Genomic DNA, 57,671 nt, shown 5'->3' with positions numbered 1-57,671 from the left:
ATTCAGAAGCTCCAGGCAGGCGCAGCTCACGGATAAATTTTACCGGTTTGACGTTGGCCTTTGCAAAGTGACCCTTCAACGGCTTGTTAACATGCTTTTCTTTAATAGCACCGAAGCCGAGCTGCACTGCGTTGTAGCCATCATTTTCAACTGTCTTGTTTTGTACTACGACGTTCGGGCCGGCTTCAATAACAGTAACCGGAATAACTTTACCCTCAGCCGTAAAGATTTGGGTCATACCCAGTTTTTTTCCTAAAATTCCTTTAGCCATTATCGCACCTCCTCCTACAGCTTGATTTCGATGTCCACACCAGCCGGCAAGTCGAGACGCATCAAGGCATCTACGGTCTTGGGGGTCGGCTCAAGGATGTCAATAAGACGTTTATGTGTCCGCATTTCAAATTGTTCGCGGGAGTCTTTGTTGACATGGGGTGAACGCAAAATAGTGAAGATATTTTTTTCTGTAGGAAGCGGAATAGGGCCAGAAACCATAGCGCCGGTACGTTTTGCGGTTTCAACAATTTTGGCCGCACTTTGGTCTAGCGCCTTGTGGTCATATGCCTTGAGGCGGATTCTGATTTTTTGCTGTTTAGCCATTATTTATTCCTCCTTATCGCCCAGTTTCTCTGAACGGACATTCTCGGTGGAAATTTCCCCGCGCGTGCGGGCCACCTTCCACGTCATCGCCGGTCAATATCCTGGCAAAAGGCGGCCAGAGCCGCCTTGCCAGATATTATGTTAAAGCTTTATTACTCGGTAACAGCGGTTACAACGCCGGCGCCTACAGTACGGCCGCCTTCGCGGATAGCGAAACGCAGACCTTCTTCGATAGCGATCGGGGTGATGAGCTCAATGCTCATTTGAATGTTGTCGCCAGGCATTACCATTTCTACACCGTCAGGCAGATTAACAACACCGGTTACGTCAGTTGTTCTGAAGTAGAACTGCGGACGATAGTTGGTGAAGAACGGAGTATGACGGCCGCCTTCTTCTTTACTCAGTACATATACTTCGCCTTTGAATTTGGTGTGCGGCTTAATGGAACCAGGCTTGGCAAGTACTTGACCACGCTCGATTTCTTTACGCTCTACACCACGCAGAAGGGCACCGATGTTGTCGCCGGCTACTGCGGAATCAAGAAGTTTACGGAACATTTCTACGCCAGTTACTACTGTGGATTTCGGTTTGTCAGTCATACCAACGATTTCGACGGTATCACTTACTTTAACCATACCGCGCTCTACACGGCCGGTAGCTACTGTACCACGACCAGTAATAGTGAACACGTCCTCTACAGGCATCAGGAAAGGCTTATCAGTAGCACGTTCCGGAGTCGGGATGTATTCGTCAACTTTGTCCATGAGGTCATGGATTTTGCCGCACCATTCGCATTCGCGTTTTGCGCAGCCGCAGTTCAGAACTTTAACAGCAGAACCGCTTACTACAGGAATGTCATCACCAGGGAATTCGTAGCTGGAGAGAAGTTCACGAACTTCCATTTCTACCAGTTCCATAAGTTCTGCGTCGTCTACAAGGTCAGCTTTGTTAAGGAACACTACCATTGCAGGTACGCCTACTTGGCGGGACAGAAGGATGTGTTCGCGAGTTTGTGGCATCGGGCCGTCAGCAGCCGATACTACGAGAATTGCGCCGTCCATCTGAGCAGCACCGGTGATCATGTTTTTTACATAGTCAGCATGGCCCGGGCAGTCAACGTGTGCATAGTGACGAGCAGCAGTTTCATATTCTACGTGGGCGGTGTTGATGGTGATACCGCGTTCTCTTTCTTCCGGAGCCTTATCGATCATGTCATAAGCCATGAATTCAGCGCCGCCATGCTTCGCCAAGGTCATGGTGATAGCAGCGGTCAGTGAAGTTTTGCCATGGTCAACGTGACCGATGGTGCCAATGTTAACGTGGGGTTTGTTTCTTTCAAACTTTTTCTTAGCCATTGAGTGTTACCTCCTAAGTTTATTACTTAAATATTTAGGTAAGCATTAATGAGTTGAGTTATGCACCCTTGTGTTTTGCCGAAATAGCTTCAGCAATGTTTTTCGGTAATTCTTCGTAATGGTCAAATTCCATTGAATAGTTGCCGCGACCTTGGGTTTTGGAACGCAGGTCGGTTGCGTAACCGAACATTTCGGAAAGCGGAACGAAGGATTTGATGGATTGAGCGCCGTTACGGGCTTCCATCCCTTCGATACGACCACGGCGGGAGTTTAAGTCGCCGATTACGTCACCCATATACTCTTCAGGTACAATAACTTCAACCTTCATATATGGTTCAAGGATAACCGGGCCAGCTTTAGCAGCACCAGCTTTAAAGCCCATTGAACCGGCAATTTTGAAGGCCATTTCCGAGGAGTCTACATCATGGTAAGATCCGTCATACACGGTTACTTTGATGTCAACCATCGGATATCCGGCCGATATACCAGTTTCCATTGCTTCTTTAACACCGGCTTCAATCGGGGAAATGTATTCTCTAGGAATAGCACCGCCGACAACTTTATTTTCAAAGATGAAGCCTTGGCCTGGTTCAAGCGGCTGGACTTCAAGCCAGCAGTGGCCATACTGACCACGACCGCCGGACTGACGAACGAATTTACCTTCGGCTTTAACCGTTTTGCGGATGGTTTCACGGTAAGCAACTTGGGGTTTACCTACGTTACATTCTACCTTGAATTCACGCAGCATCCGGTCAACGATAATATCAAGATGAAGTTCGCCCATGCCTGAGATGATTGTCTGACCACTTTCTTGATCAGTGTGCATTCTGAAGGTCGGATCTTCTTCTGCCAAACGTCCGAGTGCAACGCCCATTTTTTCTTGGTCGGCTTTTGTCTTCGGTTCAACGGCAATCGAGATAACCGGTTCAGGGAACACCATAGATTCAAGAATTATAGTGTTCTTTTCGTCACAGAGGGTATCACCAGTAGTAGTATCTTTAAGACCTACAGCAGCAGCGATATCGCCTGTGTAGACTATTTCAATCTCTTCTCGGTGGTTGGCATGCATTTGGAGAATCCGGCCGATCCGCTCGCGTTTGCCTTTAGTGGAGTTATACACGTAAGAGCCGGAGGCCAATTGACCAGAGTATACTCTGAAGAATGCAAGTTTGCCAACATAAGGGTCAGCCATGATTTTGAATGCCAGCGCGGAGAACGGCAGTTTGTCATCTGCTTGACGCTCATCTTCTTCACCAGTATCAGGGTTAACACCCTTAATAGCAGGGATATCAGTCGGAGCAGGCATGTAAGCAACTACTGCGTCCAAAAGCGGCTGTACTCCTTTGTTCTTGTAGGAAGAACCACAAATAACCGGAGTCATTTTGCAGGCGATAGTTGCTCTGCGGATGGCTGATTTGATTTCTTCGATGGTGAGTTCTTCACCTTCGAGGTATTTCATCATCAGCTCATCATCGCTTTCGGCGACAGAATCCAGAAGGTTTTGACGGTACAGTTCAACGTTCTCCATCATGTCTTCAGGAATATCGGCAGCTTCGCTTACCTTTCCTAAGTCATCGGTGTAGATAACTGCTTTCATTTCAATGAGATCGACAAAACCTTTGAAAGTGTCTTCAAAACCGATTGGCAGCTGAATTGGCACTGCATTAGCGCCAAGACGGCTCTTCATCATATCAACAACCCGGTAGAAGTCTGCACCGGTGATGTCCATTTTGTTTACGTACGCCATACGGGGTACGCTATATTTATCAGCTTGGCGCCATACTGTCTCAGATTGTGGTTCTACGCCGCCTTTAGCGCAAAAAACAGCAACCGAGCCGTCAAGTACCCTTAACGAACGCTCTACTTCAACTGTAAAGTCCACGTGTCCTGGTGTGTCAATGATGTTAATTCGATGCCCGTCCCATTGGGCTGTAGTGGCCGCAGAGGTAATTGTAATACCTCTTTCTTGTTCCTGTACCATCCAGTCCATAGTCGCAGCGCCATCATGCACTTCGCCAATCTTGTGTACTTTGCCGGTATAAAATAGTATGCGTTCGGTGGTAGTGGTCTTGCCGGCGTCGATGTGCGCCATGATGCCGATGTTCCGTGTCTTTTCGAGAGGAAACTTTCGGGCCACTATTTTCACTCCTTAATGTCTTGGGTTAATTGTTCACCGTTCATTGTTCGATTCAAGAGCGGGTTGCTTACGCAACCGCAACTCTTTGTCTCACTCTTTGAACCCGAACCGCAAACCTCAAGTTTTACCAGCGATAATGTGCAAAAGCCTTATTGGCTTCGGCCATCTTATGGGTATCTTCACGCTTTTTAACAGAAGCGCCAGTGTTGTTGGCAGCATCCATCAATTCGGAAGCAAGACGTTCGTGCATGGTTTTTTCACCGCGAAGGCGTGAATAGTTAACCAACCAGCGAATACCCAGTGACAGTTTACGGTCAGGCCGCACTTCTACAGGCACTTGGTAGTTAGCACCACCTACACGGCGGGCACGAACTTCGAGAACCGGCATTACGTTTTTCAGCGCAACATCAAAGACTTCCATTGGGTCTTTGCCGGTTTTGGCGCGAATAGTTTCAAACGCGTCATATACAATGTTTTCGGCAACACCTTTCTTGCCATCCAACATAAGTTTGTTAATAAATCTGGTTACAAGCTTGGAGTTATATACCGGATCCGGTAATACATCCCGCTTAGGAACAGCACCTTTTCTTGGCATCAGTTTCCCTCCTTCTTCCAAAACTCTGCAGCAATGCTAGCAGCTATTTTTTAGCAGCAGCAGCCTTTTTAGCGCCGTATTTGGAACGGCCTTGGCCGCGTTTCGCAACACCAGCGGTGTCAAGAGCACCACGGACAATGTGATAACGTACGCCTGGCAAGTCTTTTACCCTGCCACCACGAATAAGTACAACCGAGTGTTCCTGCAGGTTGTGACCAATACCCGGAATGTAAGCAGTTACTTCCACGCCGTTAGTTAAGCGTACACGGGCAACTTTACGAAGCGCAGAGTTAGGTTTTTTAGGAGTAGTTGTATATACTCTCGTGCAAACGCCACGTTTTTGCGGACATTCTTTCAGTGCAGGAGCTGTAGATTTTTTCTCCATTTGCTCCCGGCTTTTGCGTACTAACTGACTAATTGTTGGCATGTTATTAACGCACCTCCTTCCCCAATCTCGTTATTTATTATTAAAAACTTTACCTGCCTAATGTAGTCAGGCAAAATTATTAACGACTACTCGTCCCTATTGTCGACTATTTTAAAACTGCTACTGCTGCGGCGCCAACTTCAATGCCGCAAGCTTTACCAAGATCCTGCATAGTTACTCCCGCTTTAACTGTTATGCCTTTCTCGGTACATAACTGCACGAGCGGAGCCACTACCCGTCTATCGGCATCGTCGGCAAGATATACCTTAGCGACGAGTCCTTTTTCCACAGCACGCACTGTTTGTTTAGCGCCGATGGCCTTCTTGGCAGTCTTTAAACCTTCAAGTTCCTCATAGCTCACAGTGCCATCCCCTTTGGAAAATAAGTGATGTTCTCAAGACACTCTAATATATTATCATTTCGTGTATTAAATGTCAATAAAGTATTAGATTTTCTGCAGGAATTTAAAACCACTCAACCGGGTGTTTCAAACAAGACGCTAACCATTAATTAGTAATTCCCGTAAACGCTGCATTCATGCCATTTTATGGCTGGTTTTATATAGTATCATCATCTATTTTCTTATTAAAAGAAACACTATCGGCACCGAGTTTTTTTCAAATTGCAAGCCTGTCTCTTATTTGGGTCTAAAGCAAGACTCTCTAACAGCAATTAAATAAGGAGAATGCGGTTAGCATTCTCCTTGGATAGCATCCAATAATTTTTAGGATTCCTGTACAATTAATCTCCAATCGGATTCTCAATCAGCGTAGCAAAAACGAAATCGTGAGTATGCCCTTCAGCCTCTTCCGTTGTTCCGCATACAAAGTGCACATGTTTGCCATCACCTACACAAATATCAATACCTGAACGAACACGAATTTCATGAAAGTGATCTTCATAGAAATCTGTTCTTGTAACGATATCGTGTATATGATGATTATTTCCCACACAGATAACTTCACCAGAAACTCCGGCAAAACGATGGTTATGCGGATCTTCCTCTAATTCCGCCAGTTTCGTACTACCTAAAAACTCGTGAACATGTGTTAGTTCTTCTTCGTGACAATGGCAGCTACACGATCTGTTTTCTTCGTCCATTTTGTCACCCCCTTTTTATTCCATCTTATGCTGCCAATGCTCATTATGTTACATAATGTGGCGATGTCCTACAGAAATTATTGCGATGTATACCCGTCCATTACAATACTCCATATTCATGTAAATTCTAAATGCCTAAATAAAAAAGAACACGACCGCATCTACAAAAATGTGGTCGTGTTCTTCATTTCATCAGGATTCGTTAATTAGTTCTTCCGTCGGCAATTCGGGAGTCTTTAGTTTTACGTTACGATAACGACTCATTCCGGTACCGGCCGGTACCAGTTTACCGATAATAACGTTTTCTTTAAGTCCCAAAAGCGGATCGACTTTACCTTTGATTGCGGCTTCGGTAAGCACGCGGGTAGTTTCCTGGAAGGATGCTGCTGACAGGAAGGAATCTGTAGCGAGCGATGCCTTAGTGATACCAAGAAGAATGGGTCTGGCAATAGCCGGCTCACCGCCAGCTTCGATAGCTTTGGCATTCTCCTCTTCAAAGGTGTTAAGGTCAATGTATTCGCCAGGCAATAATTCCGTATCGCCAGCTTCCTCGACTTTGACTTTATGAAGCATCTGACGAACCATAACCTCAATATGCTTATCGTTAATTTCAACACCTTGCGATTTGTATACTTTTTGAACTTCGTATACCAAGTAACGCTGGGTGGCTTTAAGACCACTTACACGTAAAATGTCATGCGGATTAACGGCACCTTCTGTCAGGCGGTCGCCAGCCTCAACCATTTGACCTTCACTAACAATAAGCCGTGCCCCGTATGGTATTTGATATACGCGCTCTTCGCCAAGCGAGGCATCGTTCGGATAAACAGTTACCCGGCGCATGCCTTTTATTTCTTTAACCTCTACGCGGCCGTCAACCTCGGTAATAATGGCCTGACGCTTCGGTTTACGCGCTTCAAACAATTCTTCTACCCTTGGCAGACCTTGGGTAATATCATCACCGGCTACACCACCGGTATGGAAGGTTCTCATGGTCAACTGTGTGCCTGGTTCGCCGATAGACTGAGCGGCAATGATACCGACAGCTTCACCGACATCTACCATATGGCTTGTGCCCAGGTTGCGCCCATAACACTTGATGCAGACACCAAAGCGCGAACGGCAGGTAAGTACTGAGCGGATTGAGACTTTTTCCCGAACTTTAACGACTTTTTCGGCCAGTTCTTCGGTAATAAGCTCATTAAGCTTAACGATAACTTCACCGTTAGCCGGATCAACAATCTCTTCAGCGGCGATACGTCCGACAATACGGTCTTTGAGGGATTCGATGATACCCGAACCTTCTTTGATTGCTTCAACTTCAATGCCGCGAATGTTATTGTTGCGAACTTTAACTTCTTTAACTGAGCTGGCCAAAACGGCTTCGATATGCTCTTCGGTAAAGGGAGTATCAGCCGGAACAAGTTCAACACCTTCGTTGGTTTTAATAGCCTCGGTGGTGTTTTTGCCCAGCATTTCCCTGATCATGGCTTCTTTGAGCGCAGCACGGACTTTTTCTTCCGGTGCACCCAGAACGATGGTCTCGGCAGCAACATTGCGTCCGACATCTTCTTCGGTTTCACTCGGCTGACCCTGAATCATAATTTCAGGGACACCGCGTTCACCGATCAGACGCAGATTGTCTGCATCAAGCTGCGTGCCGTCTGGCAATAGAACATCAGCAGTATTAGGATCAAGCACATCTTGCGCCAAAATCCGGCCCACCAGTGTATCTTTAAGCATATCGATAGCACCGGCGCTGGACTGAGCCAAACGTGCCCGTTCCCGCACCAAGTTAATGCCAACAACATCACAATCTTCTTCCCGTACGATAACGTCCTGAGCGACATCAACAAGACGGCGGGTAAGATAACCGGAGTCGGCAGTCCGGAGCGCGGTATCGGCCAAACCTTTCCGTGCACCGTGAGTGGAAATAAAGTACTCTAATACCGTCAGACCTTCACGGAAGTTAGCTTTAATAGGAAGGTCAATGATTCGACCGGATGGGTCAGCCATAAGACCACGCATACCGGCTAACTGACGAATCTGCTGGATGTTACCGCGGGCACCGGAGTTAGCCATCATGTATACATTGTTAAAACGATCAAGGCTATTCATAAGAGCAGTAGTAACATCATCAGTTGCCTTTGTCCAAAGGTCTATGGTCTTTTTATACCGTTCGTCGTCGGTAATCAAACCACGGCGATATTGTTTATCAATGGTATCAACCTTTGCTTCAACACTAGCGATAATTTCCTTCTTTGCCTCCGGAATTTTGATATCCGAGATAGCAATGGTTATGCCGGCACGGCAAGCAAACGAGAAACCAAGACGTTTAACAGCATCAAGCACAACTGCAGTTTTAGCATTACCAAAAGTGTTGTATGAATCGGCTACCAATCTACCAAGCTGCTTTTTATCCATCAGCCTGCCAAGGTGCCATTCGCCGTCCTTGTTCTCATAGTGCCTGAGTTCAGGCGGTAATACTTCACTAAAGATAACCCGGCCCAAAGTGGTATGGACAAGTCCATAGCCTTTCAGTCGCATTCTTATTTTTTCATGCAAGCCAAGTTCTTTGTGATTATATGCAAGCAAGGCCTCGTTCAAGCTGGAGAATACACGAACCTTACCGCCTTCCGGGTCTCTCTCAATAGTGAGATAGTAGGCTCCCAATACCATATCCTGCGTAGGAGTAGCTACCGGACGACCGTCTTTGGTTGACAAGATATTATGTGCCGACAGCATAAGCATGCGGGCTTCTGCTTGTGCCTCTGCAGACAGAGGTACGTGTACCGCCATTTGGTCACCGTCGAAGTCGGCGTTATATGCCGTACAAACCAATGGGTGAATTTTAATCGCCCGGCCTTCGGACAATACAGGTTCAAATGCCTGAATACCTAACCTATGCAGTGTCGGTGCACGGTTCAAGAGAACAGGGTGTTCTTTGATTACCTCTTCCAATACATCCCATACTTCAGGACGTACTCTTTCTACCATCCGCTTGGCACTTTTAATGTTATGAGCATGACCGGCATTAACCAGCTTTTTCATAACAAAAGGTTTAAACAGTTCCAGTGCCATTTCTTTAGGCAAACCACACTGATGCAGTTTTAGTTCAGGCCCGACTACGATAACCGAACGGCCGGAGTAGTCGACGCGTTTACCTAACAGATTCTGACGGAAACGACCTTGTTTACCTTTAAGCATGTCGCTTAAGGATTTCAGCGGCCGGTTACCAGGACCGGTAACCGGGCGGCCGCGGCGGCCGTTATCGATAAGAGCGTCAACGGCTTCCTGCAGCATACGCTTTTCATTACGAACAATAATATCTGGAGCGCCTAAATCCAAAAGTCTTTTCAGGCGATTGTTACGGTTGATTACTCTACGGTATAAGTCGTTTAAGTCTGAGGTGGCAAAACGACCGCCGTCAAGCTGAACCATTGGTCTTAACTCAGGTGGGATAACAGGAACTACGTCCATAATCATCCATGCTGGGTTGTTGCCTGATTTGCGGAAAGCCTCAACAACTTCTAAACGCCTGATTGCCCGGATTTTGCGCTGACCACTTACTTCTTTCAGTTCCTGACGGAGTTCGCGGCTCATTTTTTCTAAGTCCAGCTCATCCAGCAGTTTTTTAATGGCTTCAGCACCCATCCCAACTTTAAAAGCACTACCGTATTTATCGCGATGCTCCCGGTATTCATTTTCATTTAAAAGCTGTTTTTTCATGAGCGGTGTATCACCGGGATCAAGCACGATATAGGATGCAAAGTATAACACTTTTTCCAGCGAGCGTGGGGATATATCAAGGATAAGTCCCATCCGGCTGGGGATACCTTTAAAATACCAGATATGAGAAACCGGCGCTGCCAGTTCAATATGCCCCATCCGGTCACGACGAACTTTTGATCGGGTAACCTCTACACCGCAACGGTCGCAGATGATACCTTTGTAGCGAATCCGTTTATATTTACCGCAGTGACATTCCCAGTCACGGGTTGGTCCAAAAATCTTTTCGCAAAAGAGACCTTCCCGTTCTGGTTTTAGTGTACGGTAATTAATAGTTTCAGGTTTTTTTACTTCGCCATGCGACCACTTGCGGATTTGCTCCGGTGATGCCAGACCAATACGCATCGAATCAAAATTGTTTACGTCCAACAAGGGGTTATCGCTCCCTTCTAACTAGTCCAAATCGTCGTCCTCTACTAGATCGTCTAAGTATGCACGCGAATTAGACTTTTTAGCATTTTCCTTGAGCTTCTTCGCATTGCCCTTTTTGGCTGAGAAGTCAAAATCATCTTCCTCTGCCTCTTGAGCACTATCAAACTTATCAGTGTCCATATCACCAATTTCGGCAATAATGTCCAATTCTTCTTCTAACGGTTCAATATCATCGTTGGCTTCAATTTCATCGACCACATCGGCCTCAAAATCGGATTTCTTACGTTCCATTGGGGCTTGCGGCACATCATCGCCACCGATATTTAATTCTAATTCTTTTGCAGTTTCATTAATGTCTTCGTCTGAATCGCGAATCATAATTTCCTGAGCATCTTCTGTCAGTACTTTAACATCAAGGCCAATACTTTGGAGCTCTTTGATAAGTACCTTGAAGGATTCAGGCACACCTGGCTCTGGTACATTCTCACCTTTAACAATGGCTTCGTAGGTTTTCACGCGGCCAACCACGTCGTCAGATTTAACAGTGAGAAGTTCCTGTAAGGTATAGGCGGCACCATAGGCTTCCAGTGCCCAAACCTCCATCTCACCGAAACGCTGTCCACCAAATTGCGCTTTACCGCCAAGTGGCTGTTGCGTAACAAGTGAGTACGGGCCAGTAGAACGGGCATGAATTTTATCGTCAACCAAGTGAGCCAGCTTGAGCATATATACATAGCCGACAGTAACATGATTGTCAAACGGTTCGCCTGTTCTGCCGTCAAAGAGCAGCGTTTTTCCGTCTTCCGACAGTCCAGCCGCTTTTAGGGTCTTGATTACTTCAGTCTCCGTTGCACCGTCAAATACAGGAGTTGCCAAATGTACACCGGCAAGGTCCGGTTTAGGCATGCCGTGTTTTTCAAAGTTATAATTAACTTCTTTTAATCTGTCAATTAAGGTAGGATCCCCCATCTTAACCTGCATGCCAATCGCAGCAGCAGCACGGCCCAAGTGAGTTTCCAATACCTGCCCGATGTTCATACGAGAAGGTACGCCAAGTGGATTCAGAACGATTTGTACCGGTGTACCGTCTGGCAGGAAGGGCATATCTTCTTTCGGCATAATCCGAGAAACTACACCTTTGTTACCATGACGGCCGGCCATTTTGTCGCCTTCGGAAATTTTCCGTTTTTGCGCAATATAGCAGCGGACCAATTGATTTACGCCAGGTGGCAACTCATCGCCATTTTCCCGGGTGAATACTTTTACGTCAACGATTTTACCGGCTTCACCGTGAGGCACTCTTAGTGAAGTATCACGTACTTCACGCGCCTTCTCACCAAAAATAGCTCTTAAGAGACGCTCTTCCGCCGTTAGTTCGGTTTCGCCTTTCGGAGTTACTTTACCAACGAGGATATCGCCAGGACGTACTTCAGCACCTACCCGGATAATGCCGCGGTCATCAAGATCGCGGAGCACGTCTTCGGCGACGTTAGGAATATCACGGGTAATTTCTTCAGGTCCCAGTTTGGTATCCCGGGCATCGCATTCATATTCTTCAATATGTATGGAGGTAAAGACGTCTTCTTTAACCAAGTCTTGGCTTAGCAGGATGGCGTCCTCGTAGTTATAACCTTCCCAAGGCATAAACGCAACCAGAACGTTGAAACCTAAAGCCAGTTCACCTTTATCAGTTGACGGACCATCGGCCAGAACTTGGCCTTTAACAATTTGTTCGCCTTTATAAACAATAGGCTTTTGATTTATGCATGTTCCTTGGTTGGACCGAAGGTATTTTAACAGTTTATAGGTATCCAATGCGCCTTTTTCGGTGCGAATATGGATTTCAGATGCTGTTACTTTTTCAACAACACCCGCATTTTTAGCCAATACAACTACGCCGGAGTCCCGGGCAGCTTTGTATTCCATACCTGTACCAACAAGCGGTGCCTGCGTTCTTAACAGCGGCACAGCCTGACGCTGCATGTTCGCACCCATCAAGGCACGGTTAGCATCATCGTTTTCTAAGAATGGAATCATGGCGGTAGCGATAGAAACTACTTGTTTCGGCGATACGTCCATGTAGTCAACTCTATCAGCCGGAACTGCCAGTATCTCATGCTTGTAACGGCAGGTAACGCGCGATTCTTTAAACCAACCATTCTCATCCAAGGCTTCGTTGGCCTGAGCAATAATCATTTCATCTTCTTCATCGGCGGTTAAATAGTATACGTCATCGGTCACCTTGCGATCATGTTTGTTAACTTTGCGGTAAGGTGTTTCGATAAAGCCGAACTCGTTAATACGTCCAAAAGTCGACAAGGAACCGATAAGACCGATATTCGGACCTTCAGGGGTCTCGATCGGGCACATCCGGCCATAGTGAGAGTGGTGAACGTCACGAACTTCGAAACCAGCACGTTCCCGGCTCAAACCACCAGGACCAAGAGCACTCAAGCGGCGTTTATGAGTAAGTTCTGCCAGCGGATTGGTTTGATCCATAAACTGGGACAACTGGCTTGAACCAAAGAATTCTTTGATGGCAGCTACAACAGGTCTGATGTTAATAAGCGCCTGGGGCGTGATTACATCAATATCCTGAATGGTCATACGCTCTTTGACAACCCGTTCCATCCGGGCTAAGCCGATTCGGAACTGGTTTTGCAAGAGTTCACCGACCGAGCGCAGTCGCCTGTTACCTAAATGGTCAATATCGTCAGTTGTCCCATGACCATCCATTAGGTTTAAGAGATAGCTGATAGAGGCAATAATGTCCTCTTTAGTAATGGTACGATGCGAAAAGGGTAATACTGAGTTTAGTATTAGTTTTACAAGCGTACCATCTTTTTGCTTAATCCAAGCCTCATGCTTGCCTTCGCCGTCAAAGACTTTAGCGGCAGCAATACGGTCAAGAACGTGTTCTTCGAGAACAGTACCCTCTTCAACAACAATTTCGCCGGTTTCTTTATCTACCAGCGGCTGACCAAGCACTTTCCCAAGAAGTCGTCGGCGCCAGCCGAGTTTTTTGCCAAGCTTATAACGTCCAACAGTGGCTAAATCATAGCGTTTAGAGTCAAAGAATAATGATTCTAGAAGTTGGGCGGCGTTTTCTACTGTTGGCGGTTCGCCCGGACGCAAGCGTTTATAAATTTCAACGAGAGCCTCTTCACGAGAATCGCTGTTATCCCGTTCCAACGTCGCGCGAATACGTACATCATCATAAAAGAGTTCAGATATTACGCCATTTGACACAAAGCCCAATGCACGTATGAGCACAGTTACTGGCAGTTTACGGGTACGGTCAACCCTTACCGAAATCACATCATTAGCGTCGGTTTCGAGTTCAAGCCAAGCACCGCGGTTAGGAATAACGGTAGCATTATACAGTTTTTTACCAGTAGTATCAATTGTTTCGTTATAGTATACACCTGGCGAACGAACTAGCTGGCTTACGATAACCCGCTCGGCACCGTTAATTATAAACGTGCCGTTGTCGGTCATAAGCGGGAAGTCTCCCATAAATACTTCCTGCTCTTTGATTTCCTGTGTTTCTTTGTTGTACAACCGGACGCTGACGCGAAGCGGAGCGGCATAGGTAACATCCCGCTCTTTGCATTCTTCTACATCATATTTAGGTTCGCCCAGTGTAAAGTTTTCAAATGATAGGACCAGGTTGCCGGTAAAGTCTTGGATTGGTGAGATATCCCTAAATATCTCCTGTAAGCCTTCCTTAAGAAACCAGTTGTATGAATTCTTCTGAATTTCAATAAGGTTGGGCATGTCCAGAACTTCTTCAATTTTGGCATAGCTATACCTGAACCTTTTGCCCACCGGAACAGGATTAAACATTAACCCCTTCACCCCTTAGCCATTTTGCCTGACACATTGCGTTATCTCAACCCTACATAAGTTGGCGATACTCCGCAAATACTAAGCCAGTAAATGAACGATTAAATAAAATACAAAACAAAGCAAGGTTCTATATTTTTGGTAAAGGACCTTGCTTTTTTTTCGCGATGAAAAACGATTCATCCTCCATTATATTACTATTTCCTACCATTCCATAATTTATACAGCCCAAACGAAAGAAAAATACGGTTTTCACCAAAATGTGGTAAAAATTATGCCGACGTTGCCTTCTTTTGCAATAGATGCAGTTGCTGTCTATCAAAATAATAAGCTGCAAAGGCTAGCAATATAAACATGTACGGCGATATATAATGGTACCATATATTTTTTGCTATGTCAAGAAAAAATCGGAAATAGTGTATAATATTAGATATAAAAATAAAGAAGCTGCTGTGAGCCTTGGCAAAAGCAAAAATCAGTATCGCACTTATTCAAACAAAGGTTATATTTTATACCAAGATAAAGAAAACACGGCTTGCGCCGAGCCTTTGGCGAAAGCGGAAGTCGATGTTCCCCTTATCCAGGGTTTTACTTTCTATCAGGAAAATAAAAGGAGCACCCAGGAAAGGTGCTCCTTTTTATTAAGCGTAAATTACTTAATTTCAGCAGTTGCGCCAGCTTCAACAAGTTTAGCTTTAAGAGCTTCAGCGTCTGCTTTGGAAATTTTTTCTTTAACAGGTTTAGGAGCACCGTCAACAAGTTCTTTAGCTTCTTTCAAGCCAAGACCGGTAACTTCGCGAACAACTTTAATTACGTTGATTTTGCCAGCACCAGGGCTAGTGAGGATTACGTCGAATTCGCTTTGCTCTTCAGCAGCAGCAGCAGCACCGCCAGCAGCAGGAGCAGCAGCTACAGCTACAGGAGCAGCAGCGGATACACCAAATTTTTCTTCAAGGGCTTTTACAAGCTCGGACAGTTCGAGCACAGTCATTTGCTCAATGGCTTCCATAATTTGTTCTTTAGTCATTTTAAAATACCTCCATAAACTTTCATTTAAAATTATTTGTTAAGTGATAATGGTTAAGCTGATTCTTTTTGTTTGCGAACAGCTTCAAGCGCATAAACTAGATTGCGCATAGTACCGGAAAGTACATTGACGAAACCGGCAATAGGAGCCTGCATGCTGCCCAGCGCTTTGGCGATAAGCACTTCGCGCGGCGGCAAGCTGGATAGAGCCTTAACACCATTAGCATCGATTACTTTTCCTTCAACCAAACCAGCCTTTACTTCCAGAGCCTGTAATTTGTTTTCTTTTACAAAGTCAGAAATAACTTTAGCCGGAGCTACAGGATCAGTATACGACATTGCAATCGCAGTCGGGCCTTCCAGATAGGAGTCAAGACCTTCAATACCGGCTTCTTTAGCGGCGATACGAGTCATGGTATTTTTAAATACCCGGTACTCTACACCAGCCTCGCGCAGTTTGCGGCGAAGAACGGTATCTTGTGCTACGGTCAAGCCACGGTAATTTGTAATAACGGCACCTTTAGTACTGCTGAGCTTTTCTTTAATATCAGCAACTGTTTGGATTTTTTGTTGAGTTACAGCCATTGAGTTACACCTCCTTACAAATATTACCTCAGACTGTTTAGGAATGTTCAGATGCTAGACGCTCGCAGGAGCAACAACACCATTTCCCATGAGACATGTACTCAAACCCATTTACCACAGGCTATTGTAACAGCATCACACAGACAAGCATTCATAAACAGTCGTTGAAAATCAAAAGCAGCCTCACGGCATGTAAACACCGGAGGCCGCATTATAACTAAGTTATAGTTAAACGCTGCAAATCCCCGGCCTCGGCAGGAAAGCGTTCTAAAACACTTTTACAACAACCTGCTGTCTACAGCCATATATTAATCAATTTCTGATTAATACTCTATAATTAAGTTATTCTTTTTTGCCGGGAGCTTTGAGCGGGTTAACTCTTACACCAGGACCCATGGTTGAGCTTAAGGAAATGTTCCGCATATATTGGCCTTTAGCCGCAGCGGGTTTTACCTTAATCAATGTATCAATCAGGGTGTGGAAGTTTTTAAGCAGCTTTTCGCTGTCGAAAGATACTTTACCGATAGGCGCATGGATATTACCAGCTTTGTCGGTACGGTATTCAATCTTACCAGCTTTAATCTCGTTAATGGCACGAGTTACATCAAGAGTAACAGTACCCACTTTAGGGTTAGGCATTAAACCTTTTGGACCGAGGATTTTACCAAGACGGCCAACTAAACCCATCATATCCGGCGTGGCAACTGCTACGTCAAAATCAGTCCAACCACCCTGGATTTTTTCTACCATATCTTCAGCGCCAACAAAATCTGCACCAGCAGCTTCTGCTTCTTTGGCTTTTTCACCTTTGGCGAAAACCAACACGCGTTTGGTTTTACCTGTACCAAAGGGAAGCACTACCGCACCACGCACTTGCTGGTCGGCGTGTTTAGGATCAACACCAAGTTTAACAGCAATCTCAACGGTTTGATCAAACTTAGCGCTCGCAGTTTTCTTAATAAGTTCTACTGCTTCTTCTGGATCATACAGCTTATCTAAATCAATAAGTTTAGCAGCTTCTACGTACTTTTTACCATGTTTCGGCATATTAAGTTTCCTCCTTTGTGGTAATAACGGAAGTAATTAGTCCTCCCACGTTCATCCATCGTAAACTGGACTAGAAGGTTCAGATGCTAGGCGCCCCGAGAACGTGAAGCGCGGCGTACTGATTGTGTACGTAAGCGAGCGCTCGCAGGGGCAACAACGCAGATGATCCTTATGGTACAGTTTATTAGTCGACGATTTCGATGCCCATGCTGCGGGCGGTACCTTCAATCATCCGCATAGCAGATTCAACGCTTGCAGCGTTTAGGTCTTTCAGTTTAGTTTCGGCTATTTCCCGAACTTTATCACGTTTTACTTTGGCAACCTTCTTTTTGTTAGGTTCGCCAGAAGCAGTTTCAATACCAGCAGCTTTTTTAAGAAGAATTGCAGCAGGCGGTGTCTTGGTGATGAAAGTAAAGGATCTATCTTCGAACACCGTGATTTCCACCGGAATGATAAGACCAGCTTGTTGAGCAGTTCTCTCATTAAATTCCTTAACAAATGCCATGATATTGACACCAGCTTGACCGAGTGCCGGACCTACGGGAGGAGCCGGAGTAGCCTTACCGGCAGGTACTTGCAATTTTACAAGTTTAACAACCTTTTTTGCCATTTATATTACACCTCCTTAATCAACTTTCGTGACTTGCGCAAAATCAAGCTCTACTGGCGTCTCACGTCCGAACATATTAACAAGCACTTTTAGCTTACCGCGATCGGCGTTTATTTCGGTTACTGTGGCTGTCCAATTTTCAAAAGCACCGGAAATAATGCGAACCAGTTGATTGAGCTCAATATCAATTTTAGGTTTAGTCTCTTCTATACCCATTGACTTGAGGATGTGTTTGACTTCACTTTCGCTCAGCGGTATAGGCTTGGTTCCGGACCCGACAAAACCGGTAACACCCGGAGTGTTGCGAACAACATACCAGGATCGATCTGTCACAATCATTTCGACCAGCACATATCCGGGGAAAACTTTTTTCTTGGCAATTTTTTTCTTGCCGTCTTTTATTTCCACTTCATCTTCCATAGGCACAAGCACTCGAAATACTTCGTCCTCCATTCCCATGGAATGGACCTTTTTCTCAAGATTTGCTTTTACCTTGTTTTCATAACCGGAATATGTATGGATAACATACCATTGTTTTTCGAGTTTATCGGATTCCATAGCCTCAAGGGACGTATTACGCCCCCCACCCCCTAGTCTACTTGATGATAGCCTTTAATATCGCGGTGAAGGAAGAATCAATCACCCAAATTAATGCCGCAACAACAGTAACCGTCACAAATACAATCCCAGTGAAGGAAATAAGTTCTGATTTGCCCGGCCATGTTACTTTTTTTAGTTCAGCTTTTACTTCCCGCAAAAATTTCTTCCAGCGCGATGTATTCGTCTGGATAGCTGCTTCCTGGGCGGCCATTCTCTCACATCCCGTGCGTACATTTTGGCAGGGGCGGCAGGAATCGAACCCGCAACCAACGGTTTTGGAGACCGCTACTCTACCAATTGAGCTACACCCCTACTCGTGTAAAAAAACTATGATAGATTACTTTGTTTCTTTATGAAGGGTTTGTTTTTTGCAAAACCTGCAGTATTTATTGAACTCTAATCTATCCGGGTCATTTTTTTTGTTTTTATTGGTCTGATAATTGCGTTGTTTGCATTCTGTGCAGGCCAATGTTACCGCGTTGCGCATCCTGTTACACCTCTCTTACCAGTAAATATAGCACTTCAGCTCTATTGTCTGACAAAAATTTTTAAATGTCACTAATACAATTTATCATAATTATATCGGTGTGTCAATAGTCCACAGGCTCGGGTATGTCAATAATGAAAAACGGCTTGCTTCGGCTTTTCTCCGAATACACAAGTCGAATTCATTTACCTATTCTCAAACAAACGAAACTTCCTGGGAACATTTAAATAGGCAGGGGTTTGTCCCCCGCCTATTTATTATATCATATTATTTTTAATTTATACAAATTATGCTAAGTTTTTGTCGGCTACTCAGTAACAGCAGTTACAACGCCGGCGCCCACAGTACGGCCGCCTTCGCGGATAGCGAAACGCAGACCTTCTTCGATAGCGATCGGGGTGATGAGCTCAATGCTCATTTGAATGTTGTCGCCAGGCATTACCATTTCTACACCGTCAGGCAGATTAACAACACCGGTTACGTCAGTTGTTCTGAAGTAGAACTGCGGACGATAGTTGGTGAAGAACGGGGTATGACGGCCGCCTTCTTCTTTACTCAGTACATATACTTCGCCTTTGAATTTGGTGTGCGGCTTAATGGAACCAGGCTTGGCAAGTACTTGACCACGCTCGATTTCTTTACGCTCTACACCACGCAGAAGGGCGCCGATGTTGTCGCCGGCTACTGCGGAATCAAGAAGTTTACGGAACATTTCTACGCCAGTTACTACTGTGGATTTCGGTTTGTCAGTCATACCAACGATTTCGACGGTATCACTTACTTTAACCATACCGCGCTCTACACGGCCGGTAGCTACTGTACCACGACCAGTAATAGTGAACACGTCCTCTACAGGCATCAGGAAAGGCTTATCAGTAGCACGTTCCGGAGTCGGGATGTATTCGTCAACTTTGTCCATGAGGTCATGGATTTTGCCGCACCATTCGCATTCGCGTTTTGCGCAGCCGCAGTTCAGAACTTTAACAGCAGAACCGCTTACTACAGGAATGTCATCACCAGGGAATTCGTAGCTGGAGAGAAGTTCACGAACTTCCATTTCTACCAGTTCCATAAGTTCTGCGTCGTCTACAAGGTCAGCTTTGTTAAGGAACACTACCATTGCAGGTACGCCTACTTGGCGGGACAGAAGGATGTGTTCGCGAGTTTGTGGCATCGGGCCGTCAGCAGCCGATACTACGAGGATTGCGCCGTCCATCTGAGCAGCACCGGTGATCATGTTTTTTACATAGTCAGCATGGCCCGGGCAGTCAACGTGCGCATAGTGACGAGCAGCAGTTTCATATTCTACGTGGGCGGTGTTGATGGTGATACCGCGTTCTCTTTCTTCCGGAGCCTTATCGATCATGTCATAAGCCATGAATTCAGCGCCGCCATGCTTCGCCAGGGTCATGGTGATAGCAGCGGTCAGTGAAGTTTTGCCATGGTCAACGTGACCGATGGTGCCAATGTTAACGTGGGGTTTGTTTCTTTCAAACTTTTTCTTAGCCATAAAATGTTACCTCCCTTAATGTATCCTTAGTATCCAAAATATAAGCACCTTTTTAAAAAATACAATATTCTTCCTGACATCCCAAAATCCTGCTATTAGAAATGAGTTATTTTTTGGGGCATCTTATCTATTCCCACAAATGAGCATCTTTTATCCTAAAACATCCTTTTTAGATTATAATTGCCAGTTTGTAATACTTAGATATTCAAGCATGCTAGGTTCCATAGGGGCTTGGCTGGCTCGTTCCTTTTTTAGCTTATGATAACGAAAAAACCTTGCTGTTAACTGCAAGGTTTTTGTGGTGGCGGCGCAGGGATTTGAACCCCGGACACTGCGGGTATGAACCGCATGCTCTAGCCAGCTGAGCTACGCCGCCATATGAAAATATTGATGGAGCTAGTGACCGGGATTGAACCGGTGACCTTATCCTTACCAAGGATACGCTCTGCCAACTGAGCTACACCAGCGTACTGCGCAAAGCGGGTTATTAGCACTCATCTGCGTTGTTGCTCCTGCGCGCGCTTCCTCCGACGTACTTCCCAGTACGACTCCGGTCGCGTGCTCGTCGCGCCTAGCATCTGAGCACTACTAACCCGTTTGCGGCTGAGTGACAGATACTTGGTTTATCGCAGATTGGAGTTCACTTGATTCTTTATAAAAGCTTCGCTTTATAAAATTAGCACTTATAAAGCAAATAAAATTTCATGGTTGCGGGGACAGGACTTGAACCTGTGACCTTCGGGTTATGAGCCCGACGAGCTACCAACTGCTCCACCCCGCGATATTGTGGGGAAAGGGTTCTTGGTGGAGGGAGGTGGATTCGAACCACCGAAGTCGAAGACGGCAGATTTACAGTCTGCTCCCTTTAGCCACTCGGGAATCCCTCCGAAAAATTAACTGGAGCTGGCGATAGGAATTGAACCCACAACCTGCTGATTACAAGTCAGCTGCTCTACCTATTGAGCTACGCCAGCATCACTTTTGGGAACCTTGTCTCAGTGACAAAACATATTATATAATAAATAACCGCAGCGTGTCAACATCTTTTTCTCTGGGTATTTATTCCTAAAAATACAGGCAAAAATAGCATCTTATGCTGTTCTGCGTAGTAATTATTATTCAAACTACAGCCTGATATTGCTGTATTTTTATGAGCCTAACCCAATATTAAGCTCAATACGTTCGGAATCTACCATAAGTTCAAGTGCCAAATATTTGTTATTGCTCACCCGGACGCTGCAGTTAGTGCCAACCAATAAACTTGGAGGTGATATATCAATAGCCAAACCTTGTTTTTCAAAATTTATCGCTGCATTGGCGGTAACCATATTGACCATTTCGGAGATGGCACTTTGAGCCATCTCATCTATTTCAGCTACCGGCATGCCCATCATCATAGTAGACGCTACTTTTTTGGCTGCTGCAGCAGTCATATTGTACGCCACATTGCCTTGTACGCCTTTAGTAATGCCGATAAGAACAGTTACACCATGACTTGCCAGCATTTTCTCCCTTATCGCAAGACCACCGCGATTAACTTCTCTAAAACCCAGCTGCGGTAAAACCGTGGTCGCCGCTTCTAAAAATGGATTAATTAATTTTACGTCCAAAAAAACCGTTACCTCCCGAAACTATAGCGCAAACGTAAGTGTCATTATAGTCGTAGTGTGTGTTGTCAAAGGACAAAATCACAACCGTTATCCTATCTCAGAAAAAAGTAATAATAGGAAATTCCTGCAATAATAAAACGATAATAGGCAAAAGAAGCCAAAGTAGAATTATTAAGGAATCGCAAAAACCATATTATGGATATATACGCCGTAATAAACGCAACTATAAAACCAATAGCCAGTATTGTAAAATCATCAGTACTTAGTTTATTCCATATTTTTAATAAATCATATACACAAGCTACTACCATTAGCGGAACAGCAATAATAAATGAAAAATCTGCTGCCGCTTTGCGACTCATACCTAAGAACAAACCACCGGCAATTGTTGAACCAGAGCGGGAAAACCCTGGCCACAAGGACAGGATTTGAAATAAACCAACAAAAAATGCCTGTTTAATTGTCATATGATCAACATCACGGGTTACCGGGCGTTTCGATGCCTTCTCGGCCACCAGCATAAGAACTGCACCAAGCACTAATCCAATAATAACGGTATATGGAGAGAACAGATAGCTTTTTATCGGCTTATGCAAAAGATAGCCAATCCCCATTACCGGAACAATTCCAACCATAACATGCATAGCTGTCAGTCCGTTGCCCCAGATGTTAATGGTACGAGGTTTAAACATCGCTAAAAATTTGTCCCTGTATAAAATCAACACCGACAAGATAGCTCCTAACTGAATAAAAACCTCAAATACACTGGCCTTTTCTCCTTCAAAACCCAGTAAAGAACCGACTAATATCATATGTCCTGTCGACGAAATAGGTAAAAATTCTGTTAATCCCTCTACTATACCAATAATTACTGCAATTAAATTCTCGCTCACCCGATCACTCCTCTATCCGATACCTATGTTTTCCTTAAGCATTTCTATAACCTGAACGTCGGTGGGAAAAGCAAGTTCCGGTACCGAATTCAGTGGAAAATAAGCTACTTGATCCAAATCGTCTCCCGCGCAAAGCGCACCGCCGATGACCTCTGCTTGAAACCAAACACCTACAGTATGTACTGCCGGATTATGAAAGTTGGATAAAACCGCATACACCTTATTAGGCTTAATAATTAGACCTGTTTCCTCCAGAAACTCCCGCATAACGGCATCACGGATATCTTCATCATATTCAACATACCCGCAAGGTATGCACCACAATCCCGGATAACTGGAAGCAGCGGCCCGTCTTCCCAATAATATTCCACCATCTTGCTGTACAATAGCGGCCACGCCCACTATTGGGTTTTCATACATAGTAAAGGAGCACGTAGCACACACTAAACGTTCACGCTCTCTCACTTGTCGGTAACTTAAAGCGCCACCGCATTTAGGACAAAAATGAAATCTTTGGTTTCTCATAATCACAGCCTCCAACAAGACGATGTTACTATTTTACCATATTTAACTAAAATATCCCATTAACCGCAGATTTTTTTTGAAAAATAAAAAGCCCAGGGCTTTAGTGCAAAAATACACCTTGCTCCTGAGCATCGTCATTAATAACGTGTAATCTTTTGTTCTGATCCATAAAAGCGATAAAAACATTATGAATACTATCTTGGTGCTGCCGTCGAAACTCCTCAATCTGCCGTTCGGAAAACCCCATTTCGGTCAGTGCTGGTTTCTGCAGCTTGCCCTCCAAAATTACCGGCACTAAAATACTGTTAGGATTAACATTAAAGTTTACCTGACTTGGCGTTATCGGCATATGCTCTGCCTTTTTGAGTACACTCAACTTGCCATGCGGCTCCAAAATAGCAAGCTCGACAATCGTGATATCAAACACATCTTTCTCTCTAAGAAGCTGTAATAGTGTTTCGACAGGCATATGCACTTTTCTGAGGTTTTCCTTAATTATCATGCCATTTTCAACAAGTAAAAGCGGTTTAAAGTTTAATTTATGGTTAAGCGGACGAATTTTTATACTAAGCCAGCCAAAAAGCAACTGCATTCCGCCAAGGGCTAAAAGCGCAATAAGCGTACTTACCAATTCAATGCCATGGTTAACTATAAGAGCTCCAGCTACAGCACCAATGGTGAGCGAAGTTAAAAAGTCAAAAGAACTAAATTCGCGCAATTGGCGACGTCCTATAGCCAACATAATAATGAACAAAATGCCCATACCGGCAACTACTCGAAATAAGGTAACTCCCAAGGTCTCCATCTAAGCCCTCCGTCACAGGAAAAAATACACAATCTTTAGGCTTAGTATAACCTGTAGGGTGTTTTTCAATCACCAAAGCAAATGCCAATAGCCCGACCAGCTTTTAACAATTCGTTATCTGCAGTAACATTGTGTGCTTTGCCGGCAATATCAGCTATCGGAACCCGGATAATTTGATTTTTCTGCAAAGCGACCATATTGCCAAACGTTCCATCAATCATACAGTCGACAGCTGCCACCCCGTAGCGGGTTGATAATATTCGGTCAAACGCTGTTGGCGTACCACCGCGCTGAACGTGTCCCAGCACAGTACACCGGGATTCTACACCTGTAAGCTTTTCTATCTCTCTTGTCAATTTTTCACCAATGCCGCCCAAACGAATTTTCTCATGGCTGCCCTCGACAATACGGGCAACCGACAATTCCCCCCCTTGAGGGAAAGCTCCCTCCGCAATAACTATAAGGCTGAACTGGCGCCCATGTTGTTGACGTTCTCTTATTTTTGCAATAACAGATTCAGTAACGAACGGTATCTCCGGGATTAAAATACAATCGGCACCGCCAGCCATTCCGGCATGCAACGCAATCCAGCCGGCATAACGTCCCATTACTTCAAGCACCATAACCCGATGATGCGACTCGGCGGTAGTATGCAGCCGGTCAAGCGCATCGGTAGCAACCCCTACGGCAGTATCAAATCCGAAGGTCCGCTCTGTTCCAGGTATATCATTGTCAATCGTTTTGGGAACAGCTACTACTGGCAAGCCCATTTCATAGAACTCTGAGGCAATTTTGAGAGTACCATCACCACCAATAACGACGAGTGCGTCAATTCCAGCCTGGCGCAAGTTCTCCAAGGCCTGTTCTGACTTATTTTCATATATTACTTGTCCATCTTTCACTGTCTGAAAATTAAAGGGGTTATCCCGGTTAGTTGTCCCCAGTATTGTTCCGCCCCGTGGTAAAATACCAGCAACACTCTCATCTGTCATAGCAAACATCTGGTTTTCGACCATCCCACCAAAACCATTCTTTATTCCCCAAACGGCTAATCCTTTTCCCAACGCCGTCCTAACTACCGCCCTAATAACAGCATTTAGCCCCGGCGCATCACCGCCGCCGGTAAGTACTGCAATTGTCTTTACTTGGTGTTTTGTACACATTTTATCACCCCATCTTAGTATATACGTAAAGGATAGTAAAGAACACGATACATACGCCGACTTATGTAAAACCGACATCAAAAAAACAAAAAATGACACCTGACTGTGGTGTCATTTATGCTGCGTTAATCTTCATAGTTATCGCTATATCCAGCCAATTCCGTTTGGCTTTCTTTATTAAGGCCGGTAAGGCCTTTATACATACCACGGATATCACTATCTTCGCCACGATTCTCCAGATAACGCTCCAACTTGCGCTTTACCCGCTGTAATGCATTATCAATTGATTTGACATGACGATCAAGCTCAACAGCAATTTCCTGATACGACTTGCCATCAAGATAAGACATTAACACTTTCCACTCAAGATCACTTAAAATCTCGCCCATTTTTTCTTCAATATCAACGAATTCTTCACGACTGATTACCAGCTCTTCCGGGTCAGTAACCTTAGAGCCTGATAATACATCCAGCAATGTCCGGTCAGAATCTTCGTCATAAATAGGTTTATTTAAAGAAACATATGAATTGAGCGGAATATGCTTCTGACGGGTAGCTGTCTTAATCGCGGTAATAATCTGCCGTGTTACACAAAGTTCAGCAAACGCCCGAAACGATGAGAGCTTGTCATTGCGGAAATCCCGAATAGCCTTATATAAGCCAATCATGCCTTCCTGGATAATGTCTTCCCGCTCAGCACCGATTAAAAAATAAGATCTGGCCTTAGCCCGCACGAAGTTGCGATATTTGTTAATCAAATACTCCAGAGCGACCGTGTTGTCATTTTCTTTGGCGTCGAATACTATTTCTTCATCAGTTAAGTTGTCAAAACAACTATACAGATCGCGTTGAGTATTAACCCGCATCGCATCGCCCCCACTAGTTTTGTTTTGCTGTCTATAAACGGCCATCATTGGCGCTTTCTAGCAACGGCCTACACCATAGAAAAAAATAAAAGTGCACTAACAGAGATTAGTGCCGCCGTATTGGTGCATGTCATTTCAAAATAAATTATACTTGCTGAAGCAAAGTTAGTCAAGCCCATCCCGGCGCATAGCTTCAAGACGTTTAAAGATATCTTTTCCCAATCGGCTGCCAAGCTCATGGCGGTCTCGCGCCAATTCTTTACGGGACATACCGGCAGCTATTTCGCGCTTTGCATTTTTAACTTCGTTTCTGAGCTCGCGCGCCGATATTCTGAAAGCTCCAGCACCTAAAACAAACATTTGCTCGGCTCCATCTGAAGTTACAACGTAAATACGCACACCCTGCCGTACTAAGGAGTATACCATTTTCTCAATGCAACTGTCAGCAGTCTCTCCCTCTTTGGTGTAAATCACTTCAAAATCACCCGCTGAATTTGGACTAATGCTTCTCCCCACCACCATATGTGCGTCAAATACAATTATTATCTTATATCCTTTATATGCGCCATACTCGCTAAGTATGTCCACAAGTTTATCCCGGGCATATTCTAAATTATCTTTAACAGCAATAAGTTCCGGCCAAGCATTAACCACATTATAGCCGTCAACAATTAATAAATCCATTCTAGGAAAAACTCCAATCTTATCGCATAAGGGGAGCTACAGGAGACTTAGACTCCACGTCAGGAGGTTTTCCTGATTGTACAGCTTTAGGCTCAGGGCCGAAGCGTATAACAGTATTGTCAGGAGCGTATTTGTCCCTAGACAATATTTCGCGTTGTATTTCTTTTCCCGTATTGTCCCGAATAATCCGTAGAACGGTTACTTCATAACCCACTTTCCCAGGATTTTCAATCTTATTCTCTCCCGCAGCCAGCGAAGGGTCAGATTTTTTGACTATGGGCGGCTGAATAACTTGTTGATTTGTTGTAACAATATCGACATTCTTATCCAAACTCCGTTGTCCAAAAATGCCTACATTTAATTTATTACCTACTGTTTCTGCCATAATCATAACCGGGGCATCACTATTATTAACAAACTTAAAATCAAGCACATTATACACAACGGTGGCATCCCGCCCCAATGCTACATAAGAAAGCGGTTTTGAGTGATTAGTACGTTCCACAATAGACAGCCCGGCCAGTATTACCGCATTATAAAGCGTCGTAGAAACTTGGCAGACACCGCCGCCCACGCCGGGAACAAATTCACCATTAATAATTTCCATAGCTTCTTTAAAACCTTGCGATTTTTCCCGGGGACCAACAGTTTCATTATAAGAAAAAACCTGACCCGGATAGAGCAGCTTCCCGTTTATCTTTTGTGCAGACAACCTGACGTTAGCCGACCGGTTAAAGTCTTCTGTATTAAAAACAGTTGTATATACACTGACAAGTTCCTTAATGCCGTTTTGCGATAATTCTTTGGCAGTAAGCTCTGGATAAACAGTTGAAACCGGCAGAAGAATATTGCCAGTCCCGGCCTCCCCCTGATTGAGTCTAGTTAGTACCAACTGTTTGAGTGCAGCAACATCAAGCTGGCGTCCTTCCTCTTCAGGGACAACCCCGCCTGTCTCTAGGCTTACCGTTGCATTACGCGGCGGACGATTAACCTGTTCCTGCAATTGCTCAAGTATACTATCTAATTTGTTTTCATTATACTTGATTGTTAAGGGTGTAGACCAGCCCTCAGTCTCGGCTTTGCGAATATTTTTTAACCTGTCCCACAATGAGCCCTGACGACCAAATTGCCATACTGCATCAGCAGTAGCCTCTGCGTCAATAAAATAATCTATATTTTCAGGCTCAATACGAAATATAGTTGATTCATACGACAACAAAATTGGTTTAGCTTTTTGATTTTTTTGCCAAGCGGCAAGAAGTTGCGCCACTTCGTTCCGGGTTTTCCCGCCAACTTCAATATTGCCGACAGTAATCCCGTTATACACTGTTTGGGCAAACAGCGGCCGGGCCAGCCAAAATGCAGCTGCCCCAATTACAAGTATAGCCACTGTTAAAATAATCCCCGCCCAGCGTTTCACTTTCTCTTCATCTCCCTCTGTCTAAGAACCTCATAAAGCATCAAGGAACATGCAACCGAAGCATTAAGGGAAGTTATTTGTCCTTTCATGGGAATTTTAACAACAAAGTCGCAGGCCTCTTTGGTCAATCGTCCCATTCCCTGGCCTTCACTGCCAACAACAATAACTACCGGTCCGGAAAGATCAGCTTCATAGTAGTTTTCAGTACCATCCATATCGGCGCCGACTACCCATAGACCTTGTTTTTTTAAGTTTTTCAGAGTTTGTGCCACATTGCCTATTCTGGCAACTGGCACGTGCTCTACCGCACCCGCCGAAGTTTTCGCCACAGTTTGCGTGAGCGGGCAGCTGCGCCGCTTGGGTATTAAAACACCGTGTACCCCGGTGGCGTCGGCTGTACGCAAAATAGCGCCCACATTGTGCGGATCAGCCAGTTCATCTAACAGTACCAAGAATGGAGGCTCATCTTTCTCATAAGCACCCGTCAGTATATCTTCAAGTTCAGCATAAGCAACCGGGGCTGCCATAGCAACCACTCCTTGATGACGCACCCCCGCCGCCAATTGATCTAATTTAGGCACTTCTACCTCTTGAACAATTAGCCCTAACGCTTTAGCTTGACCGATGATATCACGAATAGAACCCTGTCGTTCTCCTTTGGCAATGAGTATTTTATTCAGAGAACGCCCTGCCTTGAGTGCTTCCAGCACACTATTGCGTCCAACAATTATCTCGGCCTCATCTGACATTTGTATCGCTCCCTTAACTGTATGTTTTATCATATACTCAATCATTATTACCTGGATTTCACTGACCAATCAGTATTCGCATCTGCCTTCGCTGCGCCGGCACAAGACATGCTTTCTTTATTATCGGGTTTTTCTTTATTATTATGAAAAAGTGGCAGAATATAATCCTGCCACTTGTCCATACCTTTATGTATAGCGCTCGCTGTTAGGAAACCTCAGCTATATAAACATTGGGATTTTGATCCAAGTCAACGGTTACTGTCTGTTTTGTCCGTACACCGGCTTCATTCTGGGTAAGAGTTATAATCGGTTTTGTTCTTAATTCATCGGCATAATCGCTCACAAGTCCCACTGCCTGATTGTTTAAGCGAACAACGGCGCCTAGTGGGAAAATTGCAACATTGCTGACCAACACCTGAATTAGTTCCGGATTGAAGAATGCAGCCCCCGCTTTTTGGACGATAGCTAACGCATCATAAACAGAAAGAGCTCGACGATAAGGAGTATTAGCTGTCATAGATGAATACACATCTGCCAGCGCTGTTATTTGAGCAAATTCGTGAATACTATTCTCTTTTGCCCCCCGTGGGTAACCGCTCCCATCAAAACGTTCGTGATGCTGCAAGGCACAATTTGCTGCTGACAGGCTAATTTCCGGATTACGCTGAAGTAGCTCATAACCTTTTTCGGTATGCTGCTTAACAATCGCCATTTCTTCCGGGTTTAGGGTTCCCGGTTTATTCAGTATATCGCGAGAAATGGTAATCATGCCCACATCGCGTAATAGCGCTCCCAAACCAAGTTCACGCAGCCGCTGTCCTTCAATACCACGACTCATCCCCATCAGCATGGCATAAAAAAAGCCGCAAACAGCATGGTTAAACAGATAATCATTGCAATTTTGCATTGCTGTAAACAGTGGCTGAATTTCTTTACGCATACAACATTCATCTAACAGTGCCAAAACTTTACTTTTAGTATGTTCGGTTTCGACGTATTTGCCTACACGTACTTCGTCCAGGGCGCTATGGGCCGCTAGTACAATTTCGGTTTTCGCTTGTTGTGCTGCCTCGTCATTGGCATCTATTAATTGAGTCTCTCCCTCAATATAAATGTATTTAACATCCAGTTCAGAAATCTTGGAAATGTGAAATTCAGTCAAATCCATACCACTGTTTAAGATAACCTGACCGTTCATCCCGTACACCGGTTGAGCCAGAGTCATTCCCGCCACAACACTATCCCGAAGCACACGCCGCACTATACTATACCTCCATTTAAAGCCAATTTGTTACTACAGATAAAGCAGACTTAGCTTCAGATGGGGTTTTAACCCCACTTGAAGGTTAGCTGCCCTTATCCAGGGACTTAGCCGCTCGCCTGCACCCGTAGGGGTAGAAAAGAGAGAGTCTTGGAGCGGCTTAATCCTCGGATAAATAGTTTATAGAATATACTTATTGTTCTACTTCCGCTTACTTAAATCCTGCCAAATATTATCGTTTGTATAGACGGGACGCATAGGCGAACCTTACCAAATAACGACCCGCCACAGGGATTCGCTGCAAATCCTGTTCTGTAAGTTCACCAAGAAACAGCAAAACTACTCCGTACACACCCATAGCAATAATCATATCGGCAAATATCGCGGTAAGCGCGTCAACTGTACGTAATATTATGGAATTTGCCTCAAACAACACACTAGACATTACTATAGCGGCAAATATAATTTTGACTGCTCCGGTGAAATTCAACCGAAAGCCGGTATACCTATATACAAAGACCATATTAAGCACTGCAGCTACACCAATATCAGCATTGGTAGCCCAAGCGGAGCCAAGGATTCCAAGTTCAGGCCGGGCAGTCAACGTCCAATTCAACCCGACCTTCACCAGGGCTGCGGCCCCCATATTTACTACCGGCAACGTTGTATGACCCAACCCTTGTAAAATCCCGGTTGATACTTGATGAATACCCAACAAACATACTCCGGCGGCTACAATCTGCACTATTGGTCCAGCTTCAGGCGCATGATATACGGCACTGGCTAACGGTGTTGCCAGCACCGCCAACCCCATAGAGGCAGGAACGGTAACCAAAAGTGCCAGTCGTACCGCGGCCGCAGTACGCTGTTTTATTTGCAATTTATTACCTATAGATTTAACCTCAGCCAATCCCGGCACTAAACTTGTTGCCAGCGCTGCCGTAATAATCGTAGCAAGATTTAACAGCGGCACAGCCATACCTGTCAAATAGCCAAATAACTCAGTAGCTTCCTCAACCGAATAGCCGGCAGCCTCTAGCCGGACAGGTACAATAAATAAGTCAAGATTCGATACCACCGGCAGCATAAGGCTTGCCATGGATACCGGGAAAGCCAGCTTCACCATACGGCGAACTATACCGGCGCTCCCCTCTGAGTTAACATTTTGTTCGCCAATGCTGCTATTTACTAAATTGCGCTGCAACCGGAAGTAGTAAAAAATAAGTACAAGCAAGCCGGCCACCGCCCCCGCACCAGCCCCCATACTGGCGCCACCTGCTGCGTATTCAAGGCCTTGCGGCAGTAGCAAGCTAGCAAAAATCAGCATAGCCCCCACCCTAAACAGCTGCTCCACAATTTGCGATACCGCGGTGGGCGTCATCATCTGCCAGCCCTGTAAATAACCACGAAAACTCGATAACATCGTCACAAAGAAAATAGCCGGCGCCAGGGCTACGATGGCCGAATAGGCCCGGGGATCACGAATAATCTGATTTTCAATCAGCCAGCCGGCACCGAAATATACCCCGCAACTTAACACAAAACCAGACAGTGCGAGTATTTTTAAAGACAGTGTAAATACGCGATTAGCTCCCTGGTAATCACCATGAGCCACTTTTTCGGCGGTAATAATTGAAATGGCCACCGGAATACCGGCAGAAGACAGGCTAAGTGCCAATAGGTAAATAGGAAAGGCCATTTGATACAGCCCTATACCTTCCCCACCTAAAACCCGCGAAAGAATAATCCAGTTAAGAAAACCTATCACTTTGACAACCATACCGCCAACCGACAGAATTAAGGCACCTTTTAAAAGCGAATCGGACTGTCTGTTATTTTTTTTGTCTACCGTACCCACCGACTCTCCATCTCCTCTCAGACAGCCTTGCTTATTCGTCCTTAAACCCAGATCGTTTGCAGCTTCTTTTATAGTAATATAGGGCTATTACAACAAGGCAAGCAGCAACAATAAGACTGATTTCATGTCCGATTGAGTTTAGAATCTGCCAGTTTTCACCCAGTAAACTGCCTGCGTAGATGAGCCCAATCGTCCAAGGGATCGATCCCAGCAGTGTATACACTACAAATTTTTTAAAATTAACTCTGGCAAACCCCGCCGGCAGGGAGATAAAGGTACGGACGATCGGTAATAAGCGGCTAAAAAAAGTAGCCTTAAGTCCGTATCTGTCAAACCACTTTTGGGCCAAATCCACATGGCTTTCCGACAGCAATATATATTTCCCGTATTTGCTGACAAACGGTCTGCCGCCATAATAACCTGCGGCATAAGCAATGATCGAACCAATCAGTCCGCCAGTCACTCCGGCAATAATTGACCACGTAAAATCCAACCGGCCAAGAAATACCAGATACCCGGCAAACCCAAATATCAGTTCGCTTGGCACTGGGACACAGGCACTTTCAAGCGCCATACCAATAACAATGCCCCAATATCCTAACAGATCAAGATAATCGACAATTTTATCAAAAATACCCATAGAGCCTCCCACTGCAAAGCCAAACAAGCGCCTTGTTCACGTTAGACAAGGCGCTCTTTAATCATTAGTCTTTACTTATTCCTGCTTTTTTACTCGTCCGCAAGAGAGTGCTCCTTCGGGACAATATTCATTACTGATACAAGAAGGCCCGGCTTTGGTAAACAACCGCGGAGCAACCGACCTTACCTCCGCTAACATGGCGTTAGCCAGATTGCGTATTTCCCACTGAGCTCGCTGACAGCACCGCTTCTCAAAAAAATGCAACAAGGAACGGGCATTCATTGTTACCACGATCTTCGTCTCCGTTGCATTTGCCAGTACATACCGGGCATCTTCTTGATGGACACCCATGGCTACCAATTCATCATATGTTTGTTGAATCTCAGCTAACAGCTGGTCAAATTTAGCTTTAGCTTCCGGCTTGGCAGCCACCGTAGGCGGTACAATATACTCAAAGCCGTGTTCAGTAACATAGCGTTGGGACTGCTGCGAATAGGAAGCAATCCGGTGCCGGACAAGCTGATGAGTAAGCACCCGGGAGATGCCTTCAATAGCAAAAGTAAAGCTGACATGTTCAAATGTTGACAAGTGCCCCATATTGAATAGTTTTTCAATCAAGGTGCCAACCTGCGCATCCGACATGGTTTGTTCCAATTCTTCTGCCCCGACAGGCGAATAACAGAGTCGAGCCGACATAGCTACCGCACGTTCTGGCTCAGGTGTATATTTAAGTAAAGATATTTTCATGGTATCAACTCTCCCTTTTCGTTACTTTTTGGCAGCAGTTGTCATTTCCCGGGAAATAATGACGAAAGCCTTATCAACAATTTCCGACAGCCTGTCCTGCTGTTTTTTTAAATAAAGATACCCTACCAACGCTTCAAAGCCGGTAGCATACCGGTATTCAGAAATCGAAGCACTTTTGGGCACTGTCGATTTGGCATTTCGTCCCCGGCGCAAAACATCAGCTTCTTCCGGTGTGAGTTCTGCTTCGAGCGCTTTAATGGCTTTGGACTGCATGACGGCGGAAACTATTTTAGCATCAAAGGTATGCAGAACTCTTACCTTGTTTTGCTCATACCCCAGCAGTCTGGTACGCACATACAGAGTAAAATACGCATCACCAATATAAGCTAACACCAAAGCCGGCAAACGTTCAACCGGAACATCATGATATTTTGCCGGGGATAGCTCCCCGGCTTCATTTACAATAAAAAAGTTATCAACTAAGTTTTGAAAGTGATTAAAGTTCACGCTTTTTCCACCTAACGCCTTGTGGCGAGTCTTCCAGGACAATACCAATAGAAACTAGACTATCACGGATTTGGTCGGCTGTTGCCCACTCTTTCTTCTTCCGGGCTTCTTGTCTTATATTAATTATAATATCCATCAATTGGTTTACAAGCTCGGCATTGTCGTCCCTGGAAATGTTTGTGTCCTGTAAAATTCCCAGAACTTCGGCTATTTCGCCGTATGTCTTAGCAGCTTGTGCCAAGGCATCAGCATCTAAACCCAGTCTACCGCCGGCAACCTTGCTATGATAAATATTAATTTCCTTGGCTAATCCAAAGAGAGTGCTGATTGCCAAGGCAGTATTAAAGTCATCATCCATCGCATCTTTAAATTCTTGTATGGCAGCTTGACTTGCTGTAATCAGCGCCTGAGAATCCTCGCTGGCGGCTCCCGCCGGGAAAGTTTCCAAGTGTTTCAAGTTGGCGGCTGCCGTTTTTAACCGTTCCAAGCTGCGTCCGGCTTCCTCCAGTCGCTCATCATTAAAGTCAAGTGGACTGCGGTAATGCGTAGACAGAATAAAATAACGTAATACTTCCGGCTTGAAGTGCTCCAAAATATCAACAACCAAAAAGAAATTACCTAGCGACTTACTCATTTTTTCTTCGTTAACAGTAATAAAGCCGTTGTGTAACCAATAGCGGACAAAGGGTTCAATCCCCGTAAAAGCTTCAGACTGGGCAATTTCGTTTTCATGATGGGGAAAAATCAAATCACTGCCGCCGCCATGAAAATCAAAACTTGCACCTAAATACTTATAGGACATAACAGAGCATTCAATATGCCAACCCGGACGTCCCGGTCCCCAAGGGCTCTCCCAAGCCGGTTCACCAGGCTTAGCGCCTTTCCATAAGGCAAAGTCCATCGGATGTTTTTTGCGTTCGTCAACATCTACTCTAGCTCCGGCCTTCATGTCTTCGAGACTACGTCCGCTCAGTTTACCGTAGCTGGCGAATTTTTCAACACTATAATATACATCGCCATCGACCGCATACGCAAACCCCTTTTCGACAAGGGTCTTAACCATAGCCACAATATCAGAAATATGTTCTGAAACCCTTGGATACACATGAGCTCTGCGAACGTTTAGCTTATCCATAACCTCGAAATAAGAGGCAATATAGCGGTTGGCAATAACATCCCAGGTTACTTTTTCGGCGTTGGCGGTGTTAATAATTTTGTCATCAATATCAGTAAAGTTTTGAATATGATATACTTCGTACCCTGAATACTCAAGATAACGGCGAATTACATCCCAGGTTACAAATGGACGGGCGTTGCCAATATGCGGATGGTTATAGGGAGTAACCCCGCAGACATACATTTTAACTTTTCCCGGAGTTATTGGCACAAACTCCTCCTTTTGCTTTGTCAGGCTACTATATACTTTAAGCCCCATGTTGTTTCAGCTCCTTTTCCAATTGTCCAATACGAGTTTCCATTCGCTGCATATTCCGTTGCATACACAGCATCATCTCGGCCACGGGATCCGGCAAATCGTCGTGTTCTAAGTCAATCTCATCTATGCCGTCATCTGTGCGGTTTACTTTTTTGCCGTCATGCCAGACCACCTTGCCGGGTATTCCAACAACAGTAGAGTTCGGCGGCACTTCATGCAGCACTACCGAACCTGCACCAATCTTCGAATTATCACCAACAGTAAAAGATCCTAGAACTTTAGCTCCGCTGGCAACAACTACATTATTACCGACCGTAGGATGGCGCTTGCCTTTTTCTTTGCCAGTACCGCCCAATGTTACCCCCTGATATAAGGTAACATTATTACCAATTACGCAAGTTTCACCAATAACCACACCGGTCGCGTGATCAATAAACAAACCCTCACCAATAGTTGCGCCCGGGTGAATATCAACTCCGGTCAAAATTCTGTTGAAATAACAAATCATTCGTGGTATAAGCACCCAACCACGCATAAACAAATAGTGGGAAATGCGGTGCAGCCAAATAGCATGTAAACCTGGATAACACAGCAGAACCTCTAAAACGCTTTTAGCTGCCGGGTCACGCTCAAACACCACTTTTATGTCCTTTTTTATACGAGTGAACATATTATTCCCTCCCTAGCGTAATTTAGCAAAACGTTAAATTTTCTATCAGGAAAACAAAAAGCCACCATCTCTATACAGAGACGGTGGCCCGCGGTTCCACTCTGCTTGGGTTTAATACCCCTGCTTTAACTGATAACGGCAGCAGCCGGGATGGCCTACTTAGGTTCAGCCAACCTGCTACCAGGCGCATTTCTGCACATCCTTATCCAGCGCCGCTTACAGCCGGTGACAGCGCCTCTCTGAGGAGGGATATTGCATACTTCTCCTGGTCTTCGCATTTCCGAGTAATCAAATCGGTTTTCTGTATAAATTATACTAATAGCAGCTTCCTCATGTCAATATCACTTTTTCAAGAAACTGCTAAAATAATTCTAAATTTTTGCCAGTAGAGATTCCATTCTTGCCAAGGTACGTTCTCTTCCAATTAAAGGCACGAGGTTAATCAATTCCGGGCCATGCATTTTACCGGTTATGGCAATCCGTACAGGCATGTACACCTTTTTGCCACCCAGCTTAAGCTCTTTGGTAATACCTTTCAAAATAGCTTGTACAGCAGCCGGTTCTACTGTTTCCAAGGCAGCCAGCTTAGTTTTAAAGGCTTCCATGACTTTAGGAATGTCAGCATCCTTCATAATCTCATGAGCTTCTTCGTTTTCAAAGTTTATGTCATCATTAAAGAATACATCAATATGCTCGGTAATTTGCGCCGCATAGCTGATATAGCCCTGTAGTTCGGCTACTACTTTTACCAGCCATTCCTTTTGCTCAGCAGGACAATCTTCTCCTATATACCCGGCTGCCTTAAGGTGTGGTAAGGCTAATTCGGTAACAAGTTCGGGGCTTGCCTGCTTAATATAGTGAGCGTTGATATAGTTAAGCTTGTCAATATCAAATACTGCCGGATTTTTAGCAACCCGATCCATGGAAAACTGCTTAATAAGCTCCTGCTGATTGAATATCTCCTCTTCTCCGGGAGGAGCCCAGCCTAAGAGAGCAAGGAAGTTAACGATACCTTCCGGCAGATAACCCAGATTTTTATACTGCTCTACAGAAGTGGCGCCATGACGCTTGCTCATCTTGGTTCTGTCTTTGCCCAGAATCAAAGAAATATGACCAAATTGCGGTAGAGGCAACCCTAATGCCTGATAAATCAGGACTTGCCGGGGAGTATTGGATAAATGTTCTTCCGCCCGAATGACATGAGTAATTTTCATCAGCGCGTCATCAAGCACTACAGCGTAATTATATACCGGGATGCCATCTGATTTTACAATAACAAAATCACCAACACCATTTGATTCGAAACTTACAGTATCCCGCACCATATCTTTAAAAACAATTTGTTGGTTTTCAGGCACCCGAAAACGAACGGTGGGTTTGCGGCCCTCGGCAATAAACCTTTCCCGGTCAGCTTGGCTCAAATGGCGGCAGCGTCCGGAATAATGAGGGTTTTCCCCTTTGTTCATTTGTTCCTGCCGCTCGGCATCCAGTTCTTCCTCACTACAATAGCAGTGATAAGCTTTTCCGTTTGCCAGTAATTTTTCCGTATATTGGCGATAAATTTCAAGACGCTCGGTCTGACGATATGGTCCATATTCGCCGCCGACATCAATACCTTCATCCCATTCAATGCCCAACCAGCGTAAGGATGCCTTGATATTTTCCTCTGATTCGCTGGTCGAACGTTCCAAATCAGTATCTTCTATCCGTAAAATCAGTTTGCCCCCCTCTTTACGGGCCAGCAACCAGTTGAATAATGCTGATCTTGCCCCACCAATGTGAAAGGGGCCTGTCGGGCTAGGCGCAAAACGCACTCTAAGTTCTTGTTCCATTTATATGTACTCCTTCCATTATTTGAGGTATGTATTAATAGTGTTAATCATTGTCTATTTTAGCAGATTCTGCGCCAGCTTGCAAAATAATCCCACAAAAAAAGTATGTTGCCATGTTACCGGCAGCACACTTTATCCTTCGACTAACCTGACCTTTGACTCCTATTCAAAGCCCCTCTAAGACTCACAACTTCTTCAAAGCGGAGTTATTTACTCCATTTTAACCACAAACATACCATGGACAATATCAGGAATAACCAGGGTGGTGTTAGCGCTGTTCAAACCTCTTGATACTGGTTTGGCACCATCTGAAAGCAGAGCCAGCCGCCACACCAGTTTGTCATTAAACCACAGTTCACCGCAAGTAGCTCCCTCTTGCCTAATCAAATTTATATTGAAATTAAAATCAGCGGCCAGCGCCGAAGAAGGATATAAAAACATTAGTGCACCAAATAGTAACGCAATAACTATTTTATGAATTCGCATAATCAGCCCTCCAACTATGGCAATTTCAACTATTCATAATATGTGCGTTTAAATGGCTTTTATGCGCAAATCAATTCGTAATTAAGCTCCAGCAGAAATAATAGTAGCCGTGGCATAAGCGGCAATTCCTAGACCCTGTCCGGCAAAACCTAACCCTTCCGTAGTCGTAGCCTTTACATTAACTTGACTGACACTAACACTTAGAACTTCAGCAATATTTTGATTCATTTGTCCTATGTACGAAGCCAACTTAGGCTTTTGGGCAACAATTGTGGCATCAATATTATTGACGTGATACCCGTGACTTGCCAATATTCCTTGAACCTCGGCCAATAATTTGAGACTCGATATACCTTTATACCGTCCGTCAGTATCCGGAAAATGCCGGCCAATATCACCTAGCCCAGCAGCACCAAGTAAAGCGTCCTTTATAGCATGCAACAGCACATCGGCGTCTGAATGGCCATCAAGTCCTAAACTATAAGGGATCTCAACACCACCAAGAATTAATTTCCGCTCCGGTACTAACCGGTGAACATCATAACCAATACCTGAACGAATCACTTGTCCTACCTCCTGACGCTCCGCAAACAACACTTCCGCAAACTGCATATCTTCCGGGGTAGTAATCTTGAAGTTTTGGTAACTCCCGTTAACAATGGCAACATTAGCCCCTAGCCGTTCCACCAAAGATGCATCGTCGGTGCCCAAATAGCCGTCCTGTTCTGCCTGATGATATGCGGCCCTAAGCAAATCGGCATCAAAAGCTTGTGGCGTCTGAACCGCCCACAAAGTGCGCCGATCCGGTGTACCCGTCACTATTTTATCCGCACTAGCCGATTTAATGGTATCTTTTACAGGCACAGCCACAATTGCCGCCTGGTGCTTACGGGCGGCGGCTGCAGCTTGCTCAAACATTGCCGTTGTAGCTAACGGCCGCGCTCCGTCATGGACAACAATGATTTTTGCACTTTCCGGTATAGCCTTAAGCGCATTAGCAATGGAGTGCTGACGTTCACTACCTCCTGTGACAACCTTCCAGTAAGCCGGTAAATTGAACTTAGTCAACATCTGCGTAACTGTATCTACTTCCTCGGCCGCTGCTGTTACGATTACATTCGTTACTGCCGGCAGCGAACATGCCGCCAACACGGAATGAATTAATACCGGTTTGCCGGCCAGCGGTAAAAAAACTTTGTTCATACTAACTCCCATTCGCTTACCTTGGCCGGCGGCAGCAATAATTACACTTATCATACCTGCCCTCTCCCCATTTATAGCAAAGAAAACACGGCTTACGCCGAACCTTCAAAAGCGGAAGCCGATGTTGCCCTTGTCCTGTTTTTAAGAAAGTTATACTTTCGTTAGGGTAGAAAAAGCCCCCAAGCCAAGAAAGGCTTGAAGGCATATAACTTTTACATTGCAACTTTAGGTTTGGCAAAAATCATTCGTCCAGCGGCGGTTTGCAGTACCGAAGTAACCAAAACGCCTACTGTTTCGCCAATATGCTTTTTGCCGCCATCAACAACAATCATAGTTCCGTCATCAAGATACGCTACGCCCTGCCCAAATTCCTTACCGTCTTTTACGACATGTACTACCATCTCTTCTCCTGGCAGCACAACCGGTTTGACAGCATTAGACAGTTCATTAATATTCAGAACGGAAACACCTTGGAGTTCAGCTACTTTATTAAGATTATAGTCATTGGTTATAACCTTAGCGTTCAGAAGCTGCCCCAATTTTATTAGCTTAGAGTCTACTTCAGCAATATCATCGAAATCTCGGTTTTCAATTTGCACATTAAGCTCAAGCTCTTTTTGCATACGATTTAAAATATCTAAGCCGCGGCGACCCCGATTACGTTTTAACAGATCAGAAGAATCAGCAATATGCTGCAGTTCTTCAAGAACAAATATCGGTACAATGAGCATGCCATCCACAAAACCGCTTTTACAAATATCGGCGATGCGTCCGTCAATAATAACACTGGTATCGAGAATTTTCGCCGAGCATGCGCTCTCGCTTTTCTCTTTCGATCGGTCTTTATTCTCACGATTTAGCCATGGTAATGCCGGTAAATTAGAAAACATATTAAGTATCTCTTCACGTTTTCTAATAGCTACATTAATACCCAAATAGCCAAGGATTATGCTTAATACAAGTGGAACATACTTACCAACGATCGGAATAGGCAAAAAAGCTGACCCCAGCAAATTCGAAATTATTAGTCCAGTGGCCAAACCCAGTACACCAGCAAGAACATCATAACCAGGCATTCTGTTTAAGCGTACTTCCAGCCAGTAAGTGAAGTTCCACAAATATCTAAGCAGAAACGGCGCAATTATAAAACCAACAAATCCTCCTACCAATCCCCCAAAAACAAACGAGAGAATAGTAGTCATTGTAACCCCAAACACGCCGATCCGTAAAAACTCTTCACTTACTACAGTAGCCAACAGTGGAATAATCTTGTCGGTTATCATAAGCCCACCAACTGCCGCCAACACGGTAATAATTACTCTTAGTGTTTTGTCAATCACGGCCTCTACCTCCTTTCTTACCAAGAATCAATTTACAGTCCAAAAAGTGGAAATACACCTTTATTATGCCCTACTTTGAATAAAAAAATACGTCCCCGATGAAAAACCATCTTGGCTGTATTGGCTTTTAGTATAGCATAAAGCCTGAGCCCTTGTCAAAATTTAATATTGTAGCATGTTGAATTAATTTTTGTCAATAATTCAGCTCCCATTTATCCGATGACTAACCCGTTCTAATACTCCCGTCCTCTGCAGGCGGGAGTAAAGAACGGCTAAGTCCCTGGATAATTCGACTAAGATTTAGGTGGGGTTAAAACCCCATCAGAATCAAGTCTCATTTATGTTTGTCTTGTTAATTCGTCCATTTCTTTCTGTCGCACATTGACAACTATGGAGAGCAGTTTATATAATAAAGGCAAAGCGAGGTGTACCTAAACGTGCAGGATAATAAATGTTGTACTGACTTTCAGTCTGCTGTAGATGAATACTTAATCCGCCATCGCAGCGTACTTGACATTTTAACCAAATATCAAGAAGCATCGGCCCGGGTAAACCGAGCTATTGCCAAAGCAGTAACAGGCTGTGGCTGCATCCAAGTCGAGGCTGCCCGCCAGTCAGCTCCGGAAACAGCTTCCTATAGCGAACTAAAAGAGCATATGTCATCACACCTTGTTGGCGAGCCCTGCCTGCAATGCCGTGAAGTCATTGCCAAGGAACTAGGGCATAGTATGTTTTATCTCGCCGCCCTGTGCAATCTTACCGGACTTTCTATGCATCAAGTCATGCAACAGGAGTATAAAAATGTCAAGACCCTTGGTGTTTTCCATTTAACTTAAAGAAGTACATAGCCCGCACAGCCTTATACAGGCTGTGCCTTTTTTTGTCCTAATAGAAAGTTTACCTTTCCCCTGGATAAGAGCACCACAGCTTCCGCTTTTGGTATGACTCGGCACAAGGCGTGTTTGCTATATCCTTAAAACAGTATTACATAAACATTTTTCCTATGGGAATGATACTATTAAAGGGGGGGAAACATGCATTATTTATTGAGGAATATATTAAGTTTACTGGTAATAACAAGTCTTAGTTGTTTACCGGCTATGGCCACCCCACCCGAAACGACAGTTGGTGGAGAATTAGTTTCCGGGTATATGACGGTAGTTGACGAACATGGTACGGTTGTTTTTCAAACCGGCCACGAAGTTCAGCCTGGTGATGAATATATCAGCGAAGATGATGTTCTATATGAAATTATTTCCGTAGAAGGTACTCTGGCTCGTTGTCGCTCCAAAGAAAATCTCTCTGGTTATCTTCCGGATAACACTATTTCCGTACAAGCACCGCCCGCCGATGCACCCAAACCGAAAATTGCCATTTATCATTCACATACCGATGAGTCATATACACCTACTGATGGTGTGGCGACCCAGCCGGGTAGAGGTACCATCATGATCGTGGGGGACACTTTAAAAAAAAGACTTACAGAACTAGGTTATCAGGTTGACCATTCAAAAACCTTGCATGATCCGCATGATGCTAATGCCTATCATCGTTCTCGGCGTACAGCCATGAAATTGCTGCAAGCACAGCCTATAGCCATGTTTGATATTCACCGTGACAGCGCACCGCTTAACGTGTATAGTACCACAATCAACGGCCAAAACGTTGCCAAAATGATGCTGGTAGTTGGGCGGCAAAACCAAAATCGTCAAACGATAATGGATTTTGCCAGAAGTATCAAAGCTGCCACTGATGCTAAATATAGAGGATTAATTAGAGGTATATTTATCGCCCACGGTAATTACAACCAGGACCTAGGACCACGAACCCTCTTGCTTGAAATCGGCACCGAGCATAATACCCGGGAGGCTGCGGAACGTAGTATTACACTGTTTGCGGATGTTGTTCCCAGCTTTCTTGGCCCAGGCGGCGCCAGTGATGGCGTTGCCGAAGCAAGCCAGGCAGGCACTTATACTGAAATGAGCAATACCGATACCGGTGAAACAGGTACTTCCTATACTCCGGTTGATACAGCTCCAGGTTATGATGTTCTGACAATGTTGGCAGTAGTAGCCATTGGAATTATCGCTTTCTTATTCCTAAGTACCGGTAGCTGGCAAGAGGCCAAGAAAAAGCTTGCACAATTCTTTAAATATGAGTTCGTTAACTTTTTAGGATCGCGTAAAAAGCGAAAAGAATAGGGGGACTGCAAATGAACAAAAGCCGTTTAGCCAAACTTGTTGGCATTCTGGCGCTCGTTGCCGTTGTCACAGTCGGCATTGTTCACTATGTTCCTCTAAATATATTTCCGGTTCAACAAAAACCGGAACAATCGCCCCAGCAAGTGCATGATTATTACCTCATACTTGATGAAAATACCAAAGAAGTTCTTATGTATGTCCCCTTAGTTGTTAACGTCGGCGATGAGCTTATCAGCGAAGACAACAAGCGCTACAAAATTGTTAAGGTCGAAGAAAATCAGGCGTACGCCCGGTTTGTTGAAGATTTGAATTTAGATTTATATCGAAATGATGGCCGAAGTAAATAGAAAGTAATAAGAAGTAATTAGTAGAAAGTGAAGGCTAGTTTATAGTGTCCAGATGCGAGGCGCGATGAGCATGCGAACGTAGTCGTACTGGGAAGTACGTCGGAGAGAGCACGCGGAAGAGCAACGAAGCAGATGGGCGCTAGAAACTAGCCGCGTATCATAGATGGCGGTCTAAGAGGGCCTGCTCACGCACTCTCTTCAGGCCGTCTTTTATTGTTTTGGCCCTTACTTCGCCAATCCCTTCGACTTCATCAAGTTCAGCTAGTGTGGCGTTATAAATGCGGTGCAATGTTTTAAAATGTGCAACAAGCTTTTCTCCAACCAATAACGGCAGCCGTGATATTTGTCTAAGCACCCTATAACCGCGTGGAACGACAGGGATATCCATCGCGTTCTGACTAACGCCGTAACCTAATAAACGACATATCGTAAACGGATCAAGTGCCTCCTCAGGCAATATAGCAAGTTGTTCCCGCACGGTCTCATAATCTTTCATATCGTTAGTATTACAGTAATCTTTTATTAACAGAGCCGCGACGTCAACTTCGGAAACCAGTTCATCCATTTGCATACTGACAAGGCGCCCTTCTGTGCCCAGCTCAATAATATTGCGTTCTATTTCCATTTCAATCCGCTTGACTTGCTCGGCGCGTATCAGTAAGACAGCCACATCATATAAGGTGACCAAATCCTCAAACTCAAGAGCGCTTAAATTAGTCAAACCTTTATCCAGTACATTTTTGTATTTCTCCAGCGTTTGAAGCGCTTGATTGGCGCGATTTAAAATAACCGGAATATCTTTAAGAGTGTACCTAAGATGACCCAAATATACAGTAATAATATTTCGCCGCTGAGAAATGGCTATTACCAAAGCCCCGGTCTGCTTGGCAGCGCGTTCTGCAGTTCGATGCCGGGTACCTGTCTCGGCTGTAAAAATACCAGGGTCAGGCATAAGCTGAGCATTGGCAAATAAAATGCGTTTACCATCATTTGATAACACAATAGCGCCATCCATTTTGGCTAATTCATAAAACCCGGATGGAGTAAATTCTGAGTTTAATTCAAATCCGCCATCTACAACAGCAAGCGTAGCCGGACTATCTCCGACCAGCACCAGAGCTCCCATTTTGGCTCTTAATACATTTTCTAAGCCATCACGCAACGTAGTTCCCGGTGCCAGTGTCTTAATCGTTTTGATAAAACGCGCATCCCACAACCGTTCAGGCCGTTCTTCCCGATTTTTTATCATATAAATCCGCCTCCACAGCCTCGCTGACACTAGCAGGGGCCAATATAAACAGCCCTGCCATCCGGGCCAACTTGACCGGAAAATTCCCGGCTATCATCCACGCTTCATGAATTATCTTCAATAAACATCCTTGATTAATCCTGCCCCGCAGACTTCTTACCTATTAGTCTTTTCTGTCAAAGCGCTTTCCTTACAGAAGCATAATTTCCTAGTATATTCTTTGTAAAAATTAACTAAATTATTACTTATTTTTCCAACAAAAATTACAGTGTTATTACTACACTTTTGGTAACTACCATTATATACTACAAGTTTCTTTCTCTTCAAGCTGTAACCTTGCCTGATAAACCAACTTGCACTTAGTTTTAGCGGCGATTAACTTCAAGCTCTAATTTCAAATCATTGTATTATTATATTTTTGGTAAAGCACCTCTATTAATAAGAGTTCTTTATAAGTTGAAAAATTTCCTTTAAAAAAAAGCTACCTTACTCTTTCCTCTCCGTAAACAAAAAGAAGCCTGTTTTCCGGCTTCCTAGATATTTTAGCGTTTACAGGTGTCCTTTTGCATTTTTTTAACTCAAAGCTATGTCCAGACACTCAATGACTGTTTCCACACCTATCAGCTCTACGTTAGGCTTAAGTGAAAGTCCCTTCATATTGCCTTTCGGCAAAATAACTCTTCTGAAGCCCATTCGTTCTGCTTCCCGAATCCGAGGTTCTACCTGAGCAACTGCCCTCACTTCTCCGGCTAACCCCACTTCCCCAATAACCACCGTATCACTGCCGGCATTAGAGTTACGGTAACTGGACGCCAACGCAACTATTAAAGCCAGATCTACAGCAGGCTCATCTACTTTTATGCCGCCGGCGACTTTCACAAAAACATCACTACCACCAATCATAATGCCTACTCTTTTTTCTAAAACAGCTAACAGCAGTTGAATCCTCTTTATATCCACACTGTCGGAAGTTCGCCGCGGCGGCGTAAACGGCGAAGAGCTGACAAGCGCCTGTATTTCCACTAATAAGGGCCTCGTTCCCTCCATTGTTGGAATTACTACACTCCCTGGAACATCGAGCGGTCGTTCTGATAGAAATATTTTAGACGCATCGGGGACGTCGATTAATCCTTCATTACGCATTTCAAATAAACCAATTTCATTCGTACTGCCAAAACGGTTTTTAACTGCTCTGAGCACCCGGTATTGCGCATTTCTTTCACCTTCAAAATAAAGAACAGTGTCAACAATATGCTCTAGTGCCCGTGGCCCGGCAAGAGTACCGTCCTTCAATACATGACCGATAAGCATAGTCGCGATTGTCTTGGTTTTAGCCAACTTCAAAAGCTGCACGGCACATTCCCGAACTTGACTGATGCTGCCTGGAGCACTCTGTATTCCGGGATTAAAGACCGTCTGAATAGAGTCAATAACAAGTAAAGTAGGATTTAGCTTTTCGGCCTGCTGCCGAATGATATCAAGATTAGTCTCACTGAGAATATATAACTTATCTTGTATCGCCCCCAGACGATCGGCCCGCATCTTAACCTGCTGTGGACTTTCTTCGCCTGTTACATATAATACTGAACCATAGTCTTTTGCGATATTAGCACAAATTTTAAGAGTCAGGCTTGATTTGCCCACGCCGGGATCACCCACAATAATTGATAATGATCCAGGCAGAAGGCCATATCCCAAAACCCGGTCCAACTCCTCTGAACCGGTACTAAACCGAGGGGCTTCCAAAACCTCAACCTCACCTATTGGCATCGCTGCCTGACCGCTTGATAAACCTAAAGCCAATCCCCCGGACTTAGCGGAACTGCTTTCCTTATGTACAGGTTCTTCCACCATACTATTCCAAACACCACAGCCGGGACATCGCCCCAACCATTTGGTGGTTTCAAACCCACATTCCTGACAAAAAAACATCGTCGTTCTTTTTTTACTCAACTGTAGTACCATCCAATCTTGTATAATAACCTTATAATCAGCTACCACTTTGATATAAATGAGGCTTGATTCAGATGGAGTTTTAACCCCACCTGAATCTTAGTCGAATTATCCAGGGACTAACCCGTTCTAATACTCCTGCCTGCAGAGGACGCGAGTATTAGAACGGGCTAGTCATCGGATAAATATGAGAGTAAAGTCGTAATAAAGGCAAAAGCACTCGTTGTATGAGTGCTTTTCGCGTTAATAAACCTATTATCCTGCTAATCAAGCTTTCTTAGCAAATTTTAATTTTCCAGTTTCATCAGCATCAACTGTTATCGTATCCCCACTTGCTATTAACTGCTTGATTATCATTTCTGAAACTTCATCTTCGACCATCCTTTGAATGGCACGACGCAGTGGGCGGGCACCAAAGGCGTGGTCACGGCCCTCTTTGAGTAATTCTTGTTTCGCTTTTTCGCTCAATTCCAAATTGAGATTAGCATGGGTCAACCGGCTTGCGACATCTTTAAGCATAATCTCTACAATCTGTTTCAAATCTTCATCTGTCAGACTGCCGAAAACCAAGATCTCGTCAATTCGGTTTAGAAATTCAGGCCTAAATACCCGTTTAGCCTCGTCCAATACCCGGTTTTTAGCCGCTTCTCCCTCGGTATCTCTTGCTCGCTCATCAGATAAAAAGCCCATGGCAGCAGCCTCTCGTTTCAAATGTTGCGAGCCTACGTTAGAGGTCATGATGATAACAGTATTTTTAAAGTCAACGGTCCGGCCCTGACTATCTGTCAAACGCCCGTCTTCTAATACCTGCAGCAAGATATTAAATACGTCATAATGGGCTTTTTCTATTTCATCCAATAGTATAACCGAATAAGGCTTACGACGTACCGCGTCTGTTAATTGACCGCCTTCTTCATACCCTACATAGCCGGGAGGCGCTCCTACAAGGCGAGACACGGTATGCTTTTCCATATATTCGGACATGTCCAAACGAATCATGGCGGTTTCATCGCCAAATAAGGCCTCTGCCAATGCTCGAGACAATTCGGTCTTACCAACGCCTGTCGGACCCAGGAACAAGAAGGAACCAATAGGACGTTTGGGGTCTTTCAGTCCGGCTCTAGCCCTGCGTACTGCCCGGGCTACCGCCTGTACGGCCTGATGCTGCCCAACTATCCGGCTATGCAAAATTTCCTCCAGCTTTAATAATCGCTCGGATTCTTCTTCCGCCAGTTTTTTTACAGGAATCCGCGTCCAGGTTGCGACAACATGGGCAATATCTTCGGCAGTAACCACAATACGCTCACTGCCGCGGTTCTTCCAGTTTTTCTGCGCAGTTTCCAATTCTTCGCGGATTTGCTGTTCCATATCACGCAGTTTGGCTGCCCGCTCGAACTCTTGTGCGGCAATAGCTCCTTCTTTTTCAGTACGGGCTTGCTCCAATCGTTGTTCCATGTCCTTAACATCAGGCGGTACGGAAAACGCCTGCAAACGTACACGTGAAGCAGCTTCGTCCATTAAATCAATCGCTTTATCTGGCAAAAACCGGTCTGAAATGTAGCGGTGAGACAATTTAACCGCTGCTTCAATTGCTTCGTCAGTAATTTGCGCCCGGTGGAAAGCTTCATATTTATCTCTAATCCCTCTTAAGATATCAATCGCATCTTCAACGCTGGGTTCACCGACTGTTATGGGTTGAAAGCGACGCTCTAATGCAGCATCTTTCTCAATGTGCTTCTTATATTCATTAAGGGTAGTTGCACCAATAACCTGTATTTCGCCACGAGCCAAGGCCGGTTTCAGAATGTTAGCGGCATCAATTGCTCCCTCTGCGGCTCCGGCGCCGATAAGTGTATGCAGTTCGTCGATAAATAATACAACATTGCCGTCTTCCCTGATTTCATCCATAACTTTTTTCAGGCGTTCTTCGAATTCTCCCCGGTATTTAGTACCGGCAACCATAGAGGCCATATTCAGAGAAACCACACGCTTGTTACGTAAAATTTCCGGTACTTGCCCTTCCACGATACGTTTGGCAAGGCCCTCAGCAATAGCCGTCTTACCAACACCAGGTTCACCGATCAATACCGGATTATTTTTGGTACGTCTAAGTAGAATTTGAACAACCCGTTCAATTTCCGAGGCTCTGCCTACCACTGGATCAATCTTGCCTTCTTGCGACATCTTATTTAAATCGCGACCAAACTCATCCAACAGCGGAGTCTTATTATTTGACGAAGCCTTATACCCAGGTGCTTTAGACTGTGGTGTCTGGCCGGACATCGAATAGCCTCCCAGCATTTCTATAACCCGCTGCCTTGTTAGGTTTATATCTACCCCAAGACCTGTGAGTACTTGCGCTGCAATGCCTTCGCCTTCCCGAATAAGCCCCAGGAGAATATGCTCGGTGCCTACATAATTATGACCGAGACGCAATGCCTCTTCCATAGCCAGTTCAATCACTTTCTTAGCACGGGGCGTATAACCAATATCACTGGTTTGTCCGTTTCCTGTCCCTAGAATGTTTTCTACTTCAACCCGTACTGAATCTACATCCAGATCTAAAGAAGTCAAAGCTTTCGCTGCTACTCCCTCACCTTCCCGTAACAGCCCCAGTAATAAATGTTCAGTGCCGATATAACCATGTCCGTATCTGGCTGCTTCCTGTTGAGCCAGAATTAAAACCTTGCGAGCTCTATCAGTAAATCTGTTAAACATTATCATACCCCCTTTATGCAGTCAAATTATTTACATTTTCCATTAATTAAATTTCTGTAAGCTGTCACGAACTAATTTTGCCCGCAGTTTATTGCTTTCTACCTGATTCAGCACAGTGCCACCAGCTAAATTCTGAAGATAATTGGGACGGGTAGTAACCAAGAGTTTGGTAAATACCTCAGGCGATGTGTTATCAATAATGCCAAGGTCAATACCTAAGCGTACTTCACTTAACAACGCCATAGCCTCTTGGGCTGAGATGGACCGCGCATACCGTAAAACACCGTATGCCCGCCATACTCTGTCTGTCAAAGTATCTATGGAATCAGTAACCAACAGTTTTCTGGCCATACGTTCTTTAGCAACCACTTGCTTTACTACACTGCTTAAATTATTAACAATATCCTGTTCGCTGCGGCCCAATGTAACCTGGTTAGATATCTGAAAGATATTTCCGGTAGCTTCGGTCCCTTCACCGTATAACCCGCGTACCGTCAATCCTAATTGAGTCGCAATAGCTACTATTCCTCCGATTTGCTTAGTGAGCACTAAGGCCGGCAGGTGAATCATGACAGAGGCCCTTAGACCAGTGCCGATATTAGTCGGGCAGGCGGTAAGATATCCAACGCTGTCCGTAAAAGCAATGTCATGTTTAGCTTCAATGATATCGTCGACAGCATTCGCCTTTTCCAAAGCATCAGTTAGGTTCAGACCGGCTGTTAAACTTTGTAACCGTAAATGATCTTCTTCATTAATCATAATACTAACACTGGCGTCATCACGGACAATGAGTGCCCGATTTTCCGGGTCGGCAACATGGTTAGGGCTAATAATATGTTTCTCAACAAGTACATACCTATCGAGCGGTTGTAAATCCTCCAACTTAACAAAAGCATATTCATGCCCGTCAGCAGCCATAAGTTGTGACGGAACTCCTTTAAGTTCTGTAGTGATCTCGCCAAGTTGAGCCGCGGAAGCGCGGCCGGGAAAAGGCTGGCTTGTAAGATTACGAGCTAAGCGAATTCGGCTTGAAAGTACAATCTCTCCTTCAGGACCTAAACTACAGAGCCAAGGCGTCAGGGGCTGTTGCAAAAGGTTTTCTACTATATTAGCCATCTGCCATTCCTCCTACCCTTGCTCCTGTTCAGCAAGTTGTTTTTCGAGTATCTTAATTTCATCTCTGAGCAGAGCCGCCTGCTCATACTCTTCCCGGCTCACATGCGCCGCGAGTCCTTGTCGCAAATGCTGAATGCGCTGTTTAAGGCTAAAATAAACCCCACCGCGTTTAGGCACTTTGCCAGTATGCGCCGCTGTACCATGAATTCGTTTAATTAACGGTTCTAGCTGTCCGGCAAAAGCCTGATAGCAGGTACTGCAGCCAAATTTACCGCTACGACTGAATTCGCTATAGCTTAAGCCACAGGTTGAGCAAACAGGTTCAAGCATCTGCCGGTTACTATCCGGAACAGTATAGTTAAACATTTCTTTAAGAAAGTCCTGGAGAGAGAATTTACTCCCGAATACATTATTTAACCCTTTACCCATAATTTCGCCTGATTTCTGGGCACATTGTTCACATAAGTGTTTCTCAATCTTTTGCTGATTAATAATTTTCGTAATGTGCACACAGGCAGGTTCTTTTTGACATTCGTCACATAACATATTCATTTGCCTCCGTACTCATTCATTCTGTCTCAACCAAAGTCATTAAGAGTGACTGTAAAAGCGGTACTCTTTCGTGAGGACCAATCCGCTGGTGCATCAAAGCACAGCATTTATAAATCAATGCAGCCTCTCTGGCAGTCATAAGATTATTATTACGCAGACGGGTAATAATTGCTTTTATCTCATCTAGTGTTAACTCTTCGTCGATTTGACTGGCCGCATCTTGGAAGACAATAGTCTGTACAGGTATTCGGGCAATGCGGACGAAACCGCCGGACCCCCGACGAGATTCTACAATAAACCCTCGATCTAGCGTAAAACGCGTACTAAGTACATAACTAATTTGCGAGGGTGCGCAGTCAAGTTCTTCCGCCATTTCGTTGCGACGTAGAACAACAGTCTCATCCTGCTGCCGCGATATTTGCCGCAGTATCCATTGTTCAATGGCATCGGCTAAGTTGTTCATACTTCCACCTCTTACCCTACATTGACCTTTCTTGACCTTTTGACTTTATTTTATTTTATATTGATTGCTTCTGCAAGAATCCTATATAAGCAAAATCGCTCGATTAAACCCAACAATAACGATTATTGCCAAATATCTTTCCCTCTATAACTATTCCACCGTCATTTCCCCTTATTCGAGTACTTGCAACACGAGAAACTTCAGATAATTAGTTTCTTGCGCCGCTGGCAAAATAGGATGATCTTTGGCCTGAGTCCGGTATTCAACCTCGCGGATAACCCGCTTGGCATCCCGTGCGGCATCTACAACCACAGCTTTAAATAAATCTCGTTCCATGTGATAAGAGCAGGAGCAAGTAACTAAAAATCCGCCAGGCCGCGTTAGTTTGAGGCCGCGAAGATTGATTTCTTTATAGCCCCGGGCAGCGCCCTCAATACTACTCCGGCTTTTGGTAAAGGCCGGCGGATCAAGAATAACAACATCATATTGGCGATGCTCTTCGGTCAGTAAACGTAACGCGTCAAAAGCATTAGCTACCTCAAAGTTACAGCGGTCACTGACCCCATTAAGCTCAGCATTTTTTTTGGCTAGTTCTATAGCTTCTGCAGAAATATCTATTGAGTGTAGGCTCTTAGCACCATAAAGCGCACTATGTACAGCAAAAGACCCGGTATGACAAAAACAGTCTAATACATCTGCACCTTTAACAATGGGCTCCAAGAAGCGGCGGTTTTCTCGTTGATCGTAAAAAAAGCCTGTCTTTTGCCCATTTTCAATATCGGCATAAAAGGGTATGCTATTCTCATTAACCATAATTTGAGTAGGGAAATTACCTCTTAAATAGCCTTTACGCATATCCATACCTTCCAGTTTACGTACAGGCACATCGTTGCGCTCATAAATACCCTCAGGGCTAAATAATTCCTCCAATACTGAAATAATCGTTTCTTTATGAACATCAATTCCCAAGGCCAAGGTCTGCATAACCATGTATTTGCCAAACTTGTCAATTATAAGTGCCGGCAGAAAATCTGCCTCACCATATACTAAGCGACAATAATCAGGTTCTACTAAAAAGCGCTGGCGATACTGCCAGGCTGTTTCAATGCGGCGTTTGAAAAAGTCTCTGTTAATTGGCTCTTGCTGGCGTGTTAAGATTCTGACGATAATTTGTGAGCGCGGATTGATATACCCCCGGCCGATGAAACGCTGCCGGAAATTATATACATCGACAATGTCCCCGGGTTGAAACTCACCATCTATATAATCTAATTCACTTTGATATACCCAAGGATGGCCGTTCTCTACTCTGTGCTGTGCACCTTTGCGCAAAAAAACTTTAGTTGTATTTTCCATTCACATTCCTCATTTCTTAATTCGTTTGCGATTCTTCCACCATTCATACAGCATATAAATAGCTGCCGCCGCCATTAATATATTGTTAACGAGCTTAAATTCCTTAGCCCAATGATTTTGCTCCCAATACGATACCGGACTTTGTACAGTATCAGAAGCCAAAGGATACAAATAAAAGTTGGAATATGCTCCATGAGTAAGGGCATCAATCAATAAATGTGTACCCCAGCCAATAATAAACGCTTGGAAGTTTTTAAATCTCGGCAAGAAACTTAATAGTAAAAACCCGAACCAGATGACAACAGAATGGCCGATTAAATCAATCTTGATCACCCAAGGGAACAGAGATACTAACGTGATAAACACACCCGGACTCAAACCACCAAGCTCCGACCAAGTTACGTAACCTTTTGTCATAAGGATAACCAACAATACAAAATAAACATAGTCAGGCAGCATTGATCCCAGAACAAACTGCCATACTTTAGGATGATGCCTAGTAAAAAAATAAATCCAAAAACCGTGATGGTAAGTGTACATTCTGCCTCCTATAAACTACTTGCCTTCTGATAATAGTTTGTACCACCACAGCAACAGTATGTAGAAAGGCAGCGCTTATAAGCACTGCCTTTCCAAATTACAATCTTGCCAATACTTTTTTAGCAAACTCATGGCCAAATGCAAAACATTTATCTAACTCTTCCACGTCGGGAACCCATTTCAATGATAACCCCGGCTGTTCTACAGCGACCCCAGCACTTTTGAGCATCTCTTCTATCGAATTCTGAGAACCGCCACCCCAGCCGTAAGCCCCAAAGGCCGCTCCAATTTTACCTGACGGCCTTAATCCTTTCATATATGTCATCAACGCCCCCATTGTTGGCAACATCCCATTATTCAATGTTGGGGAACCGATAAGTATGCCTCCGGCTTCCAACATGTCCCTGACAACCTCACTTCGCTCCGCCATAGACATTTTGTATAGTTTCCCCGTGACACCAGCAGCGGCAACACCATCAAGTATCTGACGAGCCATTCGCTCGGTACTGCCCCACATGCTATCATAGGCTATTACCACTTTGCTAACTGCCTTACCCCGACCCCAATCCTGGTACTTGGCGACAATTTCCGGAATATGTTTACGCCATACAATGCCATGGCTAGGTGCAATCAATCGTATTGGCAGTTCTTTGACTTTATCAGCCGCTTTAACTACCATTTTACCAAAGGGCATCAAGATATTTGCGTAATATTTTTCTGCTTCATATAGAAGTTCACTAAGCTCATTTTCATCGTCAAAACGCTTCGTTGTAGAAATGTGTTGACCAAATGCATCATTAGAAAATAGGATTTGTTCCCCTGTAAGATAACTCAACATCGAGTCAGGCCAATGCAGCATGGGTACTGGCACAAACTGTAGCTTGTTACGTCCCAGATCGAGCACATCGCCTTCTTTTACAACTTGGAAATCGTAGTTTTGCTGATAGTGCTTAATAATACCTGTTCGTCCGTGTTCTGTTAATAATACCTTGGCCTGTGGTGCCCGGGCCATTACTGCCGGTAGAGCACTGGAATGATCTGGTTCAATATGATTGGTTATAATATAATCAATCTTAGCAGGATCAATAATTTGGCTGATTCGATCAAGTAGTTCCTGAGCAAAAGGTGCCTTAACCGTGTCAATCAAGCATACCTTTTCATCCACAATAAGATACGAATTATACGTTACACCCCTGGGCGTGGTATATCCGTGAAAATCACGGAGATTCCAATCCACTGCGCCAACATAATAAACTCCCTCAGCTAGTCTAACATTGTTCATGACACTTCACTCCTTCAATGTAAATTTTCTCTTCCATACAGTTACCCTAATAGGCTGGAGGCATTCGCCAAAACCTGGCGAGCTTCTCTCATAATATTATCAATTATCGCAGCAGCCGGTTCAATTTTAGTTAGCGGTAGCAAACTTTGTCCGGCTAATACCGCGCCATTATCAACATCGCCTTCCACCGCAGCAAGTCGGCTGGTACCTGTCGCCAGCTTGTCCAATTCTTCTTGTGGGGTACACTGCCGTTCCATTGTCAAATACTTCTCTGTAAATGCATTTTTCAAAGCACGCACACCATGACCAGACAATTGACCGGTCACAACACTATCTGTGTCGCTAGCGGCAATTAGTTTTTGTTTAACATTTGGATGAACTCCACATTCCTCGGCAATCAGAAATCTAGTTCCCATCTGTACACCGGCTGCCCCCATAACAAGTGCGGCAGCTAATCCCCGGCCATCGGCAAATCCACCGCCTACGATTACCGGGATATTGATATGAGGAATAACTTGCGTCATAAGGGACATAGTAGTCAATACACCTATATGACCACCTGCTTCCATCCCTTCAATAACAATCGCGTCTGCCCCACTCTCTTCTACTCGCTTGGCCAGTTTTACATTGGGAACAACCGGAATTTTTTTTATTCCAGCTTGGTTAAATTTTTCAAAGAAGGGGATCGGATTCCCTGCACCCAAGGTAACAAAAGCTGGTTTTTCCTCACAAATAACATTAACAATCTCATCTTTGTTTGCAGCCATTAGCTGCACATTAATGCCAAACGGCTTACTAGTAAGCTGCTTAGCTAGACGAATTTGCTCTCTGATATAATTGACATCACGTCCACCGGCAGCAATTACACCGGCCCCACCAGCCTCTGACACAGCGGCTGCCAATTTACCTTCAGACACCCAGGCCATCCCCCCTTGGATAATGGGGTATGTGATATTTAGAAGTTGTGTTAATTTAGTCTGCATCTATCTTTTCTCCTTTTAGTGATGTCTATATATTTTCTTCACTGCGTACCTAAATAATTCCTGCAAGAGGGAAGTTAAATACAAAAATATGTAGTTCCAAAAAATATTATGTAGTTCTCCTACAATTTCTAAAATAACTCTTTACAATCCGGCTCAATCTAACTATAATGAAAAATTGTATAAATCATATCTTAAGCAAGAAAAACAGTTAATTTTTTTCATAAATCGCTTATCATTCTGGAATAAAGTAAAAAAATAGCGATTTTTCGGCGAATAAGACCAAAAATTGATATAAAGGGGCGATAAGTCGTGAAAGTAATTGGTAAACATTTGACTGTTGACATGTACGGCTGCAGCTTTGACAGCCTTGATAATCTTGAGTTTATAAAAACGGCTATGTTAGAAGCTGTTAAAGAAGCAAATATGACATTATTGAACTTATCCTATCATAAATTTGAGCCACAAGGACTTACAGCCTTGGCACTGCTAGCCGAAAGTCATATGAGTATTCACACATATCCGGAACTAGGCTATGCCGCGGTTGACGTTTTTACCTGTGGTGATCAGAGCCGTCCGGATAAAGCCTTAGCAGTTTTAAAAAGCTTCTTAAAACCTGAAAAAACAAAAACAACAAATATAATGCGCGGTGATTTTGGCTCACAAAAAGATATGAAACCACGTATTAAAATCAGTATTGCTCCCTTGCGTCGCGTGCGTAACACCAGTGCCAGAGTCTGGAGTCTTCTACGCAAAAAATAAGGACAAATCTAGTTTCGTTCCTAGCAACAGAGTACCCGACTACCTCATACTTTTATAACTAATTCTTTTCTATGGTAAAAATGGACAACCAGTTATGGCTGTCCATTTTTTATTTATACTATGTTTTTAGGATTCACACGATCTCAATGTAAACACCCTCTTTTAGTCTCCCGCATATTATGTAACGGGGGATTAGTATGGCTTTAGAATTATTACTTGGAACTGCTTCTTTATTAATTAGTCCTACCTGCACAGTGCTACTAATATGGTTAATATGCACCCTGACGCCAGGCCGTTAAGGCCTGGTTTTAGATTTTTTTATAAAACTTGGATTATATATTGACAAGTTAAGGAATTTAAATAATAATATTCAAAAGATAATAAATATTGCTTTACCATAAGGAGGAATTTTAATGAACAATACCGATAAAAATTTAGCAGCCGCTTTTGCTGGAGAATCACAAGCAAATCGTAAATATCTGGCTTTTGCCAAACAAGCCGATAATGAAGGTCATGCACAAGCAGCAAAACTGTTCCGGGCTGCTGCTGAAGCTGAAACCATTCACGCGCTTACTCATTTAAAAACCATGGGTAAAATTAAATCAACCGCCGAAAACCTTAAAGCAGCTGTAGAAGGCGAAACATATGAGTTTGAGACTATGTATCCTGATTTCATTAAACAGGCTCAAGAAGAAAACAATACCGCTGCTGTTCGCACCTTTACTCTCGCAAATGAAGCGGAAAAAGTTCACGCCGAACTCTATAAAAAAGCACTTGCCAGTCTTAGCAGCGGTGAATCCTACGACTATTACATTTGCACCATATGTGGTCATATTGCCGAAAAAGAATCACCTGAAAAATGCCCTATCTGCGGCGCAAAATCGCAAGCCTATAAAACTATTGGCTAGAAAGTAACTATCTAAAAATCCTGACCTTAATGGTCAGGATTTTTATTATATAAATTTGCCGCGTAATTGTAGCCCTGAATTCAAAATTGGCACAAGGCCGCTCTGAATGGCCTAACTTTAATCGCAATAAAAAACACCTACAATATAGTAGGTGTTTAAAACCAGCAACTTCCTAATCTCCCAGGCCGTTTCCAGCCAAGTACCTTCGGCGTTTATGGGCTTAACTACTGTGTTCGGTATGGGAACAGGTGGAGCCCCACAGCTATCGTCACTGGATATATCGATATTCGATCGTCGACTTACGACTTTCGATATATCATCTTTGAAGGTATGCTCCTTCAAAACTTCACAGAAGAAAGACTACGCATTTAGGATTATACTTTATCGACAGTCGAAAATCGAATGTCGATAGTCAATAAGTCAAGTCCTCGGCCTATTAGTACCAGTCAGCTGAGTGGATTGCGCC

54 protein-coding genes, 6 tRNA genes, 2 rRNA genes and 1 other annotated feature (2 of these 63 only partly in view) are annotated in these 57,671 nt (G+C 44.4%); of the genes, 5 read left to right on the top strand and 57 right to left on the bottom strand.

The features are described from left to right. The 45 genes from rplC to SRRS_RS01995 form a co-directional block, all read right to left on the bottom strand. Window positions 1-271, bottom strand: the 5' end (the start) of a protein-coding gene (rplC, locus tag SRRS_RS02215) for a 50S ribosomal protein L3 (protein WP_371365822.1). The gene continues 371 nt to the left of window position 1, outside the view; 271 of the gene's 642 nt are visible here — the first part of the coding sequence; the start codon lies at window positions 269-271; its stop codon lies off the left edge, out of view. A gap of 14 nt (window positions 272-285) precedes the next feature. Then, window positions 286-597: a 30S ribosomal protein S10 gene (rpsJ, locus tag SRRS_RS02210; protein WP_021168692.1), complete on the bottom strand. Its 312-nt coding sequence runs from the start codon at window positions 595-597 to the stop codon at window positions 286-288. A gap of 152 nt (window positions 598-749) precedes the next feature. Further along, window positions 750-1,952, bottom strand: coding sequence for an elongation factor Tu (tuf, locus tag SRRS_RS02205; protein ID WP_371365795.1), 1,203 nt, complete (start codon window positions 1,950-1,952; stop codon window positions 750-752). Window positions 1,953-2,010: 58 nt separating this feature from the next. Further along, complete coding sequence (gene fusA, locus SRRS_RS02200; protein WP_371365821.1) at window positions 2,011-4,089, bottom strand: elongation factor G; 2,079 nt, start codon at window positions 4,087-4,089, stop codon at window positions 2,011-2,013. A 124-nt stretch (window positions 4,090-4,213) separates the two neighbouring features. After that, complete coding sequence (gene rpsG / locus SRRS_RS02195; protein ID WP_371365819.1) at window positions 4,214-4,684, bottom strand: 30S ribosomal protein S7; 471 nt, start codon at window positions 4,682-4,684, stop codon at window positions 4,214-4,216. Between the two features lie 43 nt (window positions 4,685-4,727). Beyond that, the gene (gene rpsL / locus SRRS_RS02190; protein ID WP_371365818.1) at window positions 4,728-5,111 is read right to left on the bottom strand and encodes a 30S ribosomal protein S12; all 384 of its coding nucleotides are present in this window, start codon (window positions 5,109-5,111) and stop codon (window positions 4,728-4,730) included. A gap of 106 nt (window positions 5,112-5,217) precedes the next feature. Then, entirely contained in the window at window positions 5,218-5,472 is a 255-nt protein-coding gene (locus tag SRRS_RS02185) for a ribosomal L7Ae/L30e/S12e/Gadd45 family protein (protein ID WP_371365816.1), read from the bottom strand. 380 nt (window positions 5,473-5,852) lie between these two features. After that, the gene (locus SRRS_RS02180) at window positions 5,853-6,212 is read right to left on the bottom strand and encodes a YmaF family protein (protein ID WP_371365815.1); all 360 of its coding nucleotides are present in this window, start codon (window positions 6,210-6,212) and stop codon (window positions 5,853-5,855) included. 192 nt (window positions 6,213-6,404) lie between these two features. Beyond that, window positions 6,405-10,373 (bottom strand): DNA-directed RNA polymerase subunit beta', encoded by a 3,969-nt coding sequence (rpoC, locus tag SRRS_RS02175; RefSeq protein WP_371365813.1) that lies wholly within the window; start codon window positions 10,371-10,373, stop codon window positions 6,405-6,407. Window positions 10,374-10,394: 21 nt separating this feature from the next. Beyond that, the gene (gene rpoB / locus SRRS_RS02170) at window positions 10,395-14,219 is read right to left on the bottom strand and encodes a DNA-directed RNA polymerase subunit beta (protein WP_371365811.1); all 3,825 of its coding nucleotides are present in this window, start codon (window positions 14,217-14,219) and stop codon (window positions 10,395-10,397) included. Between the two features lie 652 nt (window positions 14,220-14,871). Then, window positions 14,872-15,246, bottom strand: a complete 375-nt coding sequence (rplL, locus tag SRRS_RS02165) for a 50S ribosomal protein L7/L12 (RefSeq protein WP_371365809.1) — start codon at window positions 15,244-15,246, stop codon at window positions 14,872-14,874. 53 nt (window positions 15,247-15,299) lie between these two features. Beyond that, window positions 15,300-15,830: a 50S ribosomal protein L10 gene (rplJ, locus tag SRRS_RS02160; protein WP_371365808.1), complete on the bottom strand. Its 531-nt coding sequence runs from the start codon at window positions 15,828-15,830 to the stop codon at window positions 15,300-15,302. Between the two features lie 342 nt (window positions 15,831-16,172). After that, complete coding sequence (rplA, locus tag SRRS_RS02155; protein ID WP_371365806.1) at window positions 16,173-16,877, bottom strand: 50S ribosomal protein L1; 705 nt, start codon at window positions 16,875-16,877, stop codon at window positions 16,173-16,175. Between the two features lie 51 nt (window positions 16,878-16,928). Further along, window positions 16,929-17,105 carry an LIM domain-containing protein gene (locus SRRS_RS02150; RefSeq protein WP_371365804.1) on the bottom strand — a complete coding sequence of 59 codons (177 nt, stop codon included), beginning with the start codon at window positions 17,103-17,105 and terminating at the stop codon, window positions 16,929-16,931. Further along, window positions 17,062-17,487 carry a 50S ribosomal protein L11 gene (gene rplK, locus SRRS_RS02145; protein ID WP_371365803.1) on the bottom strand — a complete coding sequence of 142 codons (426 nt, stop codon included), beginning with the start codon at window positions 17,485-17,487 and terminating at the stop codon, window positions 17,062-17,064. The genes SRRS_RS02150 and rplK overlap by 44 nt, the downstream gene beginning before the upstream one ends. A 15-nt stretch (window positions 17,488-17,502) precedes the next feature. Next, window positions 17,503-18,045 carry a transcription termination/antitermination protein NusG gene (nusG, locus tag SRRS_RS02140; RefSeq protein WP_371365801.1) on the bottom strand — a complete coding sequence of 181 codons (543 nt, stop codon included), beginning with the start codon at window positions 18,043-18,045 and terminating at the stop codon, window positions 17,503-17,505. A 37-nt stretch (window positions 18,046-18,082) separates the two neighbouring features. Further along, a complete protein-coding gene (gene secE / locus SRRS_RS02135; protein ID WP_371365799.1) occupies window positions 18,083-18,298 on the bottom strand; it encodes a preprotein translocase subunit SecE in 216 nt (71 codons plus the stop codon). A gap of 25 nt (window positions 18,299-18,323) precedes the next feature. Continuing rightward, window positions 18,324-18,399, bottom strand: a tRNA-Trp gene (locus SRRS_RS02130). A 25-nt stretch (window positions 18,400-18,424) separates the two neighbouring features. After that, the gene (gene rpmG / locus SRRS_RS02125; RefSeq protein WP_371365797.1) at window positions 18,425-18,574 is read right to left on the bottom strand and encodes a 50S ribosomal protein L33; all 150 of its coding nucleotides are present in this window, start codon (window positions 18,572-18,574) and stop codon (window positions 18,425-18,427) included. 307 nt (window positions 18,575-18,881) lie between these two features. Next, on the bottom strand, window positions 18,882-20,084 hold the full coding sequence (gene tuf / locus SRRS_RS02120; RefSeq protein ID WP_371365795.1) for an elongation factor Tu: 1,203 nt from the start codon (window positions 20,082-20,084) through the stop codon (window positions 18,882-18,884). Between the two features lie 299 nt (window positions 20,085-20,383). Then, window positions 20,384-20,460, bottom strand: a tRNA-Met gene (locus SRRS_RS02115). 15 nt (window positions 20,461-20,475) lie between these two features. After that, window positions 20,476-20,551: transfer RNA gene (locus SRRS_RS02110), tRNA-Thr, on the bottom strand. Between the two features lie 238 nt (window positions 20,552-20,789). Continuing rightward, a tRNA-Met gene (locus SRRS_RS02105) sits at window positions 20,790-20,865 on the bottom strand. 21 nt (window positions 20,866-20,886) lie between these two features. Then, window positions 20,887-20,971: transfer RNA gene (locus tag SRRS_RS02100), tRNA-Tyr, on the bottom strand. 11 nt (window positions 20,972-20,982) lie between these two features. Continuing rightward, window positions 20,983-21,058 (bottom strand) — tRNA-Thr (locus SRRS_RS02095). Window positions 21,059-21,232: 174 nt separating this feature from the next. Beyond that, window positions 21,233-21,694 carry a chemotaxis protein CheX gene (locus SRRS_RS02090; protein ID WP_371365793.1) on the bottom strand — a complete coding sequence of 154 codons (462 nt, stop codon included), beginning with the start codon at window positions 21,692-21,694 and terminating at the stop codon, window positions 21,233-21,235. A 92-nt stretch (window positions 21,695-21,786) separates the two neighbouring features. Beyond that, window positions 21,787-22,587, bottom strand: coding sequence for an undecaprenyl-diphosphate phosphatase (locus SRRS_RS02085; protein WP_371365792.1), 801 nt, complete (start codon window positions 22,585-22,587; stop codon window positions 21,787-21,789). 12 nt (window positions 22,588-22,599) lie between these two features. Then, complete coding sequence (locus tag SRRS_RS02080; RefSeq protein ID WP_371365790.1) at window positions 22,600-23,112, bottom strand: NUDIX domain-containing protein; 513 nt, start codon at window positions 23,110-23,112, stop codon at window positions 22,600-22,602. A gap of 100 nt (window positions 23,113-23,212) precedes the next feature. Next, on the bottom strand, window positions 23,213-23,917 hold the full coding sequence (locus tag SRRS_RS02075; RefSeq protein WP_371365788.1) for a DUF421 domain-containing protein: 705 nt from the start codon (window positions 23,915-23,917) through the stop codon (window positions 23,213-23,215). 65 nt (window positions 23,918-23,982) lie between these two features. Then, a complete protein-coding gene (locus SRRS_RS02070) occupies window positions 23,983-25,080 on the bottom strand; it encodes a 6-phosphofructokinase (protein ID WP_371365786.1) in 1,098 nt (365 codons plus the stop codon). Window positions 25,081-25,205: 125 nt separating this feature from the next. Continuing rightward, window positions 25,206-25,946, bottom strand: coding sequence for an RNA polymerase sporulation sigma factor SigH (gene sigH, locus SRRS_RS02065; protein ID WP_371365784.1), 741 nt, complete (start codon window positions 25,944-25,946; stop codon window positions 25,206-25,208). Between the two features lie 165 nt (window positions 25,947-26,111). Further along, window positions 26,112-26,630 (bottom strand): NYN domain-containing protein, encoded by a 519-nt coding sequence (locus tag SRRS_RS02060; RefSeq protein ID WP_371365783.1) that lies wholly within the window; start codon window positions 26,628-26,630, stop codon window positions 26,112-26,114. A gap of 19 nt (window positions 26,631-26,649) precedes the next feature. Then, the gene (locus SRRS_RS02055; RefSeq protein WP_371365782.1) at window positions 26,650-28,050 is read right to left on the bottom strand and encodes a VanW family protein; all 1,401 of its coding nucleotides are present in this window, start codon (window positions 28,048-28,050) and stop codon (window positions 26,650-26,652) included. Then, entirely contained in the window at window positions 28,047-28,799 is a 753-nt protein-coding gene (rlmB, locus tag SRRS_RS02050; protein WP_371365781.1) for a 23S rRNA (guanosine(2251)-2'-O)-methyltransferase RlmB, read from the bottom strand. The genes SRRS_RS02055 and rlmB overlap by 4 nt, the downstream gene beginning before the upstream one ends. 205 nt (window positions 28,800-29,004) lie before the next feature. Then, on the bottom strand, window positions 29,005-30,060 hold the full coding sequence (locus tag SRRS_RS02045; protein WP_371365779.1) for an HD-GYP domain-containing protein: 1,056 nt from the start codon (window positions 30,058-30,060) through the stop codon (window positions 29,005-29,007). Between the two features lie 232 nt (window positions 30,061-30,292). Then, on the bottom strand, window positions 30,293-31,918 hold the full coding sequence (locus SRRS_RS02040; RefSeq protein WP_371365776.1) for an oligosaccharide flippase family protein: 1,626 nt from the start codon (window positions 31,916-31,918) through the stop codon (window positions 30,293-30,295). 31 nt (window positions 31,919-31,949) lie between these two features. Further along, window positions 31,950-32,558 (bottom strand): DedA family protein, encoded by a 609-nt coding sequence (locus SRRS_RS02035; protein WP_371365774.1) that lies wholly within the window; start codon window positions 32,556-32,558, stop codon window positions 31,950-31,952. Window positions 32,559-32,633: 75 nt separating this feature from the next. Further along, a complete protein-coding gene (thyX, locus tag SRRS_RS02030) occupies window positions 32,634-33,305 on the bottom strand; it encodes an FAD-dependent thymidylate synthase (RefSeq protein ID WP_371365772.1) in 672 nt (223 codons plus the stop codon). A 21-nt stretch (window positions 33,306-33,326) separates the two neighbouring features. Further along, complete coding sequence (locus SRRS_RS02025) at window positions 33,327-33,812, bottom strand: Mini-ribonuclease 3 (protein WP_371365770.1); 486 nt, start codon at window positions 33,810-33,812, stop codon at window positions 33,327-33,329. Then, window positions 33,802-35,247 carry a cysteine--tRNA ligase gene (gene cysS / locus SRRS_RS02020; RefSeq protein WP_371365768.1) on the bottom strand — a complete coding sequence of 482 codons (1,446 nt, stop codon included), beginning with the start codon at window positions 35,245-35,247 and terminating at the stop codon, window positions 33,802-33,804. The genes SRRS_RS02025 and cysS overlap by 11 nt, the downstream gene beginning before the upstream one ends. Further along, window positions 35,237-35,917: a serine O-acetyltransferase gene (gene cysE, locus SRRS_RS02015; RefSeq protein ID WP_371365767.1), complete on the bottom strand. Its 681-nt coding sequence runs from the start codon at window positions 35,915-35,917 to the stop codon at window positions 35,237-35,239. The genes cysS and cysE overlap by 11 nt, the downstream gene beginning before the upstream one ends. 73 nt (window positions 35,918-35,990) lie before the next feature. Continuing rightward, window positions 35,991-36,199 (bottom strand) — a binding site (T-box leader). Between the two features lie 89 nt (window positions 36,200-36,288). Next, the gene (gene gltX, locus SRRS_RS02010) at window positions 36,289-37,749 is read right to left on the bottom strand and encodes a glutamate--tRNA ligase (protein ID WP_371365765.1); all 1,461 of its coding nucleotides are present in this window, start codon (window positions 37,747-37,749) and stop codon (window positions 36,289-36,291) included. A 210-nt stretch (window positions 37,750-37,959) separates the two neighbouring features. Further along, window positions 37,960-38,235, bottom strand: coding sequence for a hypothetical protein (locus SRRS_RS02005; protein ID WP_371365763.1), 276 nt, complete (start codon window positions 38,233-38,235; stop codon window positions 37,960-37,962). A gap of 81 nt (window positions 38,236-38,316) precedes the next feature. Beyond that, on the bottom strand, window positions 38,317-39,492 hold the full coding sequence (gene ispD / locus SRRS_RS02000) for a 2-C-methyl-D-erythritol 4-phosphate cytidylyltransferase (protein WP_371365762.1): 1,176 nt from the start codon (window positions 39,490-39,492) through the stop codon (window positions 38,317-38,319). A 158-nt stretch (window positions 39,493-39,650) separates the two neighbouring features. Further along, on the bottom strand, window positions 39,651-40,778 hold the full coding sequence (locus tag SRRS_RS01995; protein WP_371365760.1) for a PIN/TRAM domain-containing protein: 1,128 nt from the start codon (window positions 40,776-40,778) through the stop codon (window positions 39,651-39,653). Window positions 40,779-41,215: 437 nt separating this feature from the next. On the opposite strand from SRRS_RS01995, the gene SRRS_RS01990 reads away from it, so the two are divergent. From SRRS_RS01990 to SRRS_RS01980, 3 genes are all read left to right on the top strand, one after another. Next, complete coding sequence (locus tag SRRS_RS01990) at window positions 41,216-41,614, top strand: DUF1573 domain-containing protein (protein WP_371365758.1); 399 nt, start codon at window positions 41,216-41,218, stop codon at window positions 41,612-41,614. 198 nt (window positions 41,615-41,812) lie between these two features. Further along, window positions 41,813-42,979 (top strand): stage II sporulation protein P, encoded by a 1,167-nt coding sequence (gene spoIIP, locus SRRS_RS01985; protein WP_371365756.1) that lies wholly within the window; start codon window positions 41,813-41,815, stop codon window positions 42,977-42,979. An 11-nt stretch (window positions 42,980-42,990) separates the two neighbouring features. Beyond that, window positions 42,991-43,326, top strand: coding sequence for a stage II sporulation protein P (locus SRRS_RS01980; RefSeq protein ID WP_371365754.1), 336 nt, complete (start codon window positions 42,991-42,993; stop codon window positions 43,324-43,326). A gap of 157 nt (window positions 43,327-43,483) precedes the next feature. Here the strand turns inward: SRRS_RS01980 and disA are convergent, their stop codons facing one another. From disA to SRRS_RS01930, 10 genes are all read right to left on the bottom strand, one after another. Further along, window positions 43,484-44,575, bottom strand: a complete 1,092-nt coding sequence (gene disA, locus SRRS_RS01975; protein ID WP_371365752.1) for a DNA integrity scanning diadenylate cyclase DisA — start codon at window positions 44,573-44,575, stop codon at window positions 43,484-43,486. A gap of 573 nt (window positions 44,576-45,148) precedes the next feature. Next, window positions 45,149-46,528: a DNA repair protein RadA gene (gene radA / locus SRRS_RS01970; RefSeq protein ID WP_371365750.1), complete on the bottom strand. Its 1,380-nt coding sequence runs from the start codon at window positions 46,526-46,528 to the stop codon at window positions 45,149-45,151. A gap of 267 nt (window positions 46,529-46,795) precedes the next feature. Then, the gene (locus SRRS_RS01965) at window positions 46,796-49,246 is read right to left on the bottom strand and encodes an ATP-dependent Clp protease ATP-binding subunit (protein WP_371365748.1); all 2,451 of its coding nucleotides are present in this window, start codon (window positions 49,244-49,246) and stop codon (window positions 46,796-46,798) included. 42 nt (window positions 49,247-49,288) lie between these two features. Continuing rightward, window positions 49,289-50,362, bottom strand: coding sequence for a protein arginine kinase (locus SRRS_RS01960; protein ID WP_371365746.1), 1,074 nt, complete (start codon window positions 50,360-50,362; stop codon window positions 49,289-49,291). A 12-nt stretch (window positions 50,363-50,374) separates the two neighbouring features. Next, entirely contained in the window at window positions 50,375-50,908 is a 534-nt protein-coding gene (locus SRRS_RS01955; protein ID WP_371365744.1) for a UvrB/UvrC motif-containing protein, read from the bottom strand. Between the two features lie 22 nt (window positions 50,909-50,930). Beyond that, window positions 50,931-51,377, bottom strand: a complete 447-nt coding sequence (locus tag SRRS_RS01950; protein ID WP_371365742.1) for a CtsR family transcriptional regulator — start codon at window positions 51,375-51,377, stop codon at window positions 50,931-50,933. Window positions 51,378-51,548: 171 nt separating this feature from the next. Further along, window positions 51,549-52,733, bottom strand: coding sequence for a class I SAM-dependent rRNA methyltransferase (locus SRRS_RS01945; protein WP_371365740.1), 1,185 nt, complete (start codon window positions 52,731-52,733; stop codon window positions 51,549-51,551). A gap of 9 nt (window positions 52,734-52,742) precedes the next feature. Then, window positions 52,743-53,273: a DUF4184 family protein gene (locus tag SRRS_RS01940; RefSeq protein WP_371365738.1), complete on the bottom strand. Its 531-nt coding sequence runs from the start codon at window positions 53,271-53,273 to the stop codon at window positions 52,743-52,745. Between the two features lie 97 nt (window positions 53,274-53,370). Next, complete coding sequence (locus tag SRRS_RS01935; RefSeq protein ID WP_371365737.1) at window positions 53,371-54,555, bottom strand: FprA family A-type flavoprotein; 1,185 nt, start codon at window positions 54,553-54,555, stop codon at window positions 53,371-53,373. A 41-nt stretch (window positions 54,556-54,596) separates the two neighbouring features. Then, on the bottom strand, window positions 54,597-55,538 hold the full coding sequence (locus SRRS_RS01930; RefSeq protein ID WP_371365735.1) for a nitronate monooxygenase: 942 nt from the start codon (window positions 55,536-55,538) through the stop codon (window positions 54,597-54,599). Window positions 55,539-55,847: 309 nt separating this feature from the next. Between SRRS_RS01930 and speD the strand changes: the two genes are divergently transcribed. Beyond that, window positions 55,848-56,297 carry an adenosylmethionine decarboxylase gene (speD, locus tag SRRS_RS01925; protein WP_371365733.1) on the top strand — a complete coding sequence of 150 codons (450 nt, stop codon included), beginning with the start codon at window positions 55,848-55,850 and terminating at the stop codon, window positions 56,295-56,297. A 413-nt stretch (window positions 56,298-56,710) separates the two neighbouring features. Then, entirely contained in the window at window positions 56,711-57,205 is a 495-nt protein-coding gene (locus SRRS_RS01920) for a rubrerythrin family protein (RefSeq protein WP_371365731.1), read from the top strand. A gap of 159 nt (window positions 57,206-57,364) precedes the next feature. Here the strand turns inward: SRRS_RS01920 and rrf are convergent. After that, window positions 57,365-57,481, bottom strand: a 5S ribosomal RNA gene (gene rrf / locus SRRS_RS01915). A 140-nt stretch (window positions 57,482-57,621) separates the two neighbouring features. After that, window positions 57,622-57,671 (bottom strand): 23S ribosomal RNA (locus SRRS_RS01910); it runs 2,865 nt beyond the window's last position.

Origin of the sequence: Sporomusa rhizae, assembly GCF_041428845.1 — a bacterium.
GTDB classification, from domain to species: Bacteria; Bacillota; Negativicutes; order Sporomusales; family Sporomusaceae; genus Sporomusa; species Sporomusa rhizae.
This window is presented reverse-complemented; position numbering and strand designations above follow the sequence as displayed.

Bases quoted from the DNA above. Each gene is read 5' to 3' on its own strand.
- rpsJ (WP_021168692.1), bottom strand. From the start codon at position 597: ATGGCTAAACAGCAAAAAATCAGAATCCGCCTCAAGGCATATGACCAC.
- tuf (WP_371365795.1), bottom strand. From the start codon at position 1,952: ATGGCTAAGAAAAAGTTTGAAAGAAACAAACCCCACGTTAACATTGGC.
- rpsG (WP_371365819.1), bottom strand. From the start codon at position 4,684: ATGCCAAGAAAAGGTGCTGTTCCTAAGCGGGATGTATTACCGGATCCG.
- rpsL (WP_371365818.1), bottom strand. From the start codon at position 5,111: ATGCCAACAATTAGTCAGTTAGTACGCAAAAGCCGGGAGCAAATGGAG.
- SRRS_RS02180 (WP_371365815.1), bottom strand. From the start codon at position 6,212: ATGGACGAAGAAAACAGATCGTGTAGCTGCCATTGTCACGAAGAAGAA.
- rpoB (WP_371365811.1), bottom strand. From the start codon at position 14,219: ATGTTTAATCCTGTTCCGGTGGGCAAAAGGTTCAGGTATAGCTATGCC.
- rplL (WP_371365809.1), bottom strand. From the start codon at position 15,246: ATGACTAAAGAACAAATTATGGAAGCCATTGAGCAAATGACTGTGCTC.
- rplJ (WP_371365808.1), bottom strand. From the start codon at position 15,830: ATGGCTGTAACTCAACAAAAAATCCAAACAGTTGCTGATATTAAAGAA.
- rplA (WP_371365806.1), bottom strand. From the start codon at position 16,877: ATGCCGAAACATGGTAAAAAGTACGTAGAAGCTGCTAAACTTATTGAT.
- rplK (WP_371365803.1), bottom strand. From the start codon at position 17,487: ATGGCAAAAAAGGTTGTTAAACTTGTAAAATTGCAAGTACCTGCCGGT.
- nusG (WP_371365801.1), bottom strand. From the start codon at position 18,045: ATGGAATCCGATAAACTCGAAAAACAATGGTATGTTATCCATACATAT.
- secE (WP_371365799.1), bottom strand. From the start codon at position 18,298: ATGGCCGCCCAGGAAGCAGCTATCCAGACGAATACATCGCGCTGGAAG.
- rpmG (WP_371365797.1), bottom strand. From the start codon at position 18,574: ATGCGCAACGCGGTAACATTGGCCTGCACAGAATGCAAACAACGCAAT.
- tuf (WP_371365795.1), bottom strand. From the start codon at position 20,084: ATGGCTAAGAAAAAGTTTGAAAGAAACAAACCCCACGTTAACATTGGC.
- SRRS_RS02080 (WP_371365790.1), bottom strand. From the start codon at position 23,112: ATGAGAAACCAAAGATTTCATTTTTGTCCTAAATGCGGTGGCGCTTTA.
- SRRS_RS02075 (WP_371365788.1), bottom strand. From the start codon at position 23,917: ATGGAGACCTTGGGAGTTACCTTATTTCGAGTAGTTGCCGGTATGGGC.
- SRRS_RS02070 (WP_371365786.1), bottom strand. From the start codon at position 25,080: ATGTGTACAAAACACCAAGTAAAGACAATTGCAGTACTTACCGGCGGC.
- sigH (WP_371365784.1), bottom strand. From the start codon at position 25,946: ATGCGGGTTAATACTCAACGCGATCTGTATAGTTGTTTTGACAACTTA.
- SRRS_RS02060 (WP_371365783.1), bottom strand. From the start codon at position 26,630: ATGGATTTATTAATTGTTGACGGCTATAATGTGGTTAATGCTTGGCCG.
- rlmB (WP_371365781.1), bottom strand. From the start codon at position 28,799: ATGTCAGATGAGGCCGAGATAATTGTTGGACGCAATAGTGTGCTGGAA.
- SRRS_RS02035 (WP_371365774.1), bottom strand. From the start codon at position 32,558: ATGGGTATTTTTGATAAAATTGTCGATTATCTTGATCTGTTAGGATAT.
- thyX (WP_371365772.1), bottom strand. From the start codon at position 33,305: ATGAAAATATCTTTACTTAAATATACACCTGAGCCAGAACGTGCGGTA.
- cysS (WP_371365768.1), bottom strand. From the start codon at position 35,247: ATGGGGCTTAAAGTATATAGTAGCCTGACAAAGCAAAAGGAGGAGTTT.
- cysE (WP_371365767.1), bottom strand. From the start codon at position 35,917: ATGTTCACTCGTATAAAAAAGGACATAAAAGTGGTGTTTGAGCGTGAC.
- gltX (WP_371365765.1), bottom strand. From the start codon at position 37,749: ATGGAACAAGAACTTAGAGTGCGTTTTGCGCCTAGCCCGACAGGCCCC.
- SRRS_RS02005 (WP_371365763.1), bottom strand. From the start codon at position 38,235: ATGCGAATTCATAAAATAGTTATTGCGTTACTATTTGGTGCACTAATG.
- ispD (WP_371365762.1), bottom strand. From the start codon at position 39,492: ATGATAAGTGTAATTATTGCTGCCGCCGGCCAAGGTAAGCGAATGGGA.
- spoIIP (WP_371365756.1), top strand. From the start codon at position 41,813: ATGCATTATTTATTGAGGAATATATTAAGTTTACTGGTAATAACAAGT.
- SRRS_RS01980 (WP_371365754.1), top strand. From the start codon at position 42,991: ATGAACAAAAGCCGTTTAGCCAAACTTGTTGGCATTCTGGCGCTCGTT.
- disA (WP_371365752.1), bottom strand. From the start codon at position 44,575: ATGATAAAAAATCGGGAAGAACGGCCTGAACGGTTGTGGGATGCGCGT.
- SRRS_RS01965 (WP_371365748.1), bottom strand. From the start codon at position 49,246: ATGTTTAACAGATTTACTGATAGAGCTCGCAAGGTTTTAATTCTGGCT.
- SRRS_RS01960 (WP_371365746.1), bottom strand. From the start codon at position 50,362: ATGGCTAATATAGTAGAAAACCTTTTGCAACAGCCCCTGACGCCTTGG.
- SRRS_RS01955 (WP_371365744.1), bottom strand. From the start codon at position 50,908: ATGTTATGTGACGAATGTCAAAAAGAACCTGCCTGTGTGCACATTACG.
- SRRS_RS01950 (WP_371365742.1), bottom strand. From the start codon at position 51,377: ATGAACAACTTAGCCGATGCCATTGAACAATGGATACTGCGGCAAATA.
- SRRS_RS01945 (WP_371365740.1), bottom strand. From the start codon at position 52,733: ATGGAAAATACAACTAAAGTTTTTTTGCGCAAAGGTGCACAGCACAGA.
- SRRS_RS01940 (WP_371365738.1), bottom strand. From the start codon at position 53,273: ATGTACACTTACCATCACGGTTTTTGGATTTATTTTTTTACTAGGCAT.
- SRRS_RS01935 (WP_371365737.1), bottom strand. From the start codon at position 54,555: ATGAACAATGTTAGACTAGCTGAGGGAGTTTATTATGTTGGCGCAGTG.
- SRRS_RS01930 (WP_371365735.1), bottom strand. From the start codon at position 55,538: ATGCAGACTAAATTAACACAACTTCTAAATATCACATACCCCATTATC.
- SRRS_RS01920 (WP_371365731.1), top strand. From the start codon at position 56,711: ATGAACAATACCGATAAAAATTTAGCAGCCGCTTTTGCTGGAGAATCA.